Genomic DNA, 56,638 nt, shown 5'->3' with positions numbered 1-56,638 from the left:
TCCGCGCGTTGCCGGACTTCGGCGATCGCCGCGAGCGAAGGGCCTTCGAACGAGCCCACGCGCTCCAGCGTCATGACGATGAGGCGCGCGGGCCAGTGCGACGCATCGGTCCAGCACTGCGGGTCGCCGAGCGGCGTGTCGTGACGGCGGTCGAGCGAGAGGATCGCGTTGGCGGGCAGTTGCGCCAGCGCACCGGCGTGCAGCGATTCGCTGCCGAAGACCGGTGTGAGCAGGGCGCCGCTTGTGCCCAGCGCCGCGACCAGCGTGCTGGCCGCAGCGGGATCGGTGAAGCCCGCGTCGAGCCAGAGTTCGACGCCGGGCAGCGCGCCGGCGAGGCGGCCGAGCAGTTCGCGTTGCGGTGCGCCGTGCATGATGCCGTCGAGATCGGCGACATAGAGGACACGGGCGCCACAGTAGTCGAGCAGGGCGCGTGCGGCATCCACGGGATCGCTGCCGCGGCAAAGCTGGGATTCGAGCGGGCGGTAGCGGCTGCGCTCGCCGCGGACGGCGCGTACCGCGGTGCCGCCGAGTACGTCGATGACAGGAATGATTTGCATGGGGGAGCGAGCAATGACGAAGGTACTGGTCTACGAATATATCAGTGCGGGCGGCGACACGGCAGCCGCTGCCGTGCCGGAGCTGCTGGCGATGGGGCGCGCGATGCGCGATGCCGTTGCGGGCGATCTCGCGCGCATCCCGGGCGTCGAAGTGACCTGCGTGGGCAGCGCGAGCGAAGCCGCCGCAACCGGCCCGCGTGCACCGGCGCTGACGTGGCGCGCGCCGCCGCCTGGGCACGATGCCGTCGCTTTCGTTGGCGCGGAGGCGCTGCATCACGACATGGTCTGGGTCATCGCGCCCGAGACCGGCGGCGTGCTCGCCGCGCTGTGCGGCGCGGTCGACGCCACGCGCTGGATAGGTTGCGACGCGGCCTCGCTGCAAATCGCGGGCAGCAAGCGTGCAACGGTGCGGCACCTCGCGCAGGCCGGCGTCGCGACGACGCGCGCGTGGTCCGCCGAAGCGCCCTTGCAGCCCGACGCGCCCGCGTGGGTCGTCAAGCCCGATGACGGCGCGGGCGCGCTCGACACGCGGTTCTACGACGATTGGCGCGAGGCTCAGTCCGCGTTCCTCGCCCGTCTCGCGGCGCAGGAGCGCGTGACCTTCGAGGAGTGGGTGGAGGGCGATGCGCTGAGCCTTTCATTGCTGTGCACGCCGGACCACGCGGAACTGCTGAGCGTGAACTGGCAGCATATCGGCGTGACGCAGGGCCGGCTGGCCTACGAAGGCGTAACGGTCGGCGCGATCTCGCTGGACAGTCTCGTGGGCCATGCCTGTGCCGAGCTCGCGGCGCGCGTGGCGCGCGCGCTGCCCGGGCTGGCGGGCTTCGTCGGCATCGACCTCGTCTGGCATCGCGAGCGGGGGCCTGTGCTCATCGAAATCAATCCGCGCGTGACCTGCGCTTACGCCGGACTCTCCGCACGGCTGGACACGAATCTGGCGGCGCGCGTGCTGGCGGCGCATCGGGAAGCCCATCGCGAGGTACATCATGAAGAACAGACCGGGGCCGAGCGGATTTGCTATGTCGCCTGAAATCGTGATCGGCTGGGATATTGGCGGCGCGCATGTCAAGGCGGCGCGCGTCGTACAGGGCCGCGTGCTCGACGTCGCCCAGTGGGCCTGTCCGCTCTGGCAGGGCCTCGCGCAGCTCGACGCCGCGCTCGGCGAGGCCGTCGCGCGCTGGCCCGATCTCGCGCGCGCCACCCACGCGGTGACGATGACGGGCGAAATGGCGGATCTGTTCGAGCACCGCGAGGCCGGTGTGAGCGCGCTCGCGCAGCGCTTCGCCGCGCACCTCGGCGCACGCGTGGTGTTCTACGCGGGCGAGGCCGGGTGGTGCGCGCTCGACGGCGTGGCCGCGCACTGGGCGCGCATTGCTTCCGCGAACTGGCTCGCCACGGCGCAGGTCGTCGCGAGCCGCCTGCGCGACGCCGTGCTGATCGACATCGGCAGCACGACCACCGACCTGATTCCGGTGCGCGGCGGGCGAATCGTCGCGCGCGCCGCCGACGACGCGGGGCGCCTGCGCACGGGCGAGCTGGTCTACCAGGGTGTCGTGCGCACGCCGTTGTGCGCGCTTGCGCAGCGCGTCGGCTTTCGCGGCGAGACTTACAACGTGATGAACGAGCACTTCGCGACCACGGCCGACCTCTACCGTCTCACCGGCGAGCTCCAGCCCATGCACGACCAGCATCCCGCAGCGGACGGCGGCGGCAAGGACGCCGCGGCCACGCGCCGCCGCCTCGCGCGCATGCTCGGCCATGACGCGCGCGATGCGACGGACTCTGAATGGATGGCGCTGGCGCACCATTGGCGCGACCTGCAACTCGCGCATCTGGCCGCGAACCTCACGCGCGTGCTGGGGGCCAGTGCGCTCGCGCACGATGCCGTGGTGGTCGCGGCGGGCTGCGGCGCGTTTCTCGCCGAGGCGCTGGCGGCCTCGTGCGGCTACGAGGTCGTGCGCTTCGCGACGCTCGTCGAGGCCCGCGCCGATGCGGCTGCGTGGGCGCAGGTCTGCGCGCCGGGCGCGGCGGTCGCGCTGCTGTTCGCCGGCAGCGCCCGACGCGAGGCGACGAGTATGGCAAGTGCGGCAGGCGCCCATGCGGTGCTCGTCTGACATGGTGGCGAGCGCGATGCCGCCAAGGGAGCCCTTATGTGGGTGGTGAAGCTGGGCGGAAGCTTGAGCCGCGATCCGCTGCTTCGAACGTGGCTGAACGAGTTGAGCGAGCTTGGCGGCGGCCGCGTGGTGATCGTGCCGGGCGGCGGCGGCTTTGCGGACCAGGTGCGCGAGCATCAATCGGTCTGGCGCTTCGACGACGTGGACGCGCACAACATGGCGGCGCTCGCGATGGCGCAGCACGCGCTGATGATGAAGGGCTTATGCCGCCGGCTCGTGGTCGCGGCGCGCGAGACGCAGATCCGGCATGCGCTCTACGAAGGCAGGACCGCCGTATGGGCGCCATTCGACCTGCTGCGCCAGCAGGCCGACCGGTTGACGAGCTGGGACGTGACCTCCGATAGCCTCGCGGCGTGGCTCGCCAACCGGCTGAACGCGGAGCGGCTCCTGGTCGTCAAGTCGTGCGAGATCGATCCGGCGTGCAGTGTGGGGCAACACGTGGCGCAAGGCGTGCTCGACCGGCGCTTCGCCGAGTTTACCCGCGACGCCTCCTATCCTTTCGAAATCCTGAACAAGCACGACTGGCCGCGTGTGCGCGAGCTGCTGCTGCACGCGGCGACGTCCTGACCGGTACGAGCGGCGCAAGCCGCTCACGTCACTCAAGCGGCTTGCGCGGCCTCATACGGCATGCCTTGCGTGTGGCCGCTGAGCGCCGCGCGCAACGCCTGCACGCGCGCGGCTTCGAGCCGGCCGGTGCGCGCGCCCTTGCACAGCGCGCTGCGAAAGCCCGCGAAGTCGGGCAGCAGCGCGCGTATGCGAGGCACGTGCTCGATCCTCAGCGCGCCGGCGAGCCCGACCATCACCTCGTGTGCGCGCGCGATCTGCACCATGCTGTCGAGCACGGCGAGCGGCACGCAGCGAAACAGCCCGCCGGTGTCCTTGCGCGCCGTATCGGCCATCACCGCGGCGAAGCCCAGTTCGCAGGCGTACTCGACGAGCGTGAGGTCGAGCCCGTCGTCGCAGAGCAGCACGGGCACCATCGTCCAGCGCAACGCGCGCATGCGTTCGAGTGTCTCGCGCGCCGCGCGGCCCGGTGCCACACCCGCCTTCACATAGTTCACGCCGCAGCGGCCGATGGCGTCCGAGTAATGGGTCATCGCCTCGTGGTCGCCTGCGCGCAGGTCGCCGATCGTCGCGCTCACGGGCAGGCCCGGGTGGGCCTCGCGCAGCGCGCAGACGATGCTCGCGACGCGCGCCGCAGGCAGCGCGCCCAGGGCGCCCGCGCGCGGCTCCTTGAGGTCGATGAAATCGGCGCCCGCTGCGGCGGCTTCGCGTGCCTCGGCGAGGTCGCGCACACTGGTGAGGAGTCGGATCATGATGCTTCGCGCTCGAAGGCGCGCTCCGTGCGTGAGTAAAAGGCGGCAACCGCCCCGGTGAGCCATTGCCAGGCTTCGCGTTCGGCGGGGCCCGCCGTCCTTTCGATGGCGATCGTGAGCCAGTCCATTTCCGTTTCGATCTTCTCGCGCGGCAGCAGGTGCAGGCGGCTCACCAGCACCGCCGCTTCGATCACGGCGGCCTGGGCGCGATTGAAGCCGGTGAAGGGCGCATGAGTGGCTTCGGCCACGCGCCGCATCGTCAGCACCGGGCGACCCGGGTCGCCGCTCTCGTGCTCGAGGCGCAGTTCGGCATGTGCGAGCGAGCCCGCCAGCCGCACGCAGGGCACCGTGCCGGCAGGCAGCGTGGGCCAGCGCCGGCGGCCCGTCACGCAGCCAGCGAAGACGCGCACGTCGGTGGTGAAGTTCATCACCGCGCAGCCGGTCGCCATGACGTTGTCATAGGTGGTGGAGGGGCGGAACGGCATCAGGATCACGCGCTCGCCTTCGCCGTCTCCTTCGAAGCGTGCGCCCATCGGCGCGACATGCGGCGTGCCGTTGGCCGAACACGTGGTGACTACGGTTTCGTGAATCATTCAGGCCTCCTTGCGCATCGTCGTGCCCGGCGCGCATTGCTCGAGCAGGTTGTCCGCATCGCGCCCGGCGGCGCAGCCCCAGTCGAGCGACTGGTCCTGCGCGTAGCGCTTGCCGAGGCGCGACGCCACCTCCGCGCGCGCGAGTTCCACGCCCATGTAGAAGGCGTGCGCCCCGTCGTCTTCGAGCTTCAGGCGCGGCCACAGCGCAAACGGATCGGTGGCCACGTGATGGCCGTCGCGGTTGTAGACGTGCACCCCCGCGCTCGACACCTGCACCCGGAAGTTCGGATCGCGGATAGCGCGCGCGGTTTCGGCAATCTCTTCGGGCGTGTCGGGAAAGGGCCGCTTCGCGTGCACGGTCATCAAGTCGTCCGAGATTCCCTTGGGCAGCGTGCGCATCTCGCGGGCGGCATACATGACGCGGCGCGCGACATCCGCTTCACGAACGGCGCGGCGTGCATGCTGGCTCACCTGAGTCGTCAGGATGGCGGAGATGCCCAGCTCCACCCCCATGCCGAGCAGGACTGCGTTGATCCCGCTGGTGTCGGCCTCGGTCAGCTCGGTCACGTTACCGACGCCCATCATGATCGGCGCTTCGGGAAACGCGTCGCGCACGCGCTGGTAGCGCAGCAGCGACTTCAGCAGTCCGAACGGAATCGGGTCGAGAATCGGATCGGCGAGAAATGGCCGGCCCAGCGCGCTCACGGCTTCGATGGCGGCGAATAGCGAAGCCTCGTCGCCGGGCTCGCGCGGCACGAGAACGGGGGTCGACTCGACCTCGTTGAGAATCCACATCGTCTCGCTCGAGAGGCTCAGCAGATAGTCGGCGCCGACGCGGCCGCCGCGTACCAGCTCCTTCGCGTCCATCGAATCGACGCTCACCTTGAAGCCGCGCTCCTTGAGCGCCTTGACCGAGTCCGCCAGATGCGCAAACGGGGTGGAGGGCAGGCAGCCCAGGTCGATCACATCGGCGCCGTCCTCGCGCAAGCGCGTGGCGCGCTGGCAGATCTGCTCGACGTCGAGTTTCGGTGCGTCCACGATCTCCGCAAAAATCGCGATGTCGTAGCGCGAGAGATCGACGGGACGCGCCGCGCGGTTGAAATACGCGGGGAGGTCCTTGAGCTCTTCGGGGCCGCGCTCGAACGGAACGCCGTAATGGGCCGAGAGCGCGTCGAGGTCGCCGCGGCAGCGGCCCGGCACGACCACGCGGTCGGCGGCGATGGGCGCACTCACGCGGCGGCGGATCATGTCGGCCGTCATGAGCGCCGCGACCTGCAGGCCGATTTCGCGGATCTCCCAGGTAAACGGCGCGGGCTCGAGGCTGCGCAGCACCCGCTCGAGGCCCGGCTGGGCGAGGCGTCCGGTGAGAAAGACGATGTGTTCCATGATGCATGCGCCTCGCAAGGTTTCAAGCCGGCAAGGCCGCGAGCAGCCCGAGCGTTCGATGCCGGGCGTCGAGCGCCTCGCGCAGCGCCTCGATCGAGTTGGCCACCACGCAGTGATCGATCTGCCGCAGGCGCTCGACGTTCTGCAGCTCGATGTTGCGCGGCCTCAGTTCCACCCATTCCTGGGGGCTTTTCGTGACCACGACGGGTTCGGTGTCGCAGGCAAAGACGAGGCTGGGAATGCCGAGCTTGCCCGCCTGGGCGAACAGGTTGGTCGGCAGCGTGTCGGAGATGCCGAATGCGCACTTGGCGACCGTGTTGCTCGTGGCGGGCGCGATCACGAGCGTGTGATAGTGGCCGGCTTCATAGAGCATGCCCACCGGCACGGCGCTCGCGCTGTTGTCGCGGAACACGCGAAAGCGCGTCTTCAGCGGCGCGACGCCGATCTTGTAGAGCGGCAGTACCTCTTCTGCCGCGCGTGAGAGGAACAGGTCGACGTTGGGGAATGCGGCGGCCAGGGCGAGCGATTCTTCGAGGTAGTGCCCCGATCCGGTGATGGCCCACGCGAGGCGCGGCCTCGCGAGCGTCGCTTCGTCTTCTGTGTCGTGCGGTCGAGTCATCGTTCACCTTCGTTATTGCCATGAGCCTTTGGTCTCGGCCATGAGCCGTTGCCATGGACAGTTGCCGCGCGTTGCGCCGGCAGGTTGCGCAAATTGCGATACACAGTGTCACGGGCCGCGGCGCGTTGCGGATGCACCTGGCCCGGCCTGTGCCTCGTCGCGCCTGCTTGCGCCTGCTTGCGCGCCGCTTCGCTGCCGGTCACGCCCCGCATGCTTGCGACATTCGTGCCTGGGACGGTTCTTGCATGACGTCGGCACAGGCCGCGCGCCCGGGGAGGGCGCAAGGCGAGCCGCGCCGCGAGCGGACGACAGCGGGCCGGCATTTCCCATGGAAGCGAGAGGAGCAATGATGAACGCAATCGACACGAGCATGTTCGACCGGCCGGCGCGGTACGCGGGCGGCGCGGTGCCGCAAACCGAAGGCGAGAGCGCGCAGCCGATGGATATCATCTTCATCGAAGGCTTTACCGGCGAGACGGTGATCGGCATCGACCCGGAGGAGCTGCATGACCCGCAGCCGGTGCAGATCGATCTCTGGGCGGGCTTGCCGCGCAGCCGCGCCTGTGAAACCGACGCGATTGGCGACACCATCGACTACGGCAAGGTCCACGGCGCGCTGCTGGCGCTGCTGGCGAATCATGGCGTGCAACTGCTCGAGGCGCTTGCCGAGAGCATCGCGCAGATGCTGCTGGTCGATTTCGGCGCGCACTGGGTCCGCGTTGCGCTCGTGAAGCCACGCAAGTTCGCGAATGTGAAGGCCGTGGGCGTGACGATCGAACGGCGCCGCGCGCCTGCCGCCGCTGCGCCGAGGCGCGAAGGCGTGGCGCTCGCGCTGCTAGGCGCGGGGATGTTTCCGCCGGAAGGCGGGCTCTGACGCGAGGCGGGGACGGGGACGGGCCGAGCTGTTGCCCGGCCGGCCGTTTTGCTGTGCCGCTCCCGTCTACAGCGCTGAGGTCGTCGAGGATGCAATGAGCGTGGGGTCCATGCAGGCGGCGGCGAACAGCGTCGCCACCATGAGGTCCGCGCTCGTGCCCGGATTGAGACCGGCCGACTTGAGCGCCGCGTCCCATTCGTCGAGCGCGTGGGGCGCGAAGAGACGCTGCGGGCCGCCCGCGAGCCAGGCTGCCGCTTCGCTCGACACGCGCTGCGCGCACGCTTGCCCGTGCTTACGCGCGATGTGCGAATCGGGCCAGCGCGCGAGAAAACCGAGCCAGGTGAGCAACACCGCGTCGGCGAGCGACGTGGGAGAGGCGGTCCGTGCCGCGCGCACTGCGCGGAACGTGGTGAGCCCGAAACCCAGCACGTCGCGAAAGTCCTCGACATACTGGCGCGCAATGCTGTCGCGATCGGCGGCGAGCGACATGGCGGCGCGCAGATCGACGGTGGGCACCGTGTGCACGCTTTGGCTCGGCGCCTCGCCAAGTCCGCCTGGGTTCGCGAGTGCAATCGCCCGGTAGGCCGCGCGGGCGTCCGCGACGGTGAGCGAGCGCAACACGCCCTGCATGGCCTGGATCGGCGCGATGAAGCAGGCGTGAGGCGGCTGCGCTTCGAAGGCCGCGGCGAGCGGCGTGCACAGCAGCACGATGCCGAGATTCGTATTGCAGCCGGCGGCGGCGCGTGTGCCGGCGATGGCCGCTTCGATACGCGCGCCCACTGGCGCCCCGCGCCGCGCGAGCGGGCCACTGGCGGCCTGGGCGCTGACGAGGAAGAGATCGGCGGTCATGCCGTGGCCTGCCGATGCGAAACTGACGTTGCCGGGCTTCGCACATGCCACGTCCTGTTCGCAGGCCCAGAGAAACGCCGCTTCGATGGCCGCGGCCGGGTCGATGGCCGCGAGGTTGTGCCGTGCATTCATGCGACCGCCTCCCGAAGCGTGGCGGCATCGCCGTGCGCGAGCCTGCGTTCGAGCAGGTCGTCGACGATGCAGCCGGCGATATCGAACGGTGTGACCGACTGCAAGCCGCGCCACGCGGCCACGCCGTTCACCTCGATGACCTGGGCGCCGGACGCCGAAGCGTCGCACGGGACCAGATCGATCCCGGCATAGTCGAGGCCGAGCGCGTCGCTCGCGCGCTCGGCGAGTTGCGCGAGTTCCGGTGTGAGCGGCTGCGCTTCGCAGCGCCCCCCCTGCGCGACGTTGTGCACCCAATGCTCGCTCACGCGCCGCATAGCGGTCACGGCCCGGCCGCCCACCACCAGCACCCGCCAGTCGAAGCCGGGCGTGCCTGGCGCGACGGTGGGCGGGACGAAGCGTTGCAGATAGGCCAGCTTGCCGTAATCGCGCAGGGCGGGCAGCGAGGCGCAGCCGCTCTCGCCGCCGCCAAGGCGCATGAGCCCTTTGCCTTGCGAGCCGAACAGCGGCTTGAGCACGACCTCGCGGCCGGCCGCCGCTTCGCGCATGACGATGCGGCGCGCGTGCGGCTCGGATTCACCGGCCCAGGCGGGCGGCGTCGGAACGCCGGCGCGATGCAGCAGGAAGCTCGTCATCGACTTGTCGACGCTGCGCTCGATGGCGCGCGCGTCGTTGTAGACCGGCACGCCGAGTTCGCGCAGCGCGTGCAAGATGCCGAGGCGCACGGTCACCTGCTCGAAGGTCCCGCCCGCGATACCGCGCACGATCACCGCGTCCGGCAGGCCGCGGCCAAAGCCGGGAATCACGAGGCCGTGCGCGGCCCAGGTGGTGTCGATGCGGCAGTCGGCGAGGTCCACGCAGCGGCCCTGCGCCCCGCGCTCGCGCAGCGCGCGTTTGAGGCGCGCGGTGTGCCAGCCCGTTTCGTCGGTCATGATGGCGATGCGCAGCACATGAGCGTTCATGTCAGGCCTCGGCGAGCCACAGCGGGTGAAGCAGATCGAAGCGCGTGGCGCCCGCGTGCCAGGTGCGGCCCGTTGCGAGGCTCGTTACCCACGCCTCGGCGGGCGCGAACAGCGCCGGGTCGATCCGGTAGAAGTCGTAGTCGTACTCCGTGAAAATCTCGGCGAACGAGCGGCCGAAGTCGCGCGATGCCGAAGAAGGCAGGCGCTGCGCGAGATCGCGCGCGGCATCGTCGCCGCCGTTCACCATGAGGTGGACGCGGCCGCCGTAAAGGATCGCGTCGTTGGTGCGGCCCATCGCCTCGATCGCTTCGCGCGCGGGCGGCGGTAAGGGCGCGCTCGCACTGCCCTCGACGATGTCGCCGAGCGCGAAGCCGAGCACGTGCGCCTTGTGCAGCGCGACTTCGAGCGCACGCGCGACCACCTGCGTCGTGCCCGCGCGGCTAGCCGTCGGAGTGAGGATCAGCGTGAGTCCGCTCGGGTCGAGCCCGCAGTCGCGCAGGATCTTGTCGATGACGACTCCGGGCGGGGCGCGATCCACCTCGAGCACGAGGCAGCCGCTCGACGCAACATCGCGATAGCGCAGTTCTTCGTAGAGCGGCTCCTTGCATGCGAGCGAGCGCGCCGGTCCCGAGCCGAGCGCGAAGAACTTCTTGCCGCCGGTTTCCTCCTTCGAAGCGGCGAGACTCCAGCCCGCGTACTGGCTCGCGAGGCACGCGAGTACCGGCTGCGCGCTCGCGATCTCGACCAGGGTGGGCCATTCGTCGCGCGCGCTCGCGCCGCTGTTGGCGCGCATGCGTACGGAGCCGAGCCCGCCCATGCAGATGGCGGCGATTTGCGCGCCGGCCGCGACGCTGCCGGGCGTCTCGATGCCGGCGTCGACGATCAGCACGCCGCGCGCGTCGCGGCGCGCCACGATGCCGAGTTCGGCCTGCCTCTCGAGCAGCGAGGCGAGCAGGGGCTGGGCGAGCGCGTTGACGCTGAGCGCTGCGGTGTGGGTAGCCGTGTTCGTTGCGGACTCAACGATGGGCGAGTGAGCGTTCATGGGACACCTCGAGCAAGTTTTCGATGGCGGCGGCGCGGGCGCAGACTTCGGCGCGCACCGCATGCGCGGATGTGCCCGGCGCACAGGCCGCCGAGACAGTGCAAAGCGGGGTGCCGGCGGCGATCGTGCTGCCGGCGGCCGGGATGTCGTGACACCAGCCGAGCCGCTGTGCCCGCGCCTCGAACGCGGGAGTGACGGTATGGCTGGTTTGCGCGAACACGACCAGGTGGCCGCGCACCGGCTGGGTGTGCCGGGCCGCCTGCGGTGCCGCCATGTGTTCGAGCGCTTCGAGCGGCTCGCCCCGGCAGGCACGCACATGAAGCGCGAGCAGCGGGGCGAGCGGGTCATGGTCATAAAGCGCCATCGTGGCGGGCGGCCGCGCGTTGACTTCGAGCACGATGCAGCGTTCGCCGTCGCTCAGGAAATCGAGGCTGTTGAGCCCTGCGAGACCGCTCGCCGCGACGATTGACTGCACGGCGTGATGGACTTGCGCCGCGAGCGTGGGGGGCACAGGTGCGGGACCGATCGCGCCGCGCCAGGCGAACGGGTGGGCGCCGTGCGGCGTGACGATCTGCTCGCTGATGCCGAGTACCGCGGCGCGGTGCCCATCGGCGAGAAACAGTGCCGACATCGAATGTCCTGCGCACAGGCGCTGGTAATACACATCGGCGCGGTCATCGCGCGCCGGGGCATCAGGCGCGTCCGCCAGGCGGATATGCCAACCGCCCGTGCCTCGGGCGTCCTTGCGTAGCCAGCCGCTGGTGTCGCGAGGGCGATCCATTCGCGTTTCGGGAAACGCGATGCCGTTTTTCTCGAGCAGCGCGAAGAAATGCTCAGGAAAGCGAACGGCATCGTAGGCGTGCCGCGCATTGCCGAACAAAGGCAAGCGCTCGATGCCCGTGTGCAGCAGTTCCGGGCAGGCTTCGAAACCGCTGCCAGCGATCCAGCCCATGACGCCGGACAAGCGGCGCGCGTGTTCGAGCGCGGCGCGCGTGCGAACCGGGTCGAGCATCAGCGCCGCGGGGTCGCCAACCGGTTGCCAGTGCTCGCTTGCGCGCCGCGTGTCGCTGTCTCCGAACAGATCGAGCGCGATCGCGCGCCAGCCCGCGCGCTGCGCCGACTCGGCGAGCATGCGCGCGGACAGCCCCGCGACGACGATGGCGGGCTTGGTCACGTCTGCCACGTGCGCGACGGCATGCACGGGAGGAGAGGCCTGGGCGTCGCGCATCGCCGTTTCAGGCCGTCTGGGTCTCGCGCTCGGCCATCACCTCGCGCGCGAGCGCAAAGGCCTCTTCGAAGCCGAGATAGACCGGCTTCGAAGCCGCGAGCATGCGCTCGAACAGGCGTCGCTGCACTTGATACTTGACGTTGCCGATCGCCAGCGCGCCAACACCGAGTGCCCCGTGCAGGCCGAACGGCTTGCCGTCGTCGGCGACGCCCACACCGTCGATGCCTGCCGGCGGCACCGCGTTGACATCGGCCGCGACGAGCAGCCCCGACGCCTGGTCGACCTGGCGCGTGTTCATCACCTGCACGCCGGCCGCGGCGGTAGCGAAGACCACCTCGGCGCGTGCGAGCGCGCTATCGAGCGCTTCGGGTGACTGAGCATCGGCGCCGCGCGTCTGCACGTCAAAGCGCACGTTGATGCGGTTGCTCGCGGCCTGCGCGGCTTCGAGCCCGCGGCTGCTCGCGATCGAGACCAGCGCACCCGCGCGCGCGGCCAGCACGCCCGCGATTACGCCCACCGGTCCCGTGCCGCCCAGCATTACGATGCGTTTGCCTTCGAGGCTCGTGTCGTGCGCACGCCGCATATGCCACTCGACGCTCGCCACGAGCGCCGCGGCCGTCGTATAGGCGCCGCTTGGATCGGCGAACACGGAGACTTCGAACGGCGGCACCATCGCCTCGCGCGCGCGCAGCAGCATGTCGGCGGCCAGCACGACGTCGCGGCCGCCAATGAAGAGGCCCGTGTGCGCGACGCCTTTCGGGCCACGCGAGAAGATCGCGTCCTGCGTGAGCGCGGCGACGTTGTCGATGCCGACATCGGCATAGGGCACCACGACCTGGTAGCCCGCGTCGACGGCCATGTTCACGTCGAACGGACTCATCTGCCGGGTCGGTGTGAACATGTGGAGGATGTAGGGACGTTCCATCGTTGTTCGAGTTTCGATGAGAGGTTGAAAGAGGGCGTCAGGCCGCCGCTGGCGTATGGATGACGGTCGCGCCGGCGTTGCGCCCCTTGACGATTTCGAGCCGCAGTGACGGGCCGACCACGCCGGCCTTGCGCGCTGCCGCCACCGCTTGAGCGGCTTCGTCGTGCGAGGCGAGGATGGCGAAGCCCGTTGGGCCCCACGAGCTTTGCCCGATGCCGCCGCAATGCCGCGCGCCGATCCAGTCGAGCACGCGTGCGACGGCGGGGCTCGTATAGATGCCGCCTTGCGAAGCCGCGAAGTAGTGGCCGATGCCTTCCTGCAGCTCGCTCACGCCGCGTGCGAACGGCGCGAAATCGCGCTCGGCGGCGGCAGGCAGGATCTGCATGAGCGCGAGATGGCACGCGTGGGCGGCCAGCGCCTGCGGAAACGGCGGCAGCGCGGCCATCGCCTTGCGCTCGGCGTGGCCGGACAAGCCGGTGCGCGCGTCGTCGAGCACGAGCAGCACGCGCCATTCGTCGGGAAACGGCAGGCGCGCGAGCGTGGGCGGCAGCTCCGTATCCGAGCGCGGGCCGCCGTCGAGAATCAGGCCGCCCTGCTCGAAGCCCGCCACGCCTATGCCCGAGCGTGCGCCGCGTGCGAGCGCAAGCGCGAGCTGCGCTGCGTCGAGCGAGAGTCCGTGCAGCCGCGCGAAGGCGTGGCCCACGCTGAGCGCGAGCTGCGTGCCCGAGCCGAGCCCCGCATGCACCGGCAGCACATGGCGCAGGCGCACGTCGAGCGGCGCATGCAGGCCGCTCAAACGCTTGAGGGCATCGATATGCGCGCGCAGGCGCGGCAGCTCCTCGCTCGCATAGGGCGGCGCCTCGTAGCGATCGGCGCAGGCCTCGCCGTGGTCGCCGTCGCCTTCGTGTGCAAGAAGACGCATCTCGAGGGTCGTGCTGATGCCGTCGATCACGAGGCCGAGGCTGCCGAAGCGCCGGCCTAGCGAGGCGCCTGGATCGAGAAAGCCAAGATGCAGCCTCCCGGGCGCATTCACCGTGACGGCGCTCGCGTGCCTCGTGGGGTGTTGCGTCGTCGCGTATTGCGTCATGAGCGCTTCCTCGAATCGATGAGCGGACAACTTCAGTCCGTACCGACCGACGCAAGCGTCATGCCATGTGCGCTGTCTGAGTTCGATACGTGCGTATAGGGGGCGCGGGTCATCCGCGCATCACGAGCGCCGCCGCGTTCACTGCGCGCCTGTGCCGATTCGGTGACAGTGTGTCACCCGCCGCGCCGGATCCGCACCGGGGAAATGGGCAGATCCGCGTATTCACCGGCGAGGTACATCTCGGTGTTTTCCATGACGAAGCGGCGGAACGACTGGCAGGTGGGCGAGAGCTGCCGCGCGTTCAGATGCACGATTTGCCACGCGCGGTCGATGGGCGTGCCGCTAACGTCGAGCAGCGCGATCTCGCGCGTGCGCAGCTCGAGACGCAGCGTATGCAGCGAAAGCAGGCTGATGCCCATGCCCGCCATCACGGCCTGCTTGATGGTTTCGTTGCTGTCGAGCGTGACGATTTTCGCGGGCGTGAAGAGGTGGTGCTTGAACATTTGCTCGACAACCGTGCGCGTGCCTGAGCCGGGCTCGCGCATCAGGAACGTCTCATGGCGCAATTCCTGCACGTCGATACGCCGGGCGGCGGCAAATGCGTGATGAGGCGCGGCGACGATCACCTGCGGGTTGTACGCGAGCGGTTCCGCGACAGCGTCGAGTTCGCGCGGCGGCCGGCCCATGACCGCGAGGTCGATGGCGTTGTCCTGCAGCATGCGCAATAGCGCTTCGCGATGTGCAATCGTGAAGCGCACGTCGACTTTCGGGAACTGCGCGCCATAGCGCGCGATGAGTTGCGGCACGAAATAGCGTGCCGTGCTGACGAGGCCCACGGAGATCGCGCCGCTATCGGCGAGCGAGAGCGACTGCAAGGCGTCTTCCGCGTCCTTGACCTCGCCGAGGATACGGCGCGCATGATGCGCGAGCGTGACGCCGGCTTCGGTCAGCGTGATCTTGCGCGCGATGCGTTCGAACAGCGGCAGGCCAACGGCTTCCTCCAGCTGCTTGATCTGCATGGAGACGGCGGGCTGCGTGAGATGCAGGTCCTGCGCCGCGCGCACGAAACTGACGTGCCTGGCAGCGGCGGCGAAGATCTGCAACTGGCGCAGCGTGAGCGTGCGAACGAAGTTGAGCATGCCGGATTCGCCTGAAGAAACGTAACGAACAAGCGCGACGAGCAAGCGCGAGGAGAGGTAAGGGATCCCTTATAGGATGACTAAGAATATCTGAATTTCACTGATTCGTGAGTCGCCTTATCGTAGAGATAGCGTAGCGGCGTGCGAATCGGAAGCCGGAGAAGCAGGAGCCGAAGCAAAGGGCGCGATAGCCGCCTGGTGCTCACCTGAACAAGGAGACAACATGAAAGTCCGCACGAAGTTAAAGCGAGACCGCTACGCAGCAAGCGTGATGAAGTATCGCGAGATGGGCCACTGGCAACCGGCCTGCGAGCCGATCGACACCGACGCGCTCGGGCAGTGAGGCCGCCATGCAAAGCACACACGTGACGCTCGACAACTTTCTTGCCGGCGAACTGCAGGGCAAGCGCGACGCCACCGCGGCGGGCAGCCTGCGTATCTTGCTGGGCGAGATCGCGCAGGCGGTGCGCTTGATCGCTTCGATGATCGAGCAGGCTGCGCCCGGCCGGGGCGCACACGATGGCGGCGCGCAGGCAACGCTCGACGTGGCGGCGCGCGAGGTGCTGGCGGCGCTGTGCGAACGCAGCGCATGCGTCGCGGGCTACGCGGCGGCCGGTACGGGCGCCGTGCGGGCCACAGCGGCGGCCGCGCGCGGCGGCTATCTGCTGGCCTTCGATGCGCTCGACAGCGCCGCGCAACTCATGGAAAACGGCCTCGCGGGCAGCATTTTCTCCGTGCGCGAAGCGCTCGGCCCGGTCATGGACGGCTGCGCGCTGCCTGGCGAGGGCCATGTGCAATGCGCGGCGGGCTATGTGATCTATGGCGCCTCGACACTGCTCGTGCTCACGCTCGGGCGCGGCACGCATGGCTTCACGCTCGAGCGCGAAAGCGGCGCGTTCGTGCTCACGCACCGCGCGATCCGCGTGCCCGAGGAGGGCGGCGAACTCTCGGTCGACGGCGCGCGCGAATGCCGCTGGGCCCCGCCTGTGCTGCGTTATGTGCGCGAATGCCGGGAGGGCAGCATGGGCGTGCGCGAGCGCAACTTCAGCCAGCGCTTTAGCGGCTGCGCGCCCGCTGACGTGCATCGCGTCCTCATGCGCGGCGGCGTGGGCATCGTGCCTTGCGAGCAGGGCGAGGGCCAGCGTGCAGACGGCTTGCGCCTCGTGCATGTGGCGCAGCCGCTCGCGTGGATCGTCGAGCAGGCGGGAGGCGCCGCGAGCACGGGCGTCGAGCGTGTTCTCGATCTTCACCGTTGCGCGATCGACGACTACGTTCCCGCCATGCTGGGCTCGAAAAGCGAAGTCGGGCGGCTCGAACGCTATCACCGCGAGTACGAGCGCGGCGTGGACCGGCCGTTTGTTTCGCCGTTGTTCAACGAGCGTTCCTTGTTCCGCCCGGAAGCGTGCGCCTGAGCGCGCACCAGGGCCGACGAACGCGGACGGGGCAAGCCATCATGTCGATCAAACACCCGATTGTGGCCGTGACGGGATCGAGCGGTTCCGGCACGACTACCGTGATGAACAGTTTCCAGCACATTTTCCGGCGCGAGAAAATCAAGGCGCAGATCGTGGAGGGCGATGCTTTTCACCGTCACGACCGCGCGGCGATGCACATCGCGATGAAAGAGGCGGAAGAGAAGCGCCAGCAGTTCAGCCACTTCGGTCCCCCGGCGAATCTGCTGGACAAACTCGAGGAACTGTTCCGCCACTACGGCGCAACAGGCAAGGGCAGCGTGCGCAAGTATGTGCACGACGAGGCCGAAGCCCTGCAATTTGACGTGGAGCCCGGCAAATTCACGCCGTGGACCGACGTCGAGCCCGACACCGATTTGCTTTTCTACGAAGGGCTGCATGGCGGCTTCGTCGGGCACGGCATCGACATCGCGCAGCATGCGGACCTGCTGGTGGGCGTCGTTCCCATCATCAATCTCGAATGGATCCAGAAGCTCCACCGCGACAAGACGCTGCGCGGCTATTCACAGGAGGCGGTGATGGACACCATCCTGCGCCGCATGCCTGACTACGCGCATTTCATCTGCCCGCAGTTCAGCCGCACGCACGTCAATTTCCAGCGCGTGCCCACGGTCGATACGTCGAATCCGTTCACGGCGCGCGACATTCCGAGCGCCGACGAGAGCTTCGTCGTGATCCGCTTCGCCAATCCGAAGGGCATCGACTTTCCCTATCTGCTCACCATGCTGAACGACTCGTTCATGAGCCGGCCGAATGTCGTAGTCGTGCCGGGCGGCAAGATGGGACTCGCCATGCAACTGATCTTCACGCCGATGATCCTCAAGATGATCGACCGGCAACAACGCGCGGCCTGAATGCACTCGAGGCCCGCCCATGCGGAAAACAGGCCCATAGTGGCTCAATAACAGGAGATACCCTCATGCAAGTGATGTCGCGCAACCTGCCTATCGACGCCGTCCTGTTCGATCTCGACAGCGTGCTGCCGTCGATGCCTTCCGAAACCGGCGCCTCGTTCAATCCGGCCGTTGACGCCGCGCTCGACGCGTTGCGCCAGATGGGCCTCAAGCTCGGCGTGGTGACCGACAAGGCCACGCGGTTCGTCGAGCCGCTGCTGCAGCGCTCCGGCGTTTCGATGTGGTTCGACATCGTCGTCGACGGCGATACGCTCGCGCACTGCAAGCCGCATCCCGCGCCGCTGCTGCACGCCTGCGAGGCGCTCGCGGTGGCGCCCGCGCATGCGCTCTTCGTTGGCGGGTCGGAGAACGACGCATTGACGGCGCAGGCCGCCGGCATGCCGATGATCTGCCTGAGCGACGGCGAGATCGACAACTACGACGTGGCGGGGCTGCCTTGCCTGAGTGTGATCGAGGCGCTGGCCGAACTGCCGATGCTCATTGGCGGGCCGCAGCAGTGGCATCGGGCCAAACGTTCGGCGCGTGCGGAGCCGCGCTCCGACGATAGCGGCGGCCTTTATATCTGAGCGGATGGCGGCGCGTCAGCGTTTGATGTGGACGCGCCGCATTTTGCGGTACAGGGTGTTGCGCGTCACGCCCAGCGCCTGGGCGACTTCGCTGACGTTCCAGCGGTGTGTGTCGAGCAGGCCCATGAGCGCTTCGCGTTCGGCTTGCAGGATGGCGTTGAGCGGCGCCGCGTCATCGCAGTCAGCGCCATTGCCGGCTTCGTCGATGTCGATGTCGTGGCCGTTGTCGTCGGCGATAGCACGGGACACTGCGCAAAGCGGCCCGGACGCACCGGCTAGGCCGGCGGCACGCGTGACGTCAGGGGGCAGGTGTTCGGCAGTGAGCTCCGGCCCGTCGCACAACGCGGCAGCCGTGCGCAGCACGTTGCGCAACTGGCGCACGTTGCCCGGCCACGCATGGTTGAGCAGGATATCCCGTGCGTCCATGCCAAGCGAAGGAGGCACTTCGTTATCCTTATCGAGCAGATGTCGGATCAGCGCGAGCTTGTCTTCGCGCTCGCGCAGCGGCGGCACGCGCAGGGCGACGCCGCTGATGCGGTAGTAGAGGTCTTCGCGGAACTGCCCCCCGGCGACAAGCTCGCCCAGGTCGCGGTGGCTCGCGCTGACGAGCTGGAAGTCGACCTTGATGACGGTTTCCGAGCCGAGCGGCGTCACCTCGCGCTCTTCTAGCACGCGCAGCAGGCGCGCCTGGAGTGCGAGCGGCATGTCGCCGATCTCGTCGAGAAAGAGCGTGCCGCCGTTGGCCTGCAGAATCTTGCCGCGCCGTCCTTCGCGCTGCGCGCCCGTGAACGCGCCGGCGCGGTAGCCAAACAGCTCGCTTTCGATGAGGTGTTCGGGCAGAGAGGCGCAGTTGATCGCGACGAACGGGCCGTCGCGGCGCGCGCTCGCCGCGTGCAACGCGTTGGCGAAGACGTCTTTGCCTGCGCCGGTCTCGCCGTGCACGAACACGGCGATGCCGCGATCGATCACGCGCTCGCCGAGGCTCAGTTGGCTCGCGAGCTGTGCGTCGCCGAACTCGACGCGCGGGCCGCCGGCATGGCGCGCGCTCTCGCGGGGCGCCACGCTGGCGCGTGGCGCGGCGGCCTTCGGCTCTTGTGCGCGTGCTACCGCTCGCGCGTCCGCGCCTGCTTGAGGCTGCCTGAGCGGCGCCTGCGCGACGGCGAAAAAGCGATTGGGCGCGTGCGCACGGTACACGGCGACAGGATGAAACGAGCTGTGCACGCTGCGCGCGACGAGGTCTTCGAGCGTCGCGTTGAAGAGGTCGGTAATGCGCTTTCCCGCGATTTCGGCGAGCGTGGCAAAGCCGAGCTGGAACAGCGCGCTGCGGTTTGCGCCGAGTACCAAGCCGCTGCCGTCGATCGTGAGCTTGCCGGCATGCAGCGTATTCACGAATTCCGGCCGGGTGTGGAAGTGCACCATGTGGGCCTGCGCGAGGCGCGCATCGAGCAGGCGGTTCTCGATCATCTGCCGCGACATGCCCACCAGCACGAGCGAATGTTGCTGCTGCAGGTGCGAGCGGCTCGTGACGTCTAGCACGCCCGCAATTGCGCCGCGTTCGTCGAACACGGGCGCGGCGGAGCAGGTGAGGCTCGTGTAGCGTGAGAAAAAGTGCTCGTGCTGACGCACGGCGAGCGCATCGCCTTCCGCGAGGCAGGTGCCCATGCCGTTGGTGCCCGCTTCGCGCTCGCTCCAGACAGCGCCCGCGCAAAAGCCCCAATCTTCGACCTGCTCCGCAAAGCTCGCCGACGAGACGAGATGCAGGATCACGCCATCCGCATCGCTCAATACGACCGCGAGATCGGCGTCGCCCAGTTGCTGGTAGAGCGTCGTCATCTCGAGCTTCGCGCAGCCGATCAAATCGGCCTGGCGTTCGCGGCGCTGCGCGAGCTCCGCGCCCGTCAGCACCGGCGGCAACGGGCACGCATCGGGGTCGAGCCCGTAGTCCTGGAGGCAGCGCGTCCACGAGCGCACGATGGCCGCGCTCGGCTCGTAGTGCCCGAGCCGCTCGCGCAATACGCCTTCGACGCCGCTCGTGCGGGCTGGACGCTCATCACGCAACTGAGCACGTTCTTCAGCATATTGGGCTGACTGCATGACACATGTCTCCGGGGTCTGCGACTGCCACTAGCGGACGAACCGGGCGGCTTCGCCACCCTGCATCCGATTATTCGCCGTCGAATTTCCGGTGACAATTCGCCTCGAAGTGCTACCTCTTAGTGGGTAGAGGCGTGTCTTGCAGCACGATACCGTGGGTAGTTCCGTCGCTCAGCGCTCGCGCAGCGAGCCGTGCTCGTGGCGCCATACCACGGCTTCGAGCCGCGAGTGCAGGTCGAGCTTGCGCAGGACGTGCTTCACATGGACCTTGACGGTGCCCACGCTGATGCCGAGCTTGCGCGCGATGACCTTGTTGCACATACCCTCGACGAGGTAGTCGAGCACCTCGACCTCGCGTGCGGTGAGGTCGGACTGGACGGGCGCCATGCGCTGGCCGCCCGAAAGGGCCTGCACGAGGCTGCCCGTGACCGCGTCGCTGAGCACGGCGGCGCCCGTCAAGGCCTTTTGCAAGGTCACGCAGAGGTCCTCGGGGTCCATGTCCTTGAGCAGATAGCCGTGAGCGCCTGCGCGCAGCGCGGCGACGACGTCCCGCTCGTGGTCCGAAACGGTCAGCATGATGAAACGGGCGTTCACGCCGGCGTCGCGCATCAGCTGGAGGGTTTCAATGCCGCTCACCTCTGGCATGTTCAGGTCGATCAGCACGATTTCGGGCTTCAGGCGCGCGGCCAGCTCGACGCCTTCGCGGCCCGAAGCCGCTTCGCCAGCGATCGAGAACGACGAATTCATCTGGATGAGCTGCGCGACGCCTTTGCGAAAGAGTGCGTGATCGTCGATGAGCAAAACGGTATGCGGGGGCATGGAGGCTTCCTTGGCGCGTTGTCCAGACTACCTGTCTCTACTGGAACGGCGTGCTACCCGTCTTGCGGCGCATGCGGGCTTTTCGTGCATTCACGTTTGCTGCAACCGGATCTTTTCTTGATTAGAAGGTTAAGTCTACGCGTGGATTCCCGATGGACAAAATTGATTGTTGAGAAAAAAGCGGGCCGGCCCACCAGGAGCCGGCCCGAATCACTTCTCACTTCTCGCGACCGCAAACCGTTCAGAAGTGACTGCGCAATTCTTCCGAGATCTCGAAGATGTCGCCGACGATGCCGTAGCGGGCGATCGTGAAGATCGACGCTTCGGGATCGGTGTTTACCGCAATGATGTTCTCCACATGCTTCATGCCAGCCATGTGCTGCACCGACCCGGAGATGCCCATCGCCACGTACATCTTGCACGCCGCCGCGGTTTTGCCGGACTGCCCCACCTGGTGCGCCTTGGGCAGCCAGCCCGAGTCGGCAATGGGGCGCGAGCAGCCGAGCGCCGCGCCCACGGTGTCCGCGAGCTCCCTGAACTGCTCGACGTGCGTCTCTTCGCCGATGCCGCGCCCAATCGAAAGGATGAATTCGGCGCCCGGAATGTCGACGTCGCCGCTCGCGGCCGGCTCCTCGAAGCCCTTGTGCGCACTGCGCGGCGTGACGGCGGGCGCGGCGAACGGGCTGAGCGCCGGGCTGGCGGGGTTTTCGGGCGCCTTGAAGGCGCCGGGGCGCAGGGTCACGATCGCGGTCTCCTTGCCGGGAAACTCGATCTCCATGTTGACCTTCTGGCCGTAACCCGAGCGCGTCGCGACCCAGCCCGCGTCGTCGCGCGCGAGCGCGAAAGCGTCGGTGGTGAAGCCGTAATTGCCCTTCGCGGCCAGCGGCGCGGCGTAGCCGAGCGTGTCGATCGTGTGCGGCAGCAGAACGAGCGAGGGCTTGCGGGTCTCGATCAGTGCGCGCGCAACGGTTTCGTAAGTCTCCGGATCGAAGGCATCGGCGCTCGTCTGCACGGTGACGATTTCGTCGACGCCCGCGAGCTTGAGGCTTTCCACATACGCATCGGGTTGCGCGCCGAGCACGGCGACCGTGACCGTTTCGCCGCTCGTTTCCTTCGCTGCCGCGGCGGCGCCGAGCATTTCGAGGCTGACCGGGCGCAGTTGCCCTTGACGGTGTTCGACCATTACCAGAATTCCGCTCATTTCGCTTCTCCCCTGAATTCCTTGATCAGGCCTGCCAGGCGTGCCGCCTGCTCGGCGGGCGTGCCCTCGATCATTTGCGCGCGGCCCGCGCTCGGCACATAGACGCGCCTGATGCGCGAGAGCGATCCCGCCGCACCGGTCTCATCGGCGGCGAGACCGAGTTCGTCGGGCGTCAGCGTTTCGATGGGCCGCGCCGCCGCCTGCTTGATGCCGCGCAGCGATGCATAGCGTGGCGTGTTGATGCCGAGCTGAATGGTCAGCACGGCGGGGCACTGCACCTCGACCGTGGCGTACGCGCCGCCTTCGAGTTCGCGGCGCGCGGTGGCCGTTTTCGCGCCGGGTGCATAGTCGAGCCCTGCCACGACAGCCGCGTGCGGCCAGTCGATGAGACCCGCGAGCGCCATGCCGGTCACGCCATAGGCGTGGTCGGACGCCTGCACGCCCGCGAAGATCATGTCGGGCGCTTCCTTGCGTGCAAGAGCGGCCAGCACGCGCGCAATGGCGACCGGGTCGGCGTCTTCGAGCGCGTCGTCCCACACGCGCACCGCGCGGTCGGCGCCCTTGGCGAGGCACTTGCGCAGTTCGTCGTCGGCGCTGTCCGGGCCGACCGTGGCGACCACGATTTCGACCTCGCCGTTCGCGCCTTCTTTCAGGCGCATCGCTTCTTCCAGCGCGTAGTGGTCCCACTCGTTCAGGTCGAAGACGTGGAAATCGGCGCTGACATCGCGGCCGTCGTCGCTCAGCTCGAAGTCTTCATCGAGCGAGGCAACCTGCTTGATCGTGACTAGTATTTTCATCTTGACTCCATCGTTGGCCTCGAAGAGGGCGAATCGGATTGCCCGGATTGCTCGTACTGCGGCGCATCGTCGTCAAGCGGATGCGCGGAATCGGTGTTGCGCTGCGCGGCGTGCGCGGCGGCCGCGAGCGTCGCTGGCGCGACCGCCGACGACACGACGGGACCGAGCGCGTGCCCGAAGTGGGCGAACAGGCGCGCACGCGCTTCGCGGTCCGGATCGAAGCGCATGCGCCAGCGGTCGGCATCGGTGAGATTCGGATGCTCGAACACCAGCACGCGGTGCAGCGGGTAAGGCTCGTGGCGCAACCGCAGCAGCACGCGCCGGGAAGCCGCGCGGTTGAGGATCACGCTGCGGCGCACCTCGGCCGCGGGGTGAGCGGCAAGCCGCGCGAGCTGTGCCTGCGGGGTCGCGGGGTGGTGCGCGATGGCGGAAAGCACGTCCACGTCCTCGTCGGTACACAGGCGGCGCATCAAGGCGCCTGGCAGGTCCTCGCGCAACGCGACGCCTGCTCGCACCCACGCCACCGGATCGGCCGCGAGCTGCGCGACGAGCCGCGCCGGGCAGTGCGCGTGGCGGGCCACGGCGCGGCGCACTTCGGATTCGCTGTCGCTTACGAGCCGCTCGAGCCATTCGGGCGGGCAGGCCGGATTGCGCGCGAGCGTGCGGCGCACCCACGGGTCGGCGTTGCCGGTCAGCCAGTCGACCACCTGGAGCGGCAGGTCGTGGCGCGCCGCCACGACGCGCCGCACGATGGCCTGAGCGTCGAAGCACAGGCCGATCAGGGCGCCCGCCGGCGTGTGCGTATTGAGCGCGGCGGCGCGGCGCACACCGGGGTCGGCGTCGCGGGCGAGCTGCGCGAGGATCTCGGGCGGCGTGCGCGCCTGGAGCGCGAGGCTGCGCCGTTCGGCGGACGAAGAAGGCAGGGTGCGCAACAGCGCCTCAGGGCAGCACGGATGGCGCAGCACCTGGGCGCGCACTGCGCTCGCATGCGTGCTCTTCCACAAATGCAGCAGCGTTTCTGGATCCGTTGCGAGATGGATGGCCAGCAGACGTTGAAGCACGGCGATCTCGCGCTGCCCGACGAGCGTGAGCAGGTCCGAGGGCACGCCGACGTTTTCGCACAGCGCGCGCAGCACTTCGATGTCCTCGCTGCGCGCCGCGAGCTTTGCGAGCAGCGCGTGCGGCGCTTTGGCGTTACGCGCGAGCAGGCAGGCGAGGCGCGCTTCGGGCGCTTCTGGCGCTGCGTGTGCATCGGCGAGCAGGGCGAGCGCGTCGCCTGGTGTCGCGGAGTTTCTCGCGAGCCGCAGCTTCAGCGTCTCGTCGTCGTTTGCCGCGGCGAGCCGGGCCAGCTCGGCCAGCACGGCGCTGTTGGCGAACGTGCAGGCCGCCAGCGCGAGGCACTCGCGCCGCGCGCCGAAGAGGCGCACGCCAAGGCGCTTGCGGTCCGCTTCGCCGGCGTGCGGGTACAGCGCAGCTGCCGCGTACACGTCGTCGGCTGCGAGCGCGAGTTCGATCAACTCGCGCCAGTGCCGCCGCATCGTCGGCGTGCGCGCGCGGCGCCGTGTGGGTGCGCTGGCGTCACCGCGTGCGCGCACGTCGGGCGGCGCGTGCCGCTCGTGCGTCTCGCACGCAGGGCGGGACGGGGTCGCGTAGCTGGGCATCATGGCGCGCTGTCCTCGCGGGCGTTCAGGCGGCCGCGATGGCACGTACGCCGCCTTCGGGCGCGGCACCGTCATCTTTGGAATCGGCGAGGCTCTCCGCGACCAGCTCGATCAGCTCGCGCACGACGAATTTGCCTTCGTAGCCGCTCGTTTTCAGCGCATCCTCGAACATGGTCAGATCTTTGGGGCAGCAGACCACGAACACCTCCAGTCCTTCGATGCGCGCGGCTTCGTGCATGCGGTTCTGCGACGGCTTTTCCTTGCCCACCGGATCGCTCATCCAGATCCGGCCGCCGCCCGCGCCGCAGCAGAACGAGTTGTCGCGCGAGCGGGGCATGTCGACGAGTTCGCACCCGAGTGCGGCGAGGATCTGCCGCGGCGCATCGTAGCCCTTGTTGAAGCGCCCGAGGTGGCAAGGGTCATGGAACGTCACGCGGTAGCCGAGCTTGCGTTTGGGTTTCAGGACGCCTTCGGCGAACATGCGCGCGACGAGGCTCGTGTAGTGCTCGATCTCGAACTTGCCGCCGAAGTCGGGGTACTCGTTGCGGATCGTGTTGTACGAGTGCGGATCGGTCGTGACGATGCGCTTGAAGTGCGAATGCCCAAGCATCGCGATGTTGTTCTCGGCAAGCAGCTCGTACAGTCCTTCCTCGCCCACGCGGCGCACGTCGTTGCCCGCATTCGATTCGCCCTCGTAGAGAAGACCGAAATCGACCTCTGCGTTGTGCAGCAGCGTGGCGAAAGCCTGGGTCACGTGCTGGTTGCGCGGATCGAACGAAGCGTAGTCGCCGACGAACCACAGGAGGTCAACGGGTTCCTTGCGCGCGTCCTTGATCTGAAACGGCAGTGGCTTCGTCCACGCAGCCCTCTTGCGCTTCGATTCGTTAAACGAATTGCCGTTCTTGTGGATGGCCTGCAGCGTTTTCTGCACCTGCGGCTCCATCTCGCCCTCCTCGACGAGCTTGCGCCGCATCTGCACGATGATCGGCACATGCTCGACCGCAACGGGGCAGATCTCGACGCAGGCCATGCAGGTGCGGCACGACCACACGGTTTCCATGAACACCTGGCCGATGCCCTTGCCGTGCACGTCGAGCTTCACCTCGTCGGGCAGCGCGTTCTTCTGCAGCGCTTCGTTGGCGAACTCGCGCAGCGAGAGGATCACGTCACGCGGCGACAGTGGCGCGCCCACGGCGTTCGCGGGGCAGGCCTCGTGGCAGCGGCCGCATTTCGTACAGGCGTCGAGGTTGAGCAGGTGCTTCCAGGTGAAATCGGTAATCGTCTTGTAGCCCACGCTTGCGCTGTCGGCTTCAACGCGGGGCAGGCGCTGCGCCGCGAGCGGATCGCGCATCATGAGCGAGCCCGACGCCGTGAAGATGTGCTTGACCTTCGTGTACGGGATCAGCGCGATAAAGGTGAGCGCGAGCAGGCCGTGGAACCACCAGAGCCCGGTGCGCATGACGTACGCTGCCGAGGCGCTGATGCCCACGCCCTTGAAAATTTCGGCGAGCAGGGCGGCCACCGGCGACCACCAGCGCGTGTCCCACACCACCGCGCGGTCCTGCAGCCAGACGAGGCGCAGCCCGCTCAGCACGAAGCCGGTGATGCCGATCAGCACGAGCGTCCAGAGGAACGCCCAGTCTTCGCGCCGATAGCCGCTGCGATCGTAGTCGGGGTCGCCGGGCTGGCGGTCGGGGCGCTTGTAGTCGAGCTTCGGCGGCTTGATCCAGCCGCGGCGCGCCATCATGTAAATGAGCCCGGCAATCATCGAGACGCCGGCCAGATTCATCGCGAGCTTGAACAGCAGATAGAAGTTGCCGTTCCAGAAATGAAAGCCGAGGAAGCGCGCGGTGACGTCGTAGTCGACGGTCACGGTGGCCGTGCCGAGAAACAGCACCGCAAAGCCGTAGAAGATCATGCGGTGCGCGCGGCCCGCAGCGGGATCGCGGCGCGCGACGGTGCGGTGGCTCAACACGACGCGCACCATGTCCTTGAAGCGCGCCTGCAGATCGATCTTGCCGAACGATTTCGACAATGGCTGGCCGCGCCGGTACTTGCGGATCTGCACGTAGACGCCCCACGCAAACGCACCAACCGCCGTGAGGCCGATGAGATAGAACAGCGCGATCGCAAACGACGGGAAGCCCTCGAACAGAATGCGCGTGACGGTCGCGGGGTCGAAAGTCGCTGGAGTCTGCATGGCTCGTCCGTTTCATGAAGGGGGGAGTGCGCTTTATGCAGGCAAAGCGCGTCCATGCCAGGCGGTCGAGCGCGCCTGACGAGGCCGTGGCGCCCGCTGCCGGGCGCGCACGGCGGCGGGCCAGTCCCGGCCGGCCGATAGCCGGCCAGGGCCCGCGCCGCCTTACTTCTTGTAGTGGATCTGGTAGGTGCCTTCAGGCATATGCGGCGTGCCCCAGACGGCCACTTCGCGCTTGTACGGCAGGGGGAACTGCGCGTTCGCCTCTTCGATCTCGCGCGCGAGGCGGTGACCCGTGAAGGTCGCGTCGGCGATCAGACGCGGCGCTTCGGCATCGCCGATCAGATACACGCCCTTGATGCCCTTGCTCTCCCACTGGTCCTGTTTCGCCTTCACCTCGCGGTAGAGCGTGTCGTTCGAGCGGCGGCCCGTCACGAGCACGAGCGAATCGAACTCGAGCCAGCGGTGGGTCTTGTTCGCGTCGCGCGGCAACGCGCCCGGGCCCCGGTAGGTACGGCGCGAACCGTCGCCCCAGATGTTGTAGATCTCGATGCGGCCTTTTTCGATGCGGCTCGCGAAGTGATCGCCCATTTCCGTCACATGCAGTTCGTGCAGCCGGCGCATCATGTTCGGATACTCGAGCGTGAAGTGCATGTAGTTCGCGAGATGCACGCCGCTCACGATCGTCACTTCGTGGCCCGCTGCGGCGAGCTTTTCGGCGAGGCTCGGCGCCATGAAGTACGTGTCGGCGTTGAGGATCACCACGCGCTTGCCGATCGGCTTCTTGCCTGCGAGCACCTGCTCAGGCGTCAATTGATCGGGCTGCGAAGCATCGGCGCCGGGGATCGGATCGTGCGTGAGGCAGTTGGTGCCGTCACCCACCCAGTGCGACCCAGTTGCGATCACAACCTTCTCTGCGCCGTAGTCGAGCACGTCGTCGGCGGTGAGCGGCTTCACGCCGAGCGCAAGCTGGCTCTGCTTGTTCTTCTTGAGCAGCTTGGCGATCTGCGTCTCGCGATAGTCGCGGTGATAGCCCCATTCGCCGAGACCCGGCAGCGCGACGACGCTGTTCAGGTGGCCGCCGATCTTCTCTGCGGAATCGACGAGGTGGACCGTGTAGCCGCGCTGCATCAGCACGCGCGCGCATTCCGAGCCCGAGGGGCCCGCGCCCACCACGAGCACCGAGTCGCCCGACTTGCATTCCTCGAACTTCTCCGGGTGCCAGCCGCGGCGATACTCTTCGCCGGCCGTGGCGTTCTGCGTGCAGATCATCGGCGAGCCGCCGATCTCCCAGCGGGAAATACAGACATTGCAGCCGATGCAGACGCGAATGTCGTCCACACGGCCTTCCTCGATCTTCTTCGGCAGGAACGGGTCAGCGATCGAGGGACGCGCGGCGCCGATGATGTCGGCAAAGCCCTTCGTGACGATCTCGGTCATCTTCTCCGGATCGGTGTAGCGGCCCACGCCGAGCACCGGCTTCTTCGAGACCTGCTTGATGAATTTGGTCCACGGCACCTGGTGGCCCTGCAGGTAGAAGCGCGACGGTCCCGCATCTTCGCCCCACTCGGCAATGTCGCCGACATCGACGTCCCACAGGTCGACGAGCGGATCGGCCATTTCAACGAACTTCATGCCGTCGTTTTCCACTTCGACGCCGCCGCTGCCATAGAGCGAGTCGACGGCGAAGCGCGTGGCAATCGCGCAATCGCTGCCCACGGCGTGGCGCACTTTTTCGAGCGTTTCGAGCCAGAAGCGCGCGCGGTTTTCGAGCGAGCCGCCATAGCCGTCGGTGCGCTTGTTGTAGTAGGGCGAGAGAAACTGCAGCGGCAGATACGAGTGCGCGCCGTACACGTAGACGATGTCGAAGCCCGCGTCGCGCGCGCGCAGCGCCGCCTCTACGTAGTATTGCTGGACGTCGCGGATATCGTCGAGATCCATCTCCTTGCAGTACGTGAGCGTTTCGAACTCCGAAGCGTACTGGCTAGGCCCGCGAGGCGTAGCGCGGCTTTCCATGCAGGGCGCGTGCGAGCCGCCGTACCACATTTCGATGCCGGCGAGCGCGCCGTACTTGTGCACCTCCTCCGTCATTGCGCGCAGGTTGCGCACGTCGCCTTCGTCCCAGATGCGTGCGGAGAGGCGGTGCGTGTCGTCCGACTCCGGGTGGATCGAGCAGTACTCGGTGTTCATCGCCGCCCAGCCGCCTTCGGCCTTCATCGAGCGGTGCGCAGCCTGGAAGCCGGGCAGGTTGCTGCCCGCGCCAATGCAGTGCGGGACTTGATAGAAGCGGTTGCGCAAGGTCTTCGGGCCGATCTGGATGGGCTCGAACAGCACGTCATAGCGGGGATCGCGGGACATGGGGACGTCTCTCCTTGTGTGTTTGTTGGCTGCGTGGGGGCGATGCTCAGGCCGCTACGCGGGTGCGCACGCGTTGCGGGTCGTAGAACGGCGTGCGGGTGACGGTGCCGGTGAAGTTGCCGGCGGCATCGCGGATCTCGACCTTGGTGCCGAGCGCAATATGCGCCGGTTTCAGATGGACCATCGCGAGCGACTGCATGAGATAGCGGCTGAAGGTTGCGCTCGTGACGACGCCAACCTGTTCCTTGCCGATGTAGATCTTCGAGCCAGCCGCAACCGGGCCATCGTGTTTCACGAGCACGCCGGCCTGCTTGAAACGCTCCTTGCCGCGCGCGTTGAGCAGCGCGGCCTTGCCGACGTAGTCACCGGGCTTGTCGACGTCGATCATCCAGTCGAGGTTCAGCTCCCACGGCGTGACGTCGCCTTCGGGCATGTCGAACGGGTAGAAGAGCAGCGCCGCCTCGATGCGCGCGAGTTCGAGCGAGGTCCACGAAGCCGGGACGATGCCGAGCGGCTTGCCCGCTTCGAGAATGGCGTCCCACAGCGCGATGGCGTCGCTGGCGCTGCACGAGATTTCGAAGCCCTGCTCGCCCGAGTAGCCGCCGCGCGAGACGATGATCTTGCGATCGAACAACTGCGTTTCGACGTGGGCGAAGTACGGCAGCGCGGCGAGATCGATGCCGATATGCGGCTGCAGGATGGCGGCGGCGCGCGGACCTTGCAGCGAGAGCATATGGACGTCGAAGTCCTGATGCCATTCGACATTGCGGCCCTCGGCTGCGCGGCGCAGGCGCTCCTGGGTCGAGCCGCCGCCGTGCGAGATGCGATAGTGGTTCGGCGCGTCGTAAATCACCATCAGGTCGTCGCAGATCACGCCGCGCTCGTCGACTTCTGCCGCGAGGCGCGCGGTGCCGGGCTTCATCTTCGTGACGTCGATGGCGCAGATGCTGTCGATCACGGCACACGCGTCCGGGCCGCTCACGCGGAGGATGTTCAATGCGCTGATATCGTAGAGGCCCGCAGTCGAGCGCACGGCGACCACCTCATCGCTGGGGTCGCTGTTGTAGTACCAGGGTAGCGGCATGTCGTTCCACATATCGCCGTCAAGCTTCGATCCCAGTTCGCGATGGCGAACGTTCAAAATTGATTGCCTGGTCATAGCGTTTTCCCGAGGTTGAACCTTACGTGAATGAAGGCCGACGAGTCAGGGCTGATTGGCCTCGACGAGGGCCGCCGGATGACAGGTAGTCTCGGTCGTTAAAATCGGCATCACAATCGCTCCGTGGCGCTACCTCCGAGTGGGTAGGCGTGCTACTTAGCCTGGGCGCGAGCGGGCGCCAAACGCGTGGCAAGACCTTGCATCGCGTGACAGTCGAGGGGCGATAACCGTGTGCCTCATGCCGGTTGCACGGGCCATCCACGGCACCGGGGCGTTCATTTGGCATCGTGAGCGGCACGCCGAAGCACCCTCGCGGGCGTAGCGCAGGGCCTACCCCCTATGAATCATTGATCTCCTTTTTTGGCTCGCCGATTCTGTTCAACAGATTCGCTGCCACGCTGCGCCTGTCCGGTTCAGGGTCTTCCCTGAGCAGCAACGCACACCCGACCGGCAAAGCGATCATCTGACATGAGGATCAATGGGCATGAACGGACCTAAGGCCATTCCAGTACGTGTCGAACGCGTAGAGCACATCACCGCCGATATCCGGCGCTTCACGCTCGTGCCAGAGGACGGTGCGCATTTGCCGGCGTATTCCGCTGGCAGCCACGTCGTCGTCACGATGCGCGGCGACGCGCGGACCTGGCGCAACGCTTACTCGTTGACGAAGCCTGCGGGCGCACGCGACGCGTATCAGATCATGGTGCGCCGCGTGCCCGCCTCGCGTGGCGGCTCAGCGTTCATGCACACGCAGGTGCGCGAAGGCAGCCGGCTCGAGATCTCGATGCCGTCGAACTTCTTTCCGCTCGCCCGGCGCGCGGCGAAGCATGTGATCGTCGCGGGCGGCATCGGCATCACGCCGTTTCTCTCGATGTTGCCGGAGCTGGCCGCTAGCGGCGCGCACGTGGAGATGCACTTGTGCTGCCGTCCCGAGGACGCCGATGCGCTCGGTGCGCTGATCGCCGACCGCATCGTGGGCGGCGTCGCCATCTACACGGACGTGCAGGATTCGCAAACGCGTTTCGGTTCGATGCTCGCCGCACAGCCGCCGGGCACGCATCTCTATACCTGCGGCCCGGTGGGCTTGATGGAAGGGCTTGCAGAGGTCGCTCACTCGCTCGGCTGGCCGGATAGCCATTTCCACCAGGAGAGCTTTGGCGGCGCATCGCATGGCGAGCCCTTCGTCGCGGTGCTCGCGAAGAGCGGCTGCGAAGTGGCGGTGGGCCCCGACCAGAGCCTGCTCGAAGCGCTCGAAGCGGCCGGTATCGACGCGCCCTACATGTGCCGCGGCGGCGCATGCGGAACCTGTGCGCTGGAAGTGCTGGAAGGCGAGCCCGAGCATCGCGACTTCTTCCAGAGCGCCGCCGAACGGGCGACGAACTGCAACGTGCTGCCGTGCGTGTCGCGTGCGCGCAGCGAGCGTCTCGTGCTGAACATCTGACGAATACGAGGAAGGCCAACGCCATGTCGATAGCATTCAAGCCCGATGAGTCGTTTCGCGACGCTTTTACGTATCGCAACAGCGACGAAGCGATCCTGCGTTTTCCGTTTCCGTTTCCCGAAGACAAGTACATGTACTCGGTGAATATCGAACCGCACGTGCCGGGTGCGCCCGGCACGGTGCTTCACGCCGCGTTCGATGTCGACGAGCACTACATCGCCGAGTGCCGGGACCGCGCACTCACGCTCGAACGCGATCCGCTTCGCTGCCAGGTGCTGGACCATATGGAGGCCGCACAGTGGGATACGCTCGAGCTCATCATGGAGAGTCTCGCCCACGACTACCCCGAGCAGTTCCAGCTCGAGCGTGACGGCGAGCGCTGGACCTGGACGAACCGCCCGCTCGGCCTCGAACAGCAATTCGTGTTCGGCGACGCCGCCACGCTGCCGTGCCCGCCGTTCGAGTACATCACGCGCCAGGCGCAGGGCGACTTCTGCCTGCTCGATCATCGCGAGGACAACCTGTTCATGGACGGCGGCACGGTGACCACCCAGGCGGACTGGTCGCTCGATTTCGATCTGGGCATGAGCTTCATGGAATGGCACGGGCCGGTGCCGCTCGCGCATCAGGCGGGCATTTTCGAGCGCGCGCTGAAGTTTTTGTTGCGCCTGCAATTAGGTGCGCCGGTGCGGCGCCTGAACTGGACGATGACGGTCAACCCGCGTCTCGACACCTCGCCCGAGCAATATCCCGAGTGGGGTCCCGACCGCGCGAGCATCACGCCGGAAAACGTGGGCGGCAAGCTGCACCTGCGTGTGGAGTTGCAAACGTTGTTCAGGCTGCCGCGCAGCAACGCCATCCTCTTTTGCGTGCGCTGTTACCTGATCGGCCTTGGCGAGCTCGCACGCGTGCCGAAATGGGGCAAGCGCCTGCATCGCGTGCTGGGCACGCTGCCGCCGGAACTGGCGGAGTACAAGGGGCTGGTCCGCTATCGCGAGACGGCTACGCAATGGCTTTCGCAATTCGACGACGGCACGCCGGCCTCGGCCGGCACCCAGCCCGACGTCGATCGCTTGATCCCGCAGCAGATCCAGGCGCAACCTGGGCAGACCCAGGCCAGGCCGAGTTTCGCCAGCATTTGAGCTTTACCCGTGACCACGCCGCGTGCCGTGCACGCGGCTCGCGGCCACGAGCGCATCCCCACATTCCGTATCCTGGCCGCCACCCACAGCGGTCCCTCACCAGAGAAAGGAAAACCGATTATGAATGCGATTCCCGAAGACCTTGTCGTCGAAGCGGAAGGGTCGTTACAGCGCAAAATCAGCTGGACCGGCGCGTTCTGGGTGGCAAGCGGCGTCCCGGCGCTGGTGCTGTTTTCGATTGGCTCGATCGCGGCGACTGTCGGCAAGCTGTCGTGGGCCGTCTGGATCATCTCGATCGGCCTTGGCTTCATCCAGTCGTTCTCGTACGCGGAGATCGCCGGACTCTTTCCGCACAAGTCGGGTGGGGCCTCGGTCTACGGCGCCATCGCGTGGGTGCGCTACTCGAAGCTGTTCGCGCCGCTCTCGGTGTGGTGCAACTGGTTCGCGTGGTCGCCGGTGCTCGCGATCGGCTCGGGCCTCGCGGCGGGCTATGTGCTCTCGATTCTCTTCCCAGCCGACTCCGCCATCAACACCTGGCAGATCACACTGGTGAGTCTGGACTGGCTGCGCTCCGGACTGAGCTTGCGCATCAACGCGACCTTCATACTCGGCGCGGCGATCCTGCTCGTTACCTTCGCGATCCAGCACCGCGGCATCATGAACGCGGCGCGCATCCAGACCATCCTGGGCGTGGCAGCGCTGATCCCGCTGATTCTGGTGGGCACGGTGCCGCTCCTCACCGGCGATGTGCCTTTGCACAACCTGTTTCCGCTCGTGCCGTTCGCGAAGGACAGTGCAGGGCAGATCATCGACGGCACCTGGGGGCGCGCCGGCATCACGCTGATGGCGGGCGGGTTGTTCGTCGCCGCGTGGTCGACCTACGGGTTCGAGACGGCCGTTTGCTACACGCGTGAATTCCGCAACCCGAAGGTCGATACGTTCAAGGCCATCCTGTACTCAGGTCTCCTGTGTATCTTCGTGTTCACGGTGGTGCCGCTTTCGTTCCAGGGCGTGCTCGGCCTCGGCCATCTCGTGACGCCCGACGTGAAGGACGCCGCTGGCAACGTGGTGACGCCCGCCGTGTATAGCGGCATGCTCTCGCCGGATATCTACAGCGGCATGGGCGTGGCCAAGGCAATGGCCCCGATGATCCGCGGCGGCCTGCTGGTCGAGCGCGTGCTCGTCGTGATGCTGGTGCTCGCACTGGTGCTCGCGATCATGACCTCGATGGCGGGTTCGTCGCGCACGCTGTATCAGGCCTCGGCGGACGGCTGGCTGCCGAAGTACCTCTCGCACGTGAACGAACACGGCGCGCCCACCCGCGCGATGTGGACCGACCTGTGCTTCAACCTGGTCCTCCTGATGATGTCGGACTATGTGTTCGTGCTTGCGATGTCCAATGTCGGCTACATCATCTTCAACTTCCTGAACCTGAATTCCGCGTGGATTCACCGTCTGGACCGCGCCGACTGGCACCGTCCGTTCCGCGCGCCCAACTGGCTGATCGTGCTTGGCACGCTGTTCTCCTTCGTCAATCTCGCGCTGATGGGCATGGGCGCAGACACGTGGGGCCGGGGCACGCTGGTCTCGGGGCTGTGCTTCGCCGCGCTGATCGTGCCGGTGTTCCTGTTCCGCCACTACATCACCGACAAGGGGCACTTCCCTGACGCGATGAAAGAGGACATGGAACTCACGGGCGGCGGCAAGGTCGTGAAGCGCGCCGGGATACTGCCTTACCTGACCATCGCGGCCGGTGTTGCCGTGGTCGTGGTGACCCATAGCCTCGCGATCTACTGATAACCGAGCACACGGAGGGCGCCCCCGATGATGACCTCGCTTAACAAGAGCCGCCCGGTGTATGCGTCGCTCGAGCCCGTTGCGCAAGGCACGCAGCACTGGTTTGTGACCTCCGGCGCGACCGACGCGGACCGCGCCAGCGCGCTGAACACGCTGAGTAGCTTGAGCACGGCGGGCGGCGCCGCGCCGCTCGAAGTCTGGGCGGTCGACAAGGACATGGCGCAGGCGGGCGCAGGCGCTGCCTGCGCGCTTGCGAACGCGGTGGCGCACCGCTTCGACGCCGAAGACGAATTGCTCGCCGCGCTCGGCAAGGCGCTGCGCGGCGCCCGCGTGGGCATCCGTCTCTACGCGCTCGGCACCGAGCCGTTTATCTGGTCGGTGGGGCAGGTTGCCGAGCGCTGCGGCCTCGCGCCCGATGCGGTGCAGGTGGCGCATAGCGGGAGCCTGATGCGGCGCGTGTACTGCATCCATTGCCGCGCGATGAACGAGGGCGTGACGACCAACGTGGCGGCCTGCGGCGGGTGCGGCAGGCACCTGCTCGTGCGCGATCACTTCTCGAGGCGGCTGGCGGCGTTCATGGGCGTGCAGGCCGACGCCGAAGTGCCCGGAGAACTGCCCGAGATCGAGCACGCGTTTCGCTAGCGGCAGCGACACGGCGATCGCCCGGCGTACGCCCGATAAGGGTATGCGCCGGGCGGTTTTCATTTCTGCCTGCCTCCCGCCTACCCCCAAAGGAGAACTCCCTCTTGCGGATTGCTTACGGTCAGCCGCGCGCCATACTGGAATCGTTCAGCCTGTTGCCGTTTTGCATGGGGGAAATAACATGGAACCTGTGACGACCGTACTTCTCATCGACGATCATGCGCTGTTTCGCGCCGGTGTGGCGCAGCTCATCCAGATGGACCCGGGCTATCGTGTCGTGGGCGAGGCCGGCTCGGGCAGCGAGGGCGCGGCGATGGCGCTGGAGATCAAGCCCGATGTGATCCTGGTCGACCTGAACATGCCGGAAATGAGCGGCGTGGAAACCATTTCGATGATGCGCGAGCAGGGCGTCGAGTCACGCTTCGTCATGCTGACGGTGTCCGACAACGAGCGCGACGTCGTGGCCGCGCTGCGAGCCGGCGCACACGGCTATCTGCTCAAGGACATGGAGCCTGAAGACCTGTGCCTGAACCTGCAGAAGGTCCTGAAGGGCACGGCGGTGCTCAGCGAGGCGGTGACCGGCAATCTGGTTCAGGCGCTTTCGGGCGGCCACTCGCTCCACGCAAGCGAGACCCTGCTCTCGGCGCGCGAGCAGGAGGTGCTCGACTATCTCGTCGAGGGGCTGTCGAACAAGGCGATTGCGCGCAAGCTCGACATCAGCGTCGGCACGGTCAAGGTTCACGTCAAGCACCTGCTGCATAAGCTCGATCTGCATTCGCGGCTCGAAGCCGTGGTCTGGCGTCACGAGCAGATCGGGCGGCGGGCTCCGCTGGGCGGCTAGGCGCCACGCACTTCAAAGCACAGGGTTGCCTTTGCCGATGCGCGTCTGCTGTGCGAAGGAGGCCGGCACGAACGTCAGCACGATGGACGAGCCGGGCTCGTTCGAGTGGATCTCGAGCCGGCCGCCGAGACTGCGCGAGCGTTCGCGCATGATCGAAAGTCCGTAATGATGCTCGCCGCCCGATTCCGTGGTGATGCCGCGGCCATCGTCCGCGATCGTGACAGTGACCTCGCGCCCGTTCGACGCGAGCGTCACGAGTGCGCTCGATGCGCGCGCATGGCGCACGACATTGGTCAGGGCCTCGCGCACGACCTGGCCGATGTGCAACTCCTCATTGACGGTGAGCCGCACGCGGCGAATGCGGTTGTCCACCGAGATCTGCACCTCGCTGCGTGAGGACAACTCCTCGGCGACTTCCTCGAGAGTCGCGGCGAGCCCGCGCGCATGCACCGACGTGCGGAACGTGGTGAGCAGCTCGCGCAACTGGCGATAGGCGCTGTCGATTCCCTCGCGGATCGCCCGCGCGATCTGGGCAGCGTCGCTCTGCGCAAGCTCTTCGGGCAGCACGGCTTGCAGCCGCGCGAGCTGGATCTTCATGTACGCAAGCGACTGTGCGAGCGAGTCGTGGAGTTCGCGCGCGATGGCGTTGCGCTCCTCGAGCAGGGTCATGCGCCGGTCGCGCACGTCGCGGCTCAGGTTGGAAATCGCGTGCGCGAGCACGCTTGCGATGGTTTCGAGCAGATGCAGATGGCGTTGCTCGTAGCGCGTGTCAGTCCCGCCTTCGCCGATCAGCACGCCGTATGTGCCGGAAGGCACGCGCACCGGCGCTGCGAGCACGGCCAGCCGTTCGCCGCTCTCGCTGTCCGGCAGCGAGCGCACACCCGATAGCGACATGAGCTCGCTCACGACGTGCTCGCGCACGATGTGGGGCGCGAGGCCCGCCGGCGCCACGACGGTATCGACGCCGAGCAGTTGCGCCGAGGTCTCGGAGAGCACGAGCGCGATGCGCTGCACTCGCAGGATGCCGATGAGGCGCTCCAGCAGCGCTTCGAGCGTGCCGCCGGAAGGCGCGTCTTCCGCGAGTTGCGCGCAGATATAATGCAGCAGGTCGAGCGACTGGTCCGCGAACGCGATATGGTCTTCGACAATGCGCTTGAGCAGGGCCGATTCGTCCTGCTCGCTGCGCAGCCGGGCCGCGAGGGCGCTCATCACGGTGAGCAGACGGTCGATCTCGTCGCGCCCCGCGGGCACCGCATGTCCGGTCTGGGCCAGCGTGTGCAGGAGCACGGCAGGACGCAGGACCAGCGCGCGCCGGGCGCCCCACGCGAGCGCGAAGATGCCGGCGAACATGAGCGCGGCGATGCAGGCTTCGAGCAGCGTGATGACGGCCTCCAGCGCGTCGCTCTGGCTCTCGATCCCGGCCCTGAGCGCATCGAGCAGCTCCGGCGTCGGTTGCGCGCTGTCGAGCGCTCTGAGCTGTTCGGCAACGAGCGGCGTGGGCGCACCCTGTTGCCGCCAGTGCTTCAACAACGTATCGTTGCGTACGAGCGCTGCGGCTTGAACGTTCAGTCCGGCCGCAGCGTCGGGCGCGGCGGCCGCAATGCTCGCGGCGATGCGGTGCAGCCGCGCGGCGTCGCCGAGCGAAACGGAGGCCTGCTCGTAAATACCCTTGTTGTCCAGTTGCACGCGCGTGCAGACGAACAGCAGCGCGATCAGCGCAACGAGGCAGGCGAGGACAATGCAGGTTTTCGCGTAGAGCGGGTAGCGTCGCAGCCAGGCGCGGTCGGCAGCATTCATCTGGAGACAGGTAGCGAAGAAGGTGCGGGCGGGTTCTGAGCGCCAAGCCCGTTTTATGGATTCGCGAGGTCAACGCATGATGACAGTTTATCTGTTTTCGACAGCACTGCTGGTGGCGATAGTGGGGGTCGTGCTGCCGCGGCTCGGTCCGGGCCAGGGCGTCGACATTCTGCTCTATATCGCCGTCGTGCTTGCGCTCGCGCTGGCAAGCGGGCTGCTCGGCCTCGCCTTCACCTTTGGCGCGAAGCGGGCGGTGCGCCGCGGCATGCGCGTTGCGGCGGCGCCCGAACTCACCGCATTCGCCGAAAATCTTTCCACACCCGCGGTGCTGCTCGACAACGACGCGCTCGTGTTCGTCAACGGCGCGTTTCTCAAGCATGCGCGCTGGGAGCATCACGTCGACGAGATCGTCGGCATGCCGTTCGGCAATCTCGTGCATCCGCAGTCGATGCTGGACTTGACGAAGCTGCTCGCGCAGGCAGGTGACGACACCGAGCGCACCGAGGGCTCGCTGCGCCTCGCATATGGCGACGGCACGTTTCGGCGCCATCCCGTCACCGTCCTGCGCGGCCGGGGCTCGCGGCTCACGCTGCTGCAGTTCCCGGCGCCTTATGCCAGTGCCGACGTGCAGCGCAGCGAGGCGCAGATCCAGCAGCATTGCCAGGACGTGGTCGCGCACTTGCCGCAGGCGCTCTTTCGCATCGACCGCGAGCAGAATCTGATCTTTGTGAACCCTGCGTGGCGCAGCATGCTGCGTATCGTCGGAGGCGGAAGCGACTTTCCGCCGCTTGCCGGGTTCGTGCATCCCGAAGATCGCGCTGCGCTGAGCGCGAGGCTCACCTCGCTGATCGACGGACAGTTGGGCGAGCTGATCACGGTCGTGCGCATGATCCGCGCCGACGAGACCATGTTCCATGTCGAGCTGCGCTGCAAGAGCGTGGCGGACGCGGAGGGTCAACTGATCGGCGCGGTCGGTCTCGCGCTCGATGTCTCGAACAGCCGCCGCAACGAGGAGGCGCTGCACGCGAGCCGCCGCAGCCTGCGCATGCTGCTCTCGAACGTGCGCGCCATGATCTATCGCGGGCAGAACAACCGGCACTGGTCGATGGAGTTCGTGAGCGAAGGCTGCTTCGAGCTGACTGGCTATGAAGCGAACGAATTGCTCGACGAGTCGGTCATGAGGTTCGTCTCGCTCATCCACCCCGAGGACCGCGAATTCGTCTGGAACGAGATTCAGTCCCGCGTGGCCGTGGGCGAGCCTTACGAGGTCACCTACCGCATTGTCGACCGCGCGGGGCAGACCAAGTGGGTCTGGGACCAGGGGCGCGGGATCTTCTCGGCACGCAACGAGTTGCTGGGCCTCGAAGGCTTCATCATCGAAGTGACGCGGCGACAGCTTGCCGAGGAAAGCACGCGGCGCAGGCTCGTTTTCGACCGCTCGACCGGCCTCACAAATTCCGCGATGTTCATGGACCGGCTGAGCTTTGCCATTGCGTTCGCAAGCCGTAGCGGACAGCCGTGCGCGGTCCTGGCGGTACGCGTGAGCGACTTCGAGAAGGTGACCGGACGCTTCGGCGCGGAATACGCAGACCGCGTGCTCGTGGAGTTGGGCCGGCGCTTGCAGGCGATCCAGGGTGACATGAACTGTGCGACACTGCTCGATAAGCAGGATTTTGCGATCATGCTCACGGATTTTTCCGCGGCAGCCCTTGGCTGGTGCGAGTGCGCGGAGCAGGTCGCGGCGCTGATGCCCAACGACAGCACGGCTGCGCTGGATATCGTTGCGGAATGCTTGAGGGAGAGTGTCGGCGTTCCGGTGCGTGTCGAGGGACACGAGTTTTGTGTCACGGCGCAGGTCGGTTGGGCGCTCGCGCAAGGCGAATCCCCACGTGCGCTGGAAATGCTCGACAGCGCGCTCGCGTCGGGTGAAGCGTCGGGCGCTGGTCGTGCGAACGGGACGGCGAATCAACAAGGACAGGCAGATGACCAAGCACGATGACGAAGCAGTGCCGGCGGCCGCACAGGAGGCCAGCGATCAATCGATGTCGATCGAGCATTTCATCGGCAAGGTCGTGCGCGAGAACCGCACGAATCAGGGGCTCACGATCGCGGAGCTTGCGGAGCAGAGCGGGCTCTCGCGCAGCATGGTCTCGAAAATCGAGAACGGCCAGGTGTCCACTAGCCTCGAATCGATGGTGAGCATCGCTCGTTCGCTGGGTATTTCCTTGTCGACGCTGTTTCGCAATTTTGAAGGTCAGGAAGGCAATGCGCAGCACGTGAAGGCGGGTAAAGGCATGGAAGTGGTCCGGCGCGGCACGACCAAGGGGCACACCTATCATCTGCTGGCGTACGACCAGGGGCCGGTCAAGCTGTTCGAGCCTTTCCTCATTTCGATGGACGACGAGTCGGAGATCTTCCCGACTTTCGAGCATCCTGGCACTGAGTTCATCTACATGCTGCAGGGCAAAATGGAGTACCGGCACGGCAATCGCAGCTATCTGCTGCAACCGGGCGATGCGTTCACGTTCCGCGGCTCGGTGCCCCACGGGCCGGAACGACTCATCAAACTGCCGATCCGCTTCATCACGATCATCATGTACGGCCATGCGGGCAGCGCGGACTCTTGAACATCGGTTCAGGTCCTGCGGACTATGGGGTTCTGTTGCATCAAAGCGTTCGGCTATGATGTGAAGAACAAGATGAACGGGTTTTGAGAATCATACAGCCGACCTCCCGCCGCAAGACACTTGGATGGAAAACGCCTTTGGAAGTGTTCAGCGAGCATCTATCATAAGCGCTTAACCGGTGTTGCGACGACCGGTTGAATCCGCCCAATACGTATCGATCCGCTATACGGATCGGCTGGTTGATGCTGGCATCGAGCCGTCAGTGGGTAGCGTGGGCGACTCCTACGATAACGCCCTGGCTGAAACGATAAACGGCTTGTACAAGGCCGAGATGATCCGTGCCTCGGGCCGTGGCGCAATTTACAGGCCGTTGAAATGGCGACGCTCGAATGGGTGGACTGGTTCAACAATCGCCGGCTGTTCGGCCCCATCGGCGACATTCCCCCTGCCGAGGCAGAAGCCGCTTAGATTGTCGCGCTACATTGCATGATGCGTGACTGGATGATGGTCGGTACCGGTGACCGATAGGCTAGACCCGCTCCTGAGCGTCGCACCGCCAAATCGTCGATAGATTGGTAGAGCTGGGAAAATTCCCGTCGGAATCGACCACGAAGCGTTCCGCGACGCGGATATAGTGACATTCACCACCTCAAGCACCCAGGATACCTTGCATATGTTCTCTGCCGCAATCTTCGACATGGACGGATTACTGATCGATTCGGAGCGAACGATCATGAATACGTGGATAGCCGTCGGACACGAACTTGGCGTTCATATACGGCCTGTCGACTATGCCGAGATCATCGGGAGATCGCTGCCCGAGTGCCAAGCGATGCTGGCGAGAATGTTCGGAGCGGAGCCGCTCTTTCAGGAAGCGCTTACGCGAGCTCGGCAGCGGCTGCACTCTCCGGCGAGTCCACCGGTGTTTCCACTGAAGCCGGGAGTGCATGCCCTACTGACTGCATTGGTCAATGCTGGGGTCCCATGCGCCGTCGCGTCGTCATCAAGCAGACAAGAGATTCTATCCCGGCTTGCACGGGTCGACGTGCTCGGTTTCTTTGATGCGATTGCTGGAGGGGATGAAGTTGCCCGTGGTAAGCCCGATCCGGCCGTGTATGAGCTTGCGGCTTCTCGTCTGCGGAAATCGTCGAGCGATTGCCTGGCGTTTGAGGATAGTGAGAACGGTGTGCTTGCCGCACATCGCGCAGGGATACGAGTCGTGACGGTGCCGGACCTGAAGCAACCGCCGGCTGAAGTAATCGGGGTTAGCTTGACGATGCTTCAGAGCCTTGATCAGGCGATCGAGTACGCTTCAGCGTGGTTCGGCATAGAAGATCGTAGGCTTCGATCGCCTGGCGAAACTCGGACCGCAAGCGATGAATGCCGCCCATGACGCCGTTAGGCGAAGCTGGAGTTGGCGCGCCGATTTGAAGCGCCGCATGACCTTCTCGCGCACCCGCGTTGGCTGATGCGAATTCTCCGCCTGGTTTTTCACCCCATTGTGCTGCCGGTGCTCGACATTCAGACAGAGTTCAGCGTTGGCCGCCGTATAGCTGCGCAGCTTGTCCGTCACGATCACGCGCGGACGTCCGTGCCGCTTGAGCAGCTTGCGCATGAGCCGTTTGGCCGCTGCCTTGTCGCGGCGGCTTTGCACCAGTACTTCAAGCACCGCACCGTGCTGGTCGACCGCCCGCCACAGCCAGTGCTTCCTGCCACTGATCGTCACGACGAGCTCGTCGAAGTGCCACTTGTCGCCGCGTCCAAGCGCCGTCGAGCGGATGCGCCTGGCGATCACCAAGCCGAACTTTACCGCCCACTCCCGTACGGTCTCGTACGTCAGTTCGATACCTCGCGCGGCCAGGATTTCCTCGACCATGCGCAGACTCAGCGGGAAGCGGTAGTACAGCCACACCGCGTAGCTGATCACGTCAGGCGGAAATCGATAGCCTTTGAACGAGATTGATGCGTCGGCCGACGGCAGAAGGTTTTGTCGCGATAACGATTACAAGTTAAGAAAAGCCATATATGAATAGGACTACTTATACTACCAATGACTAGAACTGCTCGGCAACAGTTTGTCGGGCGCCGTCACCTTTCATCTGCCCATTGGCGATTATATGAACCACCTCGATGCAACCGAGCAGGATGCGCGCGCACCGGAAACCTTTGAATCCGAGCATGGGGCGGGTACGCCGCTTGATCGCGCGGTGGAATTCGGACGAAATCTACGTTGATTAAAATTCCGTTCGCGCCAATCTTAGAAGCGACGGCTTGACGCGTTCGATCTAGGTCCAGCCGTTGTTGAAACGAATAGCGCGAGGCGAGCGCTACCCTCGCACAGTCTTGAACGGTCACGTGGTGGGTTAATTGGCGCTGCGACCTCTCGCCGCGCAGACTGTATTTGCTTTCATCGCACGGTGCCTTTGAGCCAAGTCACCGGTACCGTTTGCACGAGGCGAGCGCCCATGCGGCGCAGGGTGTCGCTGGTCCCGTGGTGCTTGGCAAGCCTGCGACAGCGTGGGAAAGAACAAATGCAGGTTCAGGCTCCGACCCATGTGGACATCGCATGGAAAGCGCAGGTCACCGACGGAATCTTCAATGCGGCCTTCCAGCTTCCCCTTCAATCGTTTTGGTTTGACTACAGCTGCGGGTTCACATAGATAGCGATGAGGTAGCTGGCTGTATGTTTGTGACGTGTGAAAGTAACCGTGTGCCTGCGTTGAACGTGCCTTTCGGCGGGTTGCCGGGCAGGGGGGTATGGTCAGCGGTTCAGCAACTGCTGCCGCGGGACGTCCTGATTCTCAGGGTGTCGCGGCCGCGCTCGCGGGCCGTTCCAACAATCGTGATGCTGGACCTGCGCGAAACGGCCGCGACGCTTGAGCAGTTCGTCGAAGGGGCGGTCGTCGTGCGCGACGCCGCCATCCTGAGCACAAGGATGGCACAGGAAGTCGACAAGTGGACGCTCGAACCGCTTGGCGAGATCCGGGTGGGAGTGACCGAGTACGAACATCGCAGCACAGGCAAGCTGCTGCTCACGGTGACCCGGTTCACGACGGCGGCGGGGCGCACGTTATCGGTGCCGTACGCGCTCGCGACAAAGCCCGCGCGCGGCAGGCGGCTCTGGCACGGGAAGGCGCCGGACGCACCGGCCCCTGCCTGATCCTGGCTCGCCGTGGAGGCACATCCGGACATGGGGCGGGGCATGGCGCTTGAAGAGCCGGACATGCGGCCGCGTGTGCGGGGCGGCGTCGTGCTGTATCTCGATTTCGACGGCGTCCTGCATCCGGAGGACGTGTGGCGCCGGCCGGGCTATGGCCCCTACGTCGCCACGCCGTCAGGGCATGTTGTGTTCGAACACGCCGGGCTGCTGGCGCGCTGCCTCGACCCGTACCCTGAGCTGCGCATTGTGCTGTCCACGAGCTGGGTTTGCGTGTTCCGCAGCGTGCGCAAGGTGGCCCGCCGACTGCCGCCGGCACTACGCCGACGCGTGGTTGGCGCGACCTTCCACGGCCGGATGGATCCGGTGTGGTTCCGGTCCGTGCCGCGCGGCGTGCAGGTCTGGGGCGACGTATGCCGGCGGCGGCCCGAGGGGTGGATTGCGCTGGACGACGAGGATGCGGGTTGGCCGGCGGTGTGCCGGGCTCACCTGGTGCACACCGATCCCGTGCTGGGCATCAGTGCGCCGGCGGTCCTTGCGGAACTGCAGGCGCGGCTTGCCGCGCTGTGCGGGCAGGAAACAGGCTGGCCGTGATAACCCGCCTTATCACGGGAGAACGATGGGCGCGGGACAGGGCGGCGGGTCGTGGCTGACGCATCGGCAGATGTACGCCGTTTGACGTTACAAACAGGTGGCGGGCGGCGTGCGATAGCACGCCCCGCGTTCAACTGGCGAAGCGTGCGACTCGCCTGACCGACCGGAGAGGTTTGAGATGACCCAGATCGAAACGCTGGCGACGCGTGTGTCCGGACTGTATGTGGCCCTGGAGGAGTCAGGGCGCCGGGCGGTTGAAGCGCTGCGTCAGACCGATCCAGCCCTCGTCGATCTACTTGTCGGGGTGTTCGAATCGGAAGCGGGCGCGTCCGCCTGGCTTGCCAGCCGGACGACCGGATTCGGCGGACGCTGCGCGCTTGAACTGCTGGCGCAGGGAGAGCGCGCATGGGTCATGCGCGTCCTCAATCATCTGCGATATGGCCTCTGCGCGTGAGCGGAACATGACAGATACAGGCTTCCACGGCGCGTTGCTCTGGCCACTGCCAGCCGAACTGCGGAGTGGTCCGGGCAACCGCTATTTCATCGACACGGAATTCACCGACTTCCGGCAGTGTCGGCTGATCAGCCTTGCCATTGTTGGCGAGAACGGCAACGAGTTTTACGGCGAACGTACCGCCTTCGATCCGGCGTGGTACAGCGAATTTGTCCGCGCAGTGGTGCTGCCGCAGCTTGGCCAGTTCGAGGGACGCGCGATGCCGTTTGAACGGCTGCGCGAGGCGCTGCGTGCGTGGATGGTGAGCGTGCCGGGCGACGCCGCGCCGGTGCTCTGTTACGACTACGAGACCGATCTGAACCTGTTCCGGTTGTTGCTGGGCGGCCCGCTGCCGCGAGGCTGGCGAATTGAGAATATCGCGGGCCGTCGCGACCGGGAGCGGCGTGCCGCGTACTTCGCCCGCCATGGTGGCGAGCACCATGCGCTGCATGACGCGCGGGCCAACGCGTACGACTTTGACGGCTGAACACGGCTGACGTGATGCGGGCGCACGAGGGCCACGGTTTTTGCAATCGGACGCATGCGTCTTTCCATGAATATTGCAGGTACGCAGGCGGGAGGCCGGGATGACCAGGGACCGTGAGTGGTTTCCACGATCCGATGTACAGATTGCGCGGCGCCTGCGTGACCGGCGGGAAGCGGTAGGGCTCACGCAGCGCGAACTTGCACGCAATGTAGGCGTGGCCGAATCGACGTACGTGCACTGGGAAAGGGGAAGGCTGCCTGGCTCTGTTGCGGAAGGTATGGTGCGAGCGCTGGAAGCTGCCCTGCAGGTACCACAAGGATGGCTGCTCGGTCAGGAAGTGCTGCCGTTGCCGGAGCCGGTATTTGACGCGGCAAAAGTGCAGACCTGCGGGAGCGGCTGTGATGGCGTGCCGACGCGGATTTCCCGCGCCCGATGTCACGAACTCGGCCCGCATGCAAGGCGCCTGCGCGAGGAACTCGGCCTTTCGGTCGCTGAAGTGACGCAAGCCAGCGGTGTGTCCCGCCCGACACTCCTGCAGTGGGAAGGGGGAACGTTCCCGAAGACGCTCACCGCAGATCGGCTTCGCGCCTGGGCGCGTGCACTCCTGCTTGCACCGGAGCAACTGCTGGCGCTTCCGGCGCCGCATCCAGGCGTGCACGATGGCAGGTGGTGCGTGGTCATCGAGGCAGAAACGCTCGAAGACGCAATCCATCGCGTCGCGCAATGTCTGGCCACCCGTGGCCGGAACCTGCTCAGGCCGGGGCAACCGCTGGACAAAACAGCGAGCCGGAAAGCGGACCTACTCGCCCACCGTTATGGAATTGGCGCGCACCGCGGGCCACTGGTCGCCGTCGCCGTCCCGTACGGAATGGCTGCCACGGAGGTGCGCAAGACCGTTGCACGCATGATCACACGATCGGCACAGTTCGCGTTCGAGATTCCGGTGCTGGATGCCATTGCGGAGGGGGAGGCTTTTCGTCAGCGACCGATGCCGCCGATGAACAATTGCGTGGCCTGCTGGGGCCGTCGCTGTCCATGGAGCGTGCCGCGGCCTTCGCTGGCGAGATATTGTCCAGCCGGATCGCCGGTGCCGATCCCAGCATGGGCGCGGCCCGCGCACAGCACCCCGGTGAAACTGGTGAACACTTCGCTGAGCGGCCGGCTGTGCGAAATATGCGGCACACCCGGGCAGACGGTGAGCAGGGCTGGGTGCAAACCCGATGCCCGGACCACTCGAACGACAACTGACCAATGGCGTTGCACAGAGACCCAACCGTTGCCGGTCAGGAGGACACCCCGGCTTCGCCATCTTTTGCCCCGCAAAGCCGTACACGCCCCAGCGACTATTTGAGAACCGAATCCATGATGCCCGGGATCGACGCTTGAGCAACGAATCAAAGCCGCAAATGCCCGTTCTGGACGCGCCAGTGCCAACACTCTTCGTAGACTACGATGGAGCGCTGCATCGCGGCCACGCATTGCTTGACCAAAACGGCGAGATATCCCTCGATACAGGAAACCCGCTGTTCGAATTTGTGCCGCTGCTGGTCAGCCTGCTCGAACCCTGGCCCGACGTCGAAATCGTCCTTACAACATCCTGGCTCAGCAAACTGTCCGTTGAACAGGTGGTTTCATACCTGCCGGCGCAACTGGCGAAGCGGGTCGTCGGCACAACGCAGGGCTACAGGGCGCGTTTCGGCGACTGGAAGATTGGCATCGCGCGGACCTACATCATTCGCACGTACGTGTTCAAACATCGCCTGAAGAACTGGATGGCGATTGATGATTCCGTTTACGGCGCACGCGATCTGAGTACCGACTTTCTCGCGCTGGAGTCACATCTCGTCCTGCTCGACTCCCGACGCGGCATCGGCGACGCGCAGGCACAACAACGGATCCGGGACTGGCTAGCCAAAGTACACGGTGCTGACACGGGGGCGGCCTGATGACGGCGTCCCGTACTGATAGTGAGGCCATCAGCCGCGTCCTCGAAGGTCGGATGCTGGCTGGGCACCTGCAGCTGGCGAGGGATTCGGATTGAAAGCACAACGCGGCATTGATCGGACCGGCAAGAATACAATCGCTCCGTCGGCGGAGGCCGTCGCGGCGATCGTCAATGGAACTTCTTTGCCGTCGAGCTTGCCGGTCAGCCCCTGTACCCCGCCTACCTGTTCGACGAAACCGGCAACCCGATTCCCGAAGTTGCACAGATTCTGGGCGTTTTTGCAGGCTACAGCCCGTTCCGGATTGCAGCGTGGTTTGAGTCGACCATGCGGCATGCTGCATGGCAGGCGTCCTCGCGAGGCCCTGACCTTGGACTCCCAGGCAGTCGTCGCGGCATCGAAGGATCACGTTGTCGGCCCGGCGCATCGATAGCGCCGGGCATGATGAGACGGTCACCAAAAAGGAGAGGCGGATGCTTCGAATCACCATTGAGTTGTTACCCGGGGACGGGAAAGTGAAAAGCGCGTCATCGCGACGGCGGATATCGCGCGGGTGAGCGACGGGCCGCTCGCGGATTACCGGGTGACCCTGGAAGATGCAGTGCTCGGCGAGGTGGGCGAGTGCGCCGTCGTGCGCAGTTATCCCAGATGGGCGGGCAGCGTGTGGGACCTCGTGGCCCGCGGCATTTCCGCCGCGCTGAATGAGGATACCGAAGCATTGCCAGCTCGGCCGACGAAACCGCAGGTGACGGTTCACACGAACGACGCAGGCTTTCGCTACGTGCGTCTGGATGAAATTCCCGAGCCGACCCGAACCTTCTTCGACCGGAAGCTCGCCGGTTCGGGCATTCCCGATCACGGCTGCGCTTATGCGCATGACTGGTTCGACTTTCTTGGCGGCCATCGCTGAGGCCAGGGGACACGGCGCACGATACTTACTGCCCGTGGAAGTGCGGGGCGGGCTGATGGGGCGGCCTCCACGAAATTTTCAGGCAGACCTGGGCATGAATGAGCCGGGCAGTGAGGATTGCCGGTGGCAGCCTCAGGTCATTCGTCAGCCATCCACACTCGCTCGACCATGAATGGCCGTCACTGCGGTCGAATGAGTACTATCGACCCAAAGCGGAAGCTCAGCGTGTAGTAGCGTATGTCCGCTATCGGGCGCGACTGGGACGCTTGCGGCACACCGGGTGACTTCTGGGCCGATGAAGTTTTTTCTGGTTGCGGGCGCTTTGCTGATACTCGATCACCAAGAGCCCGAAATCGCAAGTCTCGTCTTAAACCCAGGTCGCAAAAAGTGGTTCCGGAAGAAACTTCGTGACCGTTTACTTATCCCCTCCAGGAGGATAGGATAATGGTCATGGACAAGACCACTACCCATGCTTCTCACCCCGACATCGTTTTGCGCCTCAAGCGCGCCGAAGGGCACCTGCGCAGCACGATTGCCATGATTGAAGCTGGCCGCAACTGCGTGGAACTTGCCCAGCAGCTCCACGCCATCGAGAAGGCCATCACCAACGCCAAAAAGGCGCTCATCCACGACCACGTGGACCATTGCCTCGAGGCGCAGGCAGGGGCCGACCCCGAGTCGGCGAAGGCCGCGCTCGCGGAATTCAAGGAAATCAGCAAATATCTGTAGAGCCAGCGATGAGTTTTCTTTCTTTCGAACAACTGAATACGGGTTCGGCAACTCTGCTTGTCTGCGCGGTCCTTGTCGTGGGTGTTTTGCACACCATCGTTCCCGACCACTGGGTGCCCATCACACTCATTGCCCGGCAGCGCGGGTGGAGCAGGGGCGAGACCGCGCGAGCGGCGCTTCAGGCCGGAACGGGCCACGTCTTTACGACGCTGATCCTTGCCGCGATTGTCTGGCTTGCCGGGGTCGCCGTGGCCGCGAAGTTCGGCCATTGGGTCGACACCATTTCCAGCGTGGCGCTCATCGGCTTTGGTCTGTGGATCGGTATTTCGTCATGGCTCGAACTGCGCAGAGGTGATGGCCATGGACATAGCCATGGTCCGCACGGCCACACGCATGATTTTTCCCATCTGGCCGGTGAGAACCATTCCGCCAATGGGATTCATGGCCCTGAACTGCAGCGGATGTTCGGTGAGCACGGCGTGCTCGACCTGTCCATTTACGAGCTCGGTCAGCCGCCGCGCTTTCGCTTCACCTCGACGCGGCCTGCGTCGGTGGTGAGCGTCGCCGTTGAAACACTACGTGACGGCGGGACCCGCCAATCGTTCGCTTTCGCGCAGCGCGACGAGTATTGGGAGTCGCTGGACGACATTCCCGAGCCGCATGGATTCGACGTCGATGTCGCGGTCACGTACGGCGATCACGCGCACACGTACCAGACGACGTTCGCGGAGCACGAACATCATCACGGGGACCATGAGCATCACGACAAACACGACCACCATGATCACGGCCATGCCGTCGAAGCATGGCGCAAAACGTCGTCACGCACTGCGCTCCTTCTGATTCTGGGCTCTTCGCCCATGATCGAGGGCATTCCCGCGTTCTTTGCCGCAGGGAAGTATGGTTTGAGCCTCATCCTCATCATGGCGCTCGTCTTTGCAGCGAGCACCATCCTGACTTACGTACTGCTTTGCGTATGCTCGACCGCCTCTCTTCAGCGCGTCAAACTGGGCGCACTGGAGCGTTATGGCGAGGTGCTGAGCGGAGTATTTATCGCGCTCGTCGGACTGGCATTCTGGTTGTTCCCTGTCCTGTAAGGCTGGCAGCTGTGTCTACGTCACGTTGCTAACGGACGCTCGGAGATTGCTATCTTGCCGTCCGTCGGCGGGCTGCCGCCTTAAGCGGTCGTGCCGAACCGGACCTGGTTGCGACACCCGCATACGAGACGCGCTGGGCTGCTTCGCGCCGGTCTACGGCCATATATGGTGCTCCCCGCACCGCGACAGGATGTTCAGTTCCTGCCAGGTCCTGTTAGCCAGCCTCGGGAAGGCTTCATGATGACATTGGCATACGCCGGTTCGTCCGTCATTGCTTCATTCCTCGCGTCCCTGGTCGAGTTCGTTGAAGCGTTGACTGTGATTCTCGCTGTCGGGTCGATACGAGGCTGGCGCTCAACACTGACGGGTGCAACAGCCGGCGTGTTTGTGCTGGTAGTGCTGGTCATAGCACTCGGCCAGTCGTTGCTGCAGGCGCCGCTCGTTGCGGTGCGGCTTTTGGTCGGCACCCTTGCGCTGTTGTTCGGTACGCGATGGTTGCGCAAGGCGATACTGCGTGCAACGGGCGTCGTGCCGCTTCACGACGAGATCACGGTGTTCAAGATGGAAACGACGGCGCTGGGGCAGGCCGGCGTGCGCCATACCAGATGGGATGCCGTCGCCCTTGCGACATCGTTCAAGATCGTGATGCTCGAAGGCATGGAAGTGGTGTTCATTGTGATCGCGCTGGGTGCCAGCAGTCGGCAGATGGGCCCCGCATTAGCCGGGGCAGCCGCCGCCTTCGCGCTCGTTTGCGGTCTCGGCGTCGTGTTGCGCCGACCATTGGCGAATGTGCCGGAGAACACCTTGAAATATGCGGTCGGTCTCCTGCTCTGTGCGTTTGGCACGTTCTGGTCAGGCGAAGGCCTCGCGCTCGAATGGCCGTTAGGGGACCTGTCCGTTCTCATGCTTGCTGGCGGTTATCTGCTCGTGTCACAGGTGCTGATCATTGTGTGCCGCAGATACCGGGCCCACGTGGCGATTCCCTTGGGAGCCGCACGGGGCGATGCCGCAACACAGCCAGCTCGCCATTGGGTTTTGCGTATCTTGCGTCAAGCACTTCTCGAACTCTTCATCGACGATGGCTTTCTGGCTGCCGGCGTGCTGGCGTGGATCGCGACAACAGCGGTGCTCACACGGGTGGCAATCGTCGATCATGCATACACCCCTGGCCTCCTGTTTTTCGGAGTGGCGTTCATCCTCGTGCTCAGTGCGGGGCGTGCCGCGATGCGATAGCGGCGCGGGCGGCAAGGCAGTGAAAAATCCAGCATTCGATGCAAATGCAAGGTCATAGGTGCGAGCGCGGGAACTAGCGGTCGCCCTGCCCATGGCCCATTCAACGGGAACAGCGGACGCTTGCCTGCCGAACCCGACAGATCGCGTCCGGCCGCACGCCGACTCAAGCGTCCGGCAGGGTCCGGCTCACACCACGATAAGGCGTGTGCGGCCGAACGAGACCCGGAAATCACGCTCGCGAACGCGATGTTCCAGCTCGATCGCGTGGCGGCGGCATGGGCGAAGGATACGAAACGCGGTCCGGCGATGGTGCGCGCCGAGATCGCCGCGATGCTGTACGACGCGGCGCATGCGCCGCTCGCCGGTCTCGTGGGTGAGCCGATGGTGAACGTGTTGCAGATGAATCTGGATCTGCGCCGCAAGTTTGGCTCGCCAGCATGATCGTCCGCTTCGATGAAGAGTCTTGCGCAGGGAGCCATCGGAAGAGAGGCGATGTCCGCTTGCCGAAGGGGGCGTTGGGTCAGGCGCAGGCGAATTGGCCGCTTCCGGGAGTAGAGCAAACGCCTCTCTTTACGACATTTTTTCTTGTGAGGCACAAACGTCAACTCTAGACTTTTGATGAGTGGTGAGTCCTGGAGAGTTCTCATGTCGAGACGACGTTCAACAACCGCGAGACACGCATCCCTCGCACGCAGCAAGCGGAGCATCGGCAGCGTGGTACTGAGGCGCTTTGATCCCTCGCGCGATTCGTACGAGCAGTTCACGACGATGCTGCATCGTGCGTTTGCGCGACTCGGCATGTTGGGGTTGAACTGCACCTGCGTGGACCAGGATGTGAGTGTCACGATGCGGCGAGCACAAGCTGGCGACTGCTTTGTGGTAGTTAGCGAAGGGGAGATCATCGGCACGATGACGCTCTACGCGCGCGACAGCGAATCAGCCTGCGAGCACTACCATCGCGGTGACGTCGCCACGGTCCGTCAGCTGGCGATCGAGCCTTCATGGCAGAATCGCGGCATCGGAAAATCCCTGCTGGCATTCGCCGAACACTGGGCCGCGACGCGCGGCTATGCAGAGCTGGCACTCGACACGCCGTATCCAGCAGCGCATCTGGTCTCGTTCTATCGCGGGCAGGGGTTCCGCATTGTCGATGCAATACGATTCGCCGGGAAGGTCTACGAAAGCGCGATACTGAGCAAGGCGCCTGTCGTTGCACGGACACTGGCCGCATGGACGCATCAGATCGCACTGCCGAATGCGCGTTTCGTTCGCTTTGCTGCGTGAAACAAAACGACAACCGCGAGCCGCCGTGGGCCCGCTTGCCGATCACCCTGTTTCGTAAGTTGCACAGCGGTTCGGCCCATGGGCTCGCCGTGCTGCCCAATCATCTTATTGCCGGCACCTGACCCACAGGCTCTGGCTCCTCATTTCTCGCATCGAACTGATCCCGGATCTCGCGTGGACGTGCTGACGTAGCGCGCAGCACAACTCGCCCTCCTGAATCCGTATTGACAAGATCTTTATACGGTTCGCCGCAGTCTTTCCGTCGAATTGACATTTCGCGAGCTGAAATAGAGATGGAACGCCCGCTTGGCGGACTACGGCGGCTGCGGGAGGCAAGATGATTGCGAGTGCCGGCTTTCAGATCAGTCTATTTCTGGTCGTACTGATCGCACTCGTGAAGCCGCTCGGGCTTTACATGGCGCGAGCAGCCGAAGGCAGGGCTCCATGGCTGTCGGTGATCGGACGGCCTGTCGAGCGGCTGATCTATCGCGTCGCCGGTGTCGATCCAGACTCGGAGATGACCTGGAAGACCTACGCAGTTGCGCTGCTTCTGGTGAACGCCGTCGGCCTGCTCTTCCTGTATGCGCTGCAAAGAGTGCAGCAATGGCTGCCGCTCAATCCCCAGGCGCTCCCTGCCGTGAGTCCGGATTCGGCCTTCAATACGGCCGTGAGTTTCGTCACGAACACGAGCTGGCAGGGTTACGCCGGCGAAACGACCCTGAGCTATTTGAGCCAGATGCTCGGCATTACCGTGCAAAGCTTTCTCTCAGCAGCAAGCGGCATGGCGGTGATGTTCGCCCTCATGCGGGGACTCGCGAGGCACGGCGCGCAGACGGTCGGCAACCTCTGGGTGGATCTGACGCGCTCGACTCTCTACGTCCTGCTGCCACTCTCCGTGCTGTTCGCAATCGCGTTCATGGCGCAAGGCGTGATCCAGAACTTCGACGCGTACCGCGAGGTGCACACTTTGCAGGCGATCACATGGCAGCAGCCAAAACTGGATGCGCAGGGTCAACCGGTGCACGACGCCACAGGAAACGTGGTGCAGCAAAGCATGACTTCGCAGCAGCAGTTGCTACCCATGGGTCCGGTCGCCTCACAGGAGTCGATCAAGCTGTTGAGCGGCGATGGTGGCGGTTTCTTCAACGCAAATTCTGCGCACCCCTATGAAAACCCAACGCCGTTGGCCAACTTCTTGCAGATGCTGGCCATTCTGCTGATCCCAGCCGCGCTTTGCTACACGTTCGGCGTGGTCGTTGGCGACCGTCGGCAAGGCTGGGCGCTGCTCGCGGCCATGGCTGTCATGTTTGTCGTGGCAGCCGCGATCACGGCGCAAGCCGAGCAGCATGCCGTCACTCACATCGCAGCGCCACAAACCGGCATGGCGAACATGTCGGTCAATCTGTCGGGCGGCAACATGGAAGGCAAGGAAACGCGCTTCGGCGTAGTGACGTCTGCCCTCTATGCGACGGTGACGACGAGCGGCGGCGATGGCGCCGTCAACGCGATGCATGATTCGTTCACGCCAGTCGGCGGACTCGTACCGATGGTGCTGATGCAGACGGGCGAAGTCGTGTTCGGTGGCCCAGGCTCTGGACTTTTCAGCATGGTCATCTATGCAATGCTGGCTGTGTTCGTTGCCGGGCTGATGATTGGCCGGGCGCCTGAATACCTTGGCAAGAAGATTGACGCGTTCGAGATGAAGATGGTCGCAGTGGTGATCCTGTCGACGCCCATTCTGGTGCTGGTCGGTACTGCGGTTTCCGTGCTGGTGCCGGCTGGGATCGCAGGGATTGCGAACCCCGGCCCGCATGGGTTCAGCGAAATTCTCTACGCGTTCTCATCTGCGGCGAACAATAACGGCAGCGCGTTCGCCGGCCTGTCGGCCAATACGCCGTACTACAACTGGATCCTCGCGATTGCGATGTGGTTTGGCCGCTTTGCTGTGATCGTACCTGTGCTGGCGATTGCCGGATCGCTGGCGGGCAAACTTCGGCGAGAAGCGGGTCCGGGCACGCTGGCGACGCACAGCGCGCTCTTTGTCGGGCTGCTTATCGGGTCCGTGGTCATGATTGCCTCACTCACGTATCTACCGGCACTTGCGCTGGGACCCATCGTCGAGCAGTTAAGCGCAGCAGTTGGCCACTAGACGGCAACCGGCCGGTGTTCGCGCCCATGATCTGGAAGACATTGCGGCTCGCTCTACGAGTTCGGTGTTTCGTTCAGAACAGTTCGCATCGCCGGATTCAATGAAATCCGCGCATGTATCGCTGAACCCGAGAACGCCGTGCCGGCAACCACGATGTCTAGCTGGGTCGATCTGGTGAATCTGGCGGAACTGCGTCAGCAGCAACAGGACGTTTATGGATGGCCAAATCCCTTTAACGTAATTTTAGATTGTGTCCGGTAAGCTACGAGGCAGGAGGCTCGCAATAACTGGACGACCGTATGTATACTCCATTTCGCTTTTCACGTTGGACCAATCTTCACAATTCGGGCGATTCTGGAACAAGATTTGATCGCCGGCGCGCGCGTCTGCGTGGCATGCGCGTGATCGGTATCGCCGGGGCGCTCGTTGCCTGTATCGCAGTCGCGTCGGGCTGGGCAGTTGTCGGCCTCGCTGCCTACATCGCGTCCCTCGCGCCGCTGATTATCCTTTCCTGGTGAGGACCGCGGGCCGCTGCGGATGCTTTTTCTGCAAACGGATCGCCGAATGGGAGGACGGCCCACTGTCTCGTCTATGGGAAATACTGTCTGAGTAACACGTTACGCAGTCGATAGCAGGCAAGTGAATGACTCTTCTCAGGCGAGTGGGAGTTGTTCCCTAGGTAGTACATAATACATGCCGAACTTTGCTTCGTGGCCGACTTGCTGCCTGATGAGGTCGCCAGAAGCCGACCCTTGTCTGTCACTCATCGACTGTTAGCAACTGGCCGGTGTGGATACAGATTCGGATGGACATCTGGCGGGATAAACGGCAATAGACGAATGAGTATGATCAAGACGGCAAGCAGCGTGCAGTCGCACGATTCTGCCGAGAACGCGGCGTCAACATTCAGGTATTAATTCAGCCGCTATCGCATTTTTCCACGCGATGCCCTCATTTTTTCACTACGTTTGCGCGACATGGCTTACCCTGACACAGGGTTGAAACCGGAGGGACATCTGGACGCTGCTGATGGGTTCGTCAGTATGGCGACGCGGCGCAGCTTCAACTCGTGGCGACGTTCGTTCGCGCTCGTGCGAGTCGTTCGCCGCCGAGCGCGTGAACAAGTACGCACGGTCAGTCGTGCACATCAACACCGATAAGGAGTCGAAATGTCGGACCCTGACAGTTATCCCATATGCCGCTCACCTCTGCCTTTGTTTTTAAGTGAGGAAAGCAAGTAGACCTCTGCCGCCGCGCCAATGATCCGCCCGGTCTTCCGTGTCTACTGGCTTTCCACAATAACGCGTCAAGCCAGACGCACGGAGCACTATCATGAACTTCGGCCTCCTCCTGTCGAACCTGCCGCATGTCGACGAAGCACGTGCCCAGTACGACGCGATACTTTCGCTGCAAACGCGGGAACAGCACCGCTTTTCCGCGTTCTGGCGCCGCCTGAAAGCCCTCATGTCCTGAGCAACTTTGGGGCTTCCCACCATACGCGAACTACGCCGTCGGTCAACGACATACATCCCTGAAGCTCACCGCTTTCGGGCAATGGATCAATGCGCTCGCGACGCGCAAAACGCTTAGTCGGATAGTGCGACGACGCCCGCGGCTTCGCCGCACGTAGTCCGCCCAATTGTATGGCTCTTGTGGAGTGAACTGCGGTCATTCGCACTGGACTCGCGCACGAATGTTGATGGCCGAACTCGGAAGGTCGTCGCCCAACGCTGCTCGTCCATCCTACTGCCGCTCCGAACTTCCGCAGTCGACCCTGAAGAGACCTACAGCATCTCGAAAAATCAGTCCGCTTTCAATCTGATTTCCGCCCCCGACGAGTCGTTCATCGCACTAGAACTCGGAAACCAGGGGGCGTGCGTCGGCCCGCAGATAGCGAGGGGAGGTACACTGAATTCCCGGTTTTGGCCAAGACTGCGCGCTCAGGAGAACAAGTATGCCCACGAACGCCCCGGCGGACAGGCTTGTGAAGTCCATTTGGCGCCGCGCAAGTTTGCGCCCCCGTCTGACGGTCGTGCTGTGTTTCGCCGTAGTTTTCGCTATCACGCTAATTCTCGCCGTAGACCAATACTTCCTTGTCCGCGCACGCGAACTCGATCAGCGCTTGCATCGGCTCGAACTGCAGGCCATGACGCTGGA

General features: G+C 65.5%; 50 protein-coding genes and 3 pseudogenes (1 of these 53 cut by a window edge). 30 read left to right on the top strand and 23 right to left on the bottom strand.

Annotated elements, in window-relative coordinates:
* A protein-coding gene (locus AB4Y42_RS32270; protein WP_368690115.1) for a HisA/HisF-related TIM barrel protein crosses the window boundary here: on the bottom strand, nt 1–557 show its 5' portion. The gene continues 157 nt to the left of window position 1, outside the view; the window shows 557 of its 714 coding nt (coding positions 1–557); its start codon is at nt 555–557; its stop codon lies off the left edge, out of view.
* Between the two features lie 13 nt (nt 558–570).
* On the opposite strand from AB4Y42_RS32270, the gene AB4Y42_RS32265 reads away from it, so the two are divergent.
* The 3 genes from AB4Y42_RS32265 to AB4Y42_RS32255 are packed head-to-tail and all read left to right on the top strand — an operon-like array spanning nt 571 to nt 3,298.
* Nucleotides 571–1,587, top strand: coding sequence for an ATP-grasp domain-containing protein (locus tag AB4Y42_RS32265; protein ID WP_368690116.1), 1,017 nt, complete (start codon nt 571–573; stop codon nt 1,585–1,587).
* A complete protein-coding gene (locus AB4Y42_RS32260; protein ID WP_368690117.1) occupies nt 1,544–2,671 on the top strand; it encodes a hydantoinase/oxoprolinase family protein in 1,128 nt (375 codons plus the stop codon). The genes AB4Y42_RS32265 and AB4Y42_RS32260 overlap by 44 nt, the downstream gene beginning before the upstream one ends.
* 36 nt (nt 2,672–2,707) lie before the next feature.
* On the top strand, nt 2,708–3,298 hold the full coding sequence (locus AB4Y42_RS32255; RefSeq protein WP_368690118.1) for an aspartate kinase: 591 nt from the start codon (nt 2,708–2,710) through the stop codon (nt 3,296–3,298).
* Between the two features lie 32 nt (nt 3,299–3,330).
* Here the strand turns inward: AB4Y42_RS32255 and AB4Y42_RS32250 are convergent, their stop codons facing one another.
* Genes AB4Y42_RS32250 through AB4Y42_RS32235 form a run of 4 tightly spaced genes read right to left on the bottom strand, consistent with a single transcriptional unit; the run spans nt 3,331 to nt 6,645 of the window.
* Complete coding sequence (locus tag AB4Y42_RS32250; protein ID WP_368690119.1) at nt 3,331–4,047, bottom strand: (5-formylfuran-3-yl)methyl phosphate synthase; 717 nt, start codon at nt 4,045–4,047, stop codon at nt 3,331–3,333.
* Nucleotides 4,044–4,640, bottom strand: coding sequence for a DUF447 domain-containing protein (locus tag AB4Y42_RS32245; RefSeq protein ID WP_368690120.1), 597 nt, complete (start codon nt 4,638–4,640; stop codon nt 4,044–4,046). The genes AB4Y42_RS32250 and AB4Y42_RS32245 overlap by 4 nt, the downstream gene beginning before the upstream one ends.
* A complete protein-coding gene (locus tag AB4Y42_RS32240; RefSeq protein ID WP_368690121.1) occupies nt 4,641–6,026 on the bottom strand; it encodes a DUF6513 domain-containing protein in 1,386 nt (461 codons plus the stop codon).
* A gap of 22 nt (nt 6,027–6,048) precedes the next feature.
* Nucleotides 6,049–6,645 (bottom strand): flavoprotein, encoded by a 597-nt coding sequence (locus AB4Y42_RS32235; RefSeq protein WP_368690122.1) that lies wholly within the window; start codon nt 6,643–6,645, stop codon nt 6,049–6,051.
* A 349-nt stretch (nt 6,646–6,994) separates the two neighbouring features.
* Between AB4Y42_RS32235 and AB4Y42_RS32230 the strand changes: the two genes are divergently transcribed.
* A complete protein-coding gene (locus tag AB4Y42_RS32230) occupies nt 6,995–7,519 on the top strand; it encodes a dihydroneopterin aldolase (RefSeq protein ID WP_368690173.1) in 525 nt (174 codons plus the stop codon).
* A 66-nt stretch (nt 7,520–7,585) separates the two neighbouring features.
* Here AB4Y42_RS32230 and AB4Y42_RS32225 read toward each other — a convergent pair whose 3' ends face one another.
* The 7 genes from AB4Y42_RS32225 to AB4Y42_RS32195 all read right to left on the bottom strand — a co-directional run bounded on the left by AB4Y42_RS32225 (nt 7,586) and on the right by AB4Y42_RS32195 (nt 14,880).
* Entirely contained in the window at nt 7,586–8,500 is a 915-nt protein-coding gene (locus tag AB4Y42_RS32225) for a triphosphoribosyl-dephospho-CoA synthase (RefSeq protein ID WP_368690123.1), read from the bottom strand.
* Nucleotides 8,497–9,459, bottom strand: a complete 963-nt coding sequence (locus tag AB4Y42_RS32220) for a RimK family alpha-L-glutamate ligase (RefSeq protein WP_368690124.1) — start codon at nt 9,457–9,459, stop codon at nt 8,497–8,499. Before AB4Y42_RS32220 ends, AB4Y42_RS32225 begins: the two co-directional genes overlap by 4 nt.
* A 1-nt stretch (nt 9,460) precedes the next feature.
* Nucleotides 9,461–10,501, bottom strand: a complete 1,041-nt coding sequence (gene mch, locus AB4Y42_RS32215; protein WP_368690125.1) for a methenyltetrahydromethanopterin cyclohydrolase — start codon at nt 10,499–10,501, stop codon at nt 9,461–9,463.
* A complete protein-coding gene (locus AB4Y42_RS32210) occupies nt 10,476–11,729 on the bottom strand; it encodes an ATP-grasp domain-containing protein (protein WP_368696437.1) in 1,254 nt (417 codons plus the stop codon). The genes mch and AB4Y42_RS32210 overlap by 26 nt, the downstream gene beginning before the upstream one ends.
* A gap of 7 nt (nt 11,730–11,736) precedes the next feature.
* Nucleotides 11,737–12,654 carry an NAD(P)-dependent methylenetetrahydromethanopterin dehydrogenase gene (locus AB4Y42_RS32205; RefSeq protein WP_368696436.1) on the bottom strand — a complete coding sequence of 306 codons (918 nt, stop codon included), beginning with the start codon at nt 12,652–12,654 and terminating at the stop codon, nt 11,737–11,739.
* A 37-nt stretch (nt 12,655–12,691) separates the two neighbouring features.
* Nucleotides 12,692–13,741 (bottom strand): beta-ribofuranosylaminobenzene 5'-phosphate synthase family protein, encoded by a 1,050-nt coding sequence (locus AB4Y42_RS32200; RefSeq protein WP_368690128.1) that lies wholly within the window; start codon nt 13,739–13,741, stop codon nt 12,692–12,694.
* A 173-nt stretch (nt 13,742–13,914) separates the two neighbouring features.
* Nucleotides 13,915–14,880, bottom strand: coding sequence for a LysR substrate-binding domain-containing protein (locus AB4Y42_RS32195; RefSeq protein WP_368690129.1), 966 nt, complete (start codon nt 14,878–14,880; stop codon nt 13,915–13,917).
* A 350-nt stretch (nt 14,881–15,230) separates the two neighbouring features.
* On the opposite strand from AB4Y42_RS32195, the gene AB4Y42_RS32190 reads away from it, so the two are divergent.
* From AB4Y42_RS32190 to AB4Y42_RS32180, 3 genes are all read left to right on the top strand, one after another.
* The gene (locus tag AB4Y42_RS32190; RefSeq protein WP_368696435.1) at nt 15,231–16,292 is read left to right on the top strand and encodes a fructose-1,6-bisphosphatase; all 1,062 of its coding nucleotides are present in this window, start codon (nt 15,231–15,233) and stop codon (nt 16,290–16,292) included.
* Nucleotides 16,293–16,333: 41 nt separating this feature from the next.
* Nucleotides 16,334–17,206: a phosphoribulokinase gene (locus tag AB4Y42_RS32185; protein ID WP_368690131.1), complete on the top strand. Its 873-nt coding sequence runs from the start codon at nt 16,334–16,336 to the stop codon at nt 17,204–17,206.
* A gap of 65 nt (nt 17,207–17,271) precedes the next feature.
* Nucleotides 17,272–17,832 (top strand): HAD-IA family hydrolase, encoded by a 561-nt coding sequence (locus tag AB4Y42_RS32180; protein WP_368690132.1) that lies wholly within the window; start codon nt 17,272–17,274, stop codon nt 17,830–17,832.
* Between the two features lie 15 nt (nt 17,833–17,847).
* Here the strand turns inward: AB4Y42_RS32180 and AB4Y42_RS32175 are convergent, their stop codons facing one another.
* The 8 genes from AB4Y42_RS32175 to AB4Y42_RS32140 all read right to left on the bottom strand — a co-directional run bounded on the left by AB4Y42_RS32175 (nt 17,848) and on the right by AB4Y42_RS32140 (nt 30,118).
* Complete coding sequence (locus tag AB4Y42_RS32175; RefSeq protein ID WP_368690133.1) at nt 17,848–19,926, bottom strand: sigma-54-dependent Fis family transcriptional regulator; 2,079 nt, start codon at nt 19,924–19,926, stop codon at nt 17,848–17,850.
* Nucleotides 19,927–20,097: 171 nt separating this feature from the next.
* Complete coding sequence (gene narL, locus AB4Y42_RS32170) at nt 20,098–20,745, bottom strand: two-component system response regulator NarL (RefSeq protein ID WP_368690134.1); 648 nt, start codon at nt 20,743–20,745, stop codon at nt 20,098–20,100.
* 241 nt (nt 20,746–20,986) lie between these two features.
* The gene (locus AB4Y42_RS32165) at nt 20,987–21,946 is read right to left on the bottom strand and encodes an electron transfer flavoprotein subunit alpha/FixB family protein (protein WP_368690135.1); all 960 of its coding nucleotides are present in this window, start codon (nt 21,944–21,946) and stop codon (nt 20,987–20,989) included.
* A complete protein-coding gene (locus AB4Y42_RS32160) occupies nt 21,943–22,743 on the bottom strand; it encodes an electron transfer flavoprotein subunit beta (RefSeq protein ID WP_368690136.1) in 801 nt (266 codons plus the stop codon). The genes AB4Y42_RS32165 and AB4Y42_RS32160 overlap by 4 nt, the downstream gene beginning before the upstream one ends.
* Nucleotides 22,740–24,407 carry a hypothetical protein gene (locus AB4Y42_RS32155; protein ID WP_368690137.1) on the bottom strand — a complete coding sequence of 556 codons (1,668 nt, stop codon included), beginning with the start codon at nt 24,405–24,407 and terminating at the stop codon, nt 22,740–22,742. The genes AB4Y42_RS32160 and AB4Y42_RS32155 overlap by 4 nt, the downstream gene beginning before the upstream one ends.
* 22 nt (nt 24,408–24,429) lie before the next feature.
* Nucleotides 24,430–26,604 (bottom strand): (Fe-S)-binding protein, encoded by a 2,175-nt coding sequence (locus AB4Y42_RS32150; RefSeq protein ID WP_368696434.1) that lies wholly within the window; start codon nt 26,602–26,604, stop codon nt 24,430–24,432.
* Nucleotides 26,605–26,766: 162 nt separating this feature from the next.
* Nucleotides 26,767–28,959, bottom strand: coding sequence for an FAD-dependent oxidoreductase (locus AB4Y42_RS32145; RefSeq protein ID WP_368696433.1), 2,193 nt, complete (start codon nt 28,957–28,959; stop codon nt 26,767–26,769).
* A 46-nt stretch (nt 28,960–29,005) separates the two neighbouring features.
* On the bottom strand, nt 29,006–30,118 hold the full coding sequence (locus AB4Y42_RS32140; protein WP_368690140.1) for an aminomethyltransferase family protein: 1,113 nt from the start codon (nt 30,116–30,118) through the stop codon (nt 29,006–29,008).
* A gap of 484 nt (nt 30,119–30,602) precedes the next feature.
* On the opposite strand from AB4Y42_RS32140, the gene AB4Y42_RS32135 reads away from it, so the two are divergent.
* From AB4Y42_RS32135 to narL (AB4Y42_RS32115), 5 genes are all read left to right on the top strand, one after another.
* Nucleotides 30,603–31,559 carry a 2Fe-2S iron-sulfur cluster-binding protein gene (locus AB4Y42_RS32135; protein WP_368690141.1) on the top strand — a complete coding sequence of 319 codons (957 nt, stop codon included), beginning with the start codon at nt 30,603–30,605 and terminating at the stop codon, nt 31,557–31,559.
* Nucleotides 31,560–31,582: 23 nt separating this feature from the next.
* Nucleotides 31,583–32,701, top strand: a complete 1,119-nt coding sequence (locus AB4Y42_RS32130; RefSeq protein ID WP_368696432.1) for a DUF3445 domain-containing protein — start codon at nt 31,583–31,585, stop codon at nt 32,699–32,701.
* A gap of 120 nt (nt 32,702–32,821) precedes the next feature.
* Nucleotides 32,822–34,498: an APC family permease gene (locus AB4Y42_RS32125; protein ID WP_368690143.1), complete on the top strand. Its 1,677-nt coding sequence runs from the start codon at nt 32,822–32,824 to the stop codon at nt 34,496–34,498.
* Between the two features lie 27 nt (nt 34,499–34,525).
* Nucleotides 34,526–35,140 carry a dimethylamine monooxygenase subunit DmmA family protein gene (locus AB4Y42_RS32120; RefSeq protein WP_368696431.1) on the top strand — a complete coding sequence of 205 codons (615 nt, stop codon included), beginning with the start codon at nt 34,526–34,528 and terminating at the stop codon, nt 35,138–35,140.
* A gap of 181 nt (nt 35,141–35,321) precedes the next feature.
* Nucleotides 35,322–35,981: a two-component system response regulator NarL gene (gene narL / locus AB4Y42_RS32115; RefSeq protein ID WP_368690145.1), complete on the top strand. Its 660-nt coding sequence runs from the start codon at nt 35,322–35,324 to the stop codon at nt 35,979–35,981.
* 12 nt (nt 35,982–35,993) lie between these two features.
* On the opposite strand, the gene AB4Y42_RS32110 is transcribed toward narL (AB4Y42_RS32115), so the two are convergent.
* Nucleotides 35,994–37,778: a histidine kinase gene (locus tag AB4Y42_RS32110; protein ID WP_368696430.1), complete on the bottom strand. Its 1,785-nt coding sequence runs from the start codon at nt 37,776–37,778 to the stop codon at nt 35,994–35,996.
* A gap of 76 nt (nt 37,779–37,854) precedes the next feature.
* On the opposite strand from AB4Y42_RS32110, the gene AB4Y42_RS32105 reads away from it, so the two are divergent.
* From AB4Y42_RS32105 to AB4Y42_RS32090, 4 genes and pseudogenes are all read left to right on the top strand, one after another.
* Nucleotides 37,855–39,777, top strand: coding sequence for a PAS domain-containing protein (locus AB4Y42_RS32105; protein ID WP_368696429.1), 1,923 nt, complete (start codon nt 37,855–37,857; stop codon nt 39,775–39,777).
* Between the two features lie 43 nt (nt 39,778–39,820).
* Nucleotides 39,821–40,405, top strand: coding sequence for a helix-turn-helix domain-containing protein (locus AB4Y42_RS32100; protein ID WP_368690174.1), 585 nt, complete (start codon nt 39,821–39,823; stop codon nt 40,403–40,405).
* Nucleotides 40,406–40,607: 202 nt separating this feature from the next.
* A pseudogene (locus AB4Y42_RS32095) lies at nt 40,608–40,873 on the top strand (integrase core domain-containing protein); the annotation flags it as partial.
* 205 nt (nt 40,874–41,078) lie between these two features.
* Nucleotides 41,079–41,798 carry an HAD family hydrolase gene (locus AB4Y42_RS32090; protein WP_368690148.1) on the top strand — a complete coding sequence of 240 codons (720 nt, stop codon included), beginning with the start codon at nt 41,079–41,081 and terminating at the stop codon, nt 41,796–41,798.
* A gap of 3 nt (nt 41,799–41,801) precedes the next feature.
* Here AB4Y42_RS32090 and AB4Y42_RS32085 read toward each other — a convergent pair.
* Both AB4Y42_RS32085 and AB4Y42_RS32080 read right to left on the bottom strand, forming a co-directional pair.
* A pseudogene (locus AB4Y42_RS32085) lies at nt 41,802–42,386 on the bottom strand (IS6 family transposase); the annotation flags it as partial.
* 73 nt (nt 42,387–42,459) lie between these two features.
* A pseudogene (locus AB4Y42_RS32080) lies at nt 42,460–42,621 on the bottom strand (IS6 family transposase); the annotation flags it as partial.
* A gap of 629 nt (nt 42,622–43,250) precedes the next feature.
* On the opposite strand from AB4Y42_RS32080, the gene AB4Y42_RS32075 reads away from it, so the two are divergent.
* The 14 genes from AB4Y42_RS32075 (at nt 43,251) to AB4Y42_RS32010 (ending at nt 55,954) form a co-directional block, all read left to right on the top strand.
* Nucleotides 43,251–43,565, top strand: a complete 315-nt coding sequence (locus AB4Y42_RS32075) for a hypothetical protein (RefSeq protein WP_368690175.1) — start codon at nt 43,251–43,253, stop codon at nt 43,563–43,565.
* Nucleotides 43,566–43,607: 42 nt separating this feature from the next.
* Nucleotides 43,608–44,156, top strand: coding sequence for an HAD domain-containing protein (locus AB4Y42_RS32070; protein WP_368696428.1), 549 nt, complete (start codon nt 43,608–43,610; stop codon nt 44,154–44,156).
* Between the two features lie 178 nt (nt 44,157–44,334).
* Entirely contained in the window at nt 44,335–44,610 is a 276-nt protein-coding gene (locus tag AB4Y42_RS32065) for an MbcA/ParS/Xre antitoxin family protein (RefSeq protein WP_368696427.1), read from the top strand.
* A 7-nt stretch (nt 44,611–44,617) separates the two neighbouring features.
* Nucleotides 44,618–45,136 carry a hypothetical protein gene (locus AB4Y42_RS32060; RefSeq protein ID WP_368696426.1) on the top strand — a complete coding sequence of 173 codons (519 nt, stop codon included), beginning with the start codon at nt 44,618–44,620 and terminating at the stop codon, nt 45,134–45,136.
* Nucleotides 45,137–45,236: 100 nt separating this feature from the next.
* Nucleotides 45,237–46,487: a helix-turn-helix domain-containing protein gene (locus AB4Y42_RS32055; RefSeq protein WP_368696425.1), complete on the top strand. Its 1,251-nt coding sequence runs from the start codon at nt 45,237–45,239 to the stop codon at nt 46,485–46,487.
* A gap of 31 nt (nt 46,488–46,518) precedes the next feature.
* Nucleotides 46,519–47,082: an HAD domain-containing protein gene (locus AB4Y42_RS32050; protein ID WP_368690152.1), complete on the top strand. Its 564-nt coding sequence runs from the start codon at nt 46,519–46,521 to the stop codon at nt 47,080–47,082.
* A 550-nt stretch (nt 47,083–47,632) separates the two neighbouring features.
* Nucleotides 47,633–47,989 carry a hypothetical protein gene (locus AB4Y42_RS32045; protein WP_368690153.1) on the top strand — a complete coding sequence of 119 codons (357 nt, stop codon included), beginning with the start codon at nt 47,633–47,635 and terminating at the stop codon, nt 47,987–47,989.
* 450 nt (nt 47,990–48,439) lie between these two features.
* Complete coding sequence (locus tag AB4Y42_RS32040; RefSeq protein WP_368696488.1) at nt 48,440–48,718, top strand: metal-sensing transcriptional repressor; 279 nt, start codon at nt 48,440–48,442, stop codon at nt 48,716–48,718.
* Nucleotides 48,719–48,726: 8 nt separating this feature from the next.
* Complete coding sequence (locus AB4Y42_RS32035) at nt 48,727–49,815, top strand: hypothetical protein (protein ID WP_368696424.1); 1,089 nt, start codon at nt 48,727–48,729, stop codon at nt 49,813–49,815.
* A gap of 237 nt (nt 49,816–50,052) precedes the next feature.
* The gene (locus AB4Y42_RS32030) at nt 50,053–51,048 is read left to right on the top strand and encodes a COG4280 domain-containing protein (protein ID WP_368696423.1); all 996 of its coding nucleotides are present in this window, start codon (nt 50,053–50,055) and stop codon (nt 51,046–51,048) included.
* Nucleotides 51,049–51,168: 120 nt separating this feature from the next.
* Nucleotides 51,169–51,489, top strand: a complete 321-nt coding sequence (locus AB4Y42_RS32025) for a potassium-transporting ATPase subunit C (RefSeq protein WP_368696422.1) — start codon at nt 51,169–51,171, stop codon at nt 51,487–51,489.
* Between the two features lie 204 nt (nt 51,490–51,693).
* A complete protein-coding gene (locus AB4Y42_RS32020) occupies nt 51,694–52,332 on the top strand; it encodes a GNAT family N-acetyltransferase (protein ID WP_368696487.1) in 639 nt (212 codons plus the stop codon).
* A 337-nt stretch (nt 52,333–52,669) separates the two neighbouring features.
* On the top strand, nt 52,670–54,481 hold the full coding sequence (gene kdpA / locus AB4Y42_RS32015; protein WP_368696421.1) for a potassium-transporting ATPase subunit KdpA: 1,812 nt from the start codon (nt 52,670–52,672) through the stop codon (nt 54,479–54,481).
* A 1,332-nt stretch (nt 54,482–55,813) separates the two neighbouring features.
* A complete protein-coding gene (locus AB4Y42_RS32010; protein ID WP_368696420.1) occupies nt 55,814–55,954 on the top strand; it encodes a hypothetical protein in 141 nt (46 codons plus the stop codon).
* Nucleotides 55,955–56,638: the final 684 nt, after the last annotated feature.

This window comes from Paraburkholderia sp. EG286B, from assembly GCF_040965655.1.
In the GTDB taxonomy this organism is placed as follows: domain Bacteria; phylum Pseudomonadota; class Gammaproteobacteria; order Burkholderiales; family Burkholderiaceae; genus Paraburkholderia.
Note: the sequence above shows the minus strand (reverse complement) of the source record. Positions and strands in the feature narration are given on the sequence as shown.

Coding starts and splice junctions, on each gene's coding strand:
- AB4Y42_RS32145 (WP_368696433.1), bottom strand. CDS start 28,959: ATGTCCCGCGATCCCCGCTATGACGTGCTGTTCGAGCCCATCCAGATC.
- AB4Y42_RS32245 (WP_368690120.1), bottom strand. CDS start 4,640: ATGATTCACGAAACCGTAGTCACCACGTGTTCGGCCAACGGCACGCCG.
- AB4Y42_RS32130 (WP_368696432.1), top strand. CDS start 31,583: ATGTCGATAGCATTCAAGCCCGATGAGTCGTTTCGCGACGCTTTTACG.
- AB4Y42_RS32190 (WP_368696435.1), top strand. CDS start 15,231: ATGCAAAGCACACACGTGACGCTCGACAACTTTCTTGCCGGCGAACTG.
- AB4Y42_RS32210 (WP_368696437.1), bottom strand. CDS start 11,729: ATGCGCGACGCCCAGGCCTCTCCTCCCGTGCATGCCGTCGCGCACGTG.
- AB4Y42_RS32165 (WP_368690135.1), bottom strand. CDS start 21,946: ATGAGCGGAATTCTGGTAATGGTCGAACACCGTCAAGGGCAACTGCGC.
- AB4Y42_RS32255 (WP_368690118.1), top strand. CDS start 2,708: ATGTGGGTGGTGAAGCTGGGCGGAAGCTTGAGCCGCGATCCGCTGCTT.
- AB4Y42_RS32120 (WP_368696431.1), top strand. CDS start 34,526: ATGATGACCTCGCTTAACAAGAGCCGCCCGGTGTATGCGTCGCTCGAG.
- kdpA (WP_368696421.1), top strand. CDS start 52,670: ATGATTGCGAGTGCCGGCTTTCAGATCAGTCTATTTCTGGTCGTACTG.
- AB4Y42_RS32150 (WP_368696434.1), bottom strand. CDS start 26,604: ATGCAGACTCCAGCGACTTTCGACCCCGCGACCGTCACGCGCATTCTG.
- AB4Y42_RS32180 (WP_368690132.1), top strand. CDS start 17,272: ATGCAAGTGATGTCGCGCAACCTGCCTATCGACGCCGTCCTGTTCGAT.
- AB4Y42_RS32090 (WP_368690148.1), top strand. CDS start 41,079: ATGTTCTCTGCCGCAATCTTCGACATGGACGGATTACTGATCGATTCG.
- narL (WP_368690145.1), top strand. CDS start 35,322: ATGGAACCTGTGACGACCGTACTTCTCATCGACGATCATGCGCTGTTT.
- AB4Y42_RS32035 (WP_368696424.1), top strand. CDS start 48,727: ATGAGTTTTCTTTCTTTCGAACAACTGAATACGGGTTCGGCAACTCTG.
- AB4Y42_RS32240 (WP_368690121.1), bottom strand. CDS start 6,026: ATGGAACACATCGTCTTTCTCACCGGACGCCTCGCCCAGCCGGGCCTC.
- AB4Y42_RS32040 (WP_368696488.1), top strand. CDS start 48,440: ATGGACAAGACCACTACCCATGCTTCTCACCCCGACATCGTTTTGCGC.
- AB4Y42_RS32065 (WP_368696427.1), top strand. CDS start 44,335: ATGACCCAGATCGAAACGCTGGCGACGCGTGTGTCCGGACTGTATGTG.
- AB4Y42_RS32185 (WP_368690131.1), top strand. CDS start 16,334: ATGTCGATCAAACACCCGATTGTGGCCGTGACGGGATCGAGCGGTTCC.
- AB4Y42_RS32030 (WP_368696423.1), top strand. CDS start 50,053: ATGATGACATTGGCATACGCCGGTTCGTCCGTCATTGCTTCATTCCTC.
- AB4Y42_RS32135 (WP_368690141.1), top strand. CDS start 30,603: ATGAACGGACCTAAGGCCATTCCAGTACGTGTCGAACGCGTAGAGCAC.
- AB4Y42_RS32110 (WP_368696430.1), bottom strand. CDS start 37,778: ATGAATGCTGCCGACCGCGCCTGGCTGCGACGCTACCCGCTCTACGCG.
- AB4Y42_RS32195 (WP_368690129.1), bottom strand. CDS start 14,880: ATGCTCAACTTCGTTCGCACGCTCACGCTGCGCCAGTTGCAGATCTTC.
- AB4Y42_RS32070 (WP_368696428.1), top strand. CDS start 43,608: ATGGCGCTTGAAGAGCCGGACATGCGGCCGCGTGTGCGGGGCGGCGTC.
- AB4Y42_RS32105 (WP_368696429.1), top strand. CDS start 37,855: ATGATGACAGTTTATCTGTTTTCGACAGCACTGCTGGTGGCGATAGTG.
- AB4Y42_RS32055 (WP_368696425.1), top strand. CDS start 45,237: ATGACCAGGGACCGTGAGTGGTTTCCACGATCCGATGTACAGATTGCG.
- AB4Y42_RS32140 (WP_368690140.1), bottom strand. CDS start 30,118: ATGACCAGGCAATCAATTTTGAACGTTCGCCATCGCGAACTGGGATCG.
- AB4Y42_RS32060 (WP_368696426.1), top strand. CDS start 44,618: ATGACAGATACAGGCTTCCACGGCGCGTTGCTCTGGCCACTGCCAGCC.
- AB4Y42_RS32235 (WP_368690122.1), bottom strand. CDS start 6,645: ATGACTCGACCGCACGACACAGAAGACGAAGCGACGCTCGCGAGGCCG.
- AB4Y42_RS32100 (WP_368690174.1), top strand. CDS start 39,821: ATGTCGATCGAGCATTTCATCGGCAAGGTCGTGCGCGAGAACCGCACG.
- AB4Y42_RS32175 (WP_368690133.1), bottom strand. CDS start 19,926: ATGCAGTCAGCCCAATATGCTGAAGAACGTGCTCAGTTGCGTGATGAG.
- AB4Y42_RS32200 (WP_368690128.1), bottom strand. CDS start 13,741: ATGACGCAATACGCGACGACGCAACACCCCACGAGGCACGCGAGCGCC.
- AB4Y42_RS32020 (WP_368696487.1), top strand. CDS start 51,694: ATGTCGAGACGACGTTCAACAACCGCGAGACACGCATCCCTCGCACGC.
- AB4Y42_RS32225 (WP_368690123.1), bottom strand. CDS start 8,500: ATGAATGCACGGCACAACCTCGCGGCCATCGACCCGGCCGCGGCCATC.
- AB4Y42_RS32125 (WP_368690143.1), top strand. CDS start 32,822: ATGAATGCGATTCCCGAAGACCTTGTCGTCGAAGCGGAAGGGTCGTTA.
- AB4Y42_RS32265 (WP_368690116.1), top strand. CDS start 571: ATGACGAAGGTACTGGTCTACGAATATATCAGTGCGGGCGGCGACACG.
- AB4Y42_RS32260 (WP_368690117.1), top strand. CDS start 1,544: ATGAAGAACAGACCGGGGCCGAGCGGATTTGCTATGTCGCCTGAAATC.
- AB4Y42_RS32160 (WP_368690136.1), bottom strand. CDS start 22,743: ATGAAAATACTAGTCACGATCAAGCAGGTTGCCTCGCTCGATGAAGAC.
- AB4Y42_RS32230 (WP_368690173.1), top strand. CDS start 6,995: ATGAACGCAATCGACACGAGCATGTTCGACCGGCCGGCGCGGTACGCG.
- AB4Y42_RS32075 (WP_368690175.1), top strand. CDS start 43,251: ATGCTGGACCTGCGCGAAACGGCCGCGACGCTTGAGCAGTTCGTCGAA.
- narL (WP_368690134.1), bottom strand. CDS start 20,745: ATGCCCCCGCATACCGTTTTGCTCATCGACGATCACGCACTCTTTCGC.
- AB4Y42_RS32155 (WP_368690137.1), bottom strand. CDS start 24,407: ATGATGCCCAGCTACGCGACCCCGTCCCGCCCTGCGTGCGAGACGCAC.
- mch (WP_368690125.1), bottom strand. CDS start 10,501: ATGAACGCTCACTCGCCCATCGTTGAGTCCGCAACGAACACGGCTACC.
- AB4Y42_RS32220 (WP_368690124.1), bottom strand. CDS start 9,459: ATGAACGCTCATGTGCTGCGCATCGCCATCATGACCGACGAAACGGGC.
- AB4Y42_RS32010 (WP_368696420.1), top strand. CDS start 55,814: ATGAACTTCGGCCTCCTCCTGTCGAACCTGCCGCATGTCGACGAAGCA.
- AB4Y42_RS32250 (WP_368690119.1), bottom strand. CDS start 4,047: ATGATCCGACTCCTCACCAGTGTGCGCGACCTCGCCGAGGCACGCGAA.
- AB4Y42_RS32205 (WP_368696436.1), bottom strand. CDS start 12,654: ATGGAACGTCCCTACATCCTCCACATGTTCACACCGACCCGGCAGATG.